The following is a 40,810-nucleotide window of genomic DNA, read 5'->3' as shown; positions in this document are numbered from 1 at the left end:
GTTGGAGGCAACGGTGCAGGGCGCTGCGGCTGAGGCCGGGGATGGTGTCCTTCAGGCAACCCAGCACGTCGTCCAGCGGCAGCAGTGTCTTCTGCCGGAAGGCCACGACGATGGCTTCCTCGGCCGGCGTCAGCACCGTACTTCGAGGGTCCTTCGGTCCCATGGGCGCATCGGATGTGGTGGTCCTTTTGCGCCACTTGAGCACAGTCTTCGGATTCAAGCCGTAGCGGACGGCAAGGGCCCGGCTGCTCTCTTTCGACCCTTGGAGCTCGRCTCGAACACGCGCCGTCGTGCGGGCGCTGCCATGAAGAACGCTTCCCATAATGCATCCTCCTCCTGACGACTCAGGATCGATGATGCACCATCAGATTTCGGGACTACACATTTCATACCTCAGCCCAAGAGGGGTGGTGAACTGGCCCGCTGTGTGAGGACGCTGCGGGTCCTTTTTTTGTTCCTCGTCGACGGAACAGCCGAGGGGCAAGTTTGTTTTCTCTGCGTGCCGGCCACCACTCTCCACCGCCCGCACGGCCTCGGGCTCCGCCGCTGCCATACGGCGGGGCCTCCGGCTGGCCAATTCGTCCTTGCGTTCTTTTGATGGATTATAAACTGTGAGCATCGCAGGGGGATTGCGATGCCGTTCCGTTCTATCGTCGCCACGCCAGAGGAATTCGCTCGGATCGCCGTGGCTTTTGATGAAGCTTGGAGCGAGATTGCAGCAAGGGTCGACCCGCTCAGCGAGCCCGTCCAACGCGAGCGTCTGGCGTCAATCATCGCCGAGTTGTGGAGGGCGGACCCAAGCGTCGATTTGGCAGTACTTGCTGTCCAACGTTTCGATGAGACCGCGTCGAAAGGACCGGGAGAATCTTGAGCGAGTGAAATAGTAGTCGCCGCCCGGAACTGCTGGTTTCGACAGCGGTTCGCTACTGCGTGGTGGCGTTGTTCACATCCGGCGCCGTCACGGCCTGGGGAGCCCCGCCGCTATTCCCCCCGGAACGGCGGGGCGAACCTCGTGCCTGCGTTGGAGTATCAGTTGTGTGTGCGCGTCGTATCCTGCGTGTCGGCCCTGGAGTCGAGATAGTCCGTGGCCCTGTCAACAAGGCGCGCGATGCGCGCCAGCGGAAGCTCCGCTTCGACGCCATGCCTGATCGGATTAAGCCCTGCCTGGCTCTCCTGGCTTCCAAGCCGCCCGCCGGCGACGGTCATGACTGGACGAACCGGTTCCCGACGATCCCAGGTGATGTTCTGGATCTCGGGCCGGATAGCGCCATCCTCGACGGTGAGGCCGTCGTGCTCGACGAACGCGGTGCTTCCGACTTCGGGCGCCTTGCAGCAAGCTCTCGGGGGCCGGGGCGGCAAGCGATCTGCCGCCGGAGCGCTCCTGTACGCTTTCGATTTGCTCTATCTCAATGGTCACGATCTTCGTCCGCTGGCGTGTGAGGAGCGGCGCGAGATGCTCCCCGGCATCATAAAGCCCCATACCTCGATCCTTTTTCAGCGCGGACGTCGACGCCGAAGGCGACGCCTTCCTGGCGCTCGCCTGCAAGATGGGCCTCGAGGGCATCATCCGAAGCGGCGCGATGCGCCCTATCGATCCGGCCGGGGCGGCGAATGGCTCAAGATCAAGTGCATCCAATCGGAAGGGTTCTTCATCATCGGCTATGAGCCATCGTCGGCGGCATTGGGCGGTATCGGGCGGCTGCTGCTCGCGGCCTGGAAGAACAACCGGCTGACCTATGTCGGCGGCGTAGGGACCGGGTTCACCGATCGCTCGGCTACTGCGCTGCGAAAGCAGCTCGACGCCCTCCTGATCGAAGCCCGCGCTGAAACTGACAAGAAAAGGGACGCGCTGGGTGACGCCGTCACTGGTGGCTGAGATCGAATTCCGCGGCTGGACCACGGACCAAAAACTGCGGCACGCGTCCTAAAAGGGGCTACGCGACATCTCCGATGCTGACAACGTCCTTCGCCTTGACGAGTAGTGCCCGCTAATCCCGGTATTTGGCGATGAGACAATCCTCGAGCGCCGCGCCCGCCGGTGGATTCGGCTCTACCTGTTCCGCCGTTTCCTTAGGACAACCGGGTCAGCTGTTCGACGCTCAATTGGACGAGGCCGGCGGAGGATTCTTGCCCGGTTCCCGGCCAAAAAACACCCATCGGCGCCCCGAAACTTGCGTGACAACAACGATCATCGCAACCCCGTCCTCGCATTCGAGATCGAAGGTTTGGTCAAAGACAAAAGGGCCTGCTTCGATCGGTTCGCTATAGAGGCGGCCGGCGCGCCCACACTCTCCGATGGCGACATACTGATAGGTTACCATCAAGCGCATTCCAGCCTTATCAACCAACACACCTTTCCCGGTGAACATCGGCGCCTCACACCGCGAAATTATCTGACCAGGCTAAGATGAAGGCAGCTTGGCAGTAGGCGCGCATTTAGGGAGAAACTCCACCAATCTGCCCGTGTACGGATGGTGGTGAGCCATTCCTCGAGCGCTGCAACCAGCCTGATCAAGCCGTCTCTGCTGAACGCTTTGCCCGCCAGCTCCTCAGGGAACTGCCGGGCGCCTTTTTGCGTTCTGGCGATCAGGAGGACGGGAATGTGCCATGCCGATGCACTGGTTCAGCCCACCCGTTGTCGTTCAAGCCGACCGGCCCGGAGTGGGCTATTCTATCACCGACGTCGAGCAAGCCGCTGAGCTGTTGCTAGCCTGGAAAGCGATTGGAGCGGGGCCGACGTGGCAAGACGCAGTGCGCGCCTGCACGGCAGTGCTGAATGGTGCCGGGACCGTTGATGAGGCGCGGGAGGCGTTCGAGGAGGCGGCGCGGGAGTGTGGCCGCCTTATCGGGTAGTCAGGCTGCGTTGGCGGACCTGGCTGCCCCACGGTTCCACGAGCCCTGACAAGTGGACGGCCGCGGAACTAAAGGCCTCGTCGGGCGTTTCACGCTTAGTGGTGACGCCGCGATCAGATTCTCCGGGCGGCACCACCGGGTCGGAGCCCGCATGCAATCCCCCGCACGGCGAAGCTCTTTGCCCTTACAACTGGCCCGCAGCGGACGCCGCGGGCTTTTTTGTTTCTTGTCCTGTCCTTAGGAACACGCTGGGCCACCGTCCGTTTTAGTGGCGTGAGGGCGTTGAGCGATTGACAACTCCACGGCCGCAACCCTCACAGCCTGGGGCCCTGCCGTTGCGAAGCGGCGGGGCCTTCATATCGCTTCGGATCAGGCGATGGGCAAAAGCCATGGCTCAAACACGTGGATTTATCACGTTGTCATGCCATTGACCGCGTTGCGATTTCTATCTCGGCTCCAGGCGATGGAGGATTGGCTGAGCGAGTGGGAAATCCCCTATGAGGTGGTGCCACTCAACGTCGGTGATACAGCCCTGTTGATCCGGTTCCCGACCGAGGACTTCGCCCACGCCTTCATCGCCGTGGAGAAAGAGATGGCAACGGCCGCTTTGCCAGGCCTGCACTGAGCGTGTGCCCACTGCGCCGCATCTCGGGTGGCCATGGCCCCGGGCTCCCCCGGACCGGGCCGGGGCCCTCTCAAGGCAGGATCGCCAGCCGAGTAAGCAACGTCACGAGCTCCGCCTGACGCCTAGTATTGGTTTTCCCGAACACCGTGCCGAGCTGGCTGCGAATGGTACAGAGGCTTACCTCCGACTTTCGGGCGACATCGGCGAGCTGGTCACCGCGCGCCAATTGAAGAGCAAGCCGGGTCTCGGCCGCAGTCAGGCCGAACAGGCGCCGAAGCATGAACGGATTCGGCTGCAGGCGAGCGTGGAGATCGACCAGCATGACTACGTTGATGCCGGCGGTACGAAGTCAGCAGCCTGGTTCAGGAAACGGCGCATCGTCCTTGTTCCATATGACAATCCAGCTCAACGGCCCGAGCTTTAGGAGCCCGCTCGATCAGGCGTCGGAACGCACTCATCAGGTGGTGAAGATCGAGGGCCGCATCGCGCTGGCAGCCAAGGATCAGGCTGGCGGCGGTGTTGGCCTCGATGATGCGCTGGCCCTCGACCACGAGATAGCCGCATCCGAGACGGTCGAGCAGATCTAAAGCTACAGTGCGTTGGTTGCTCGGTAACGTAATTAGACGACGCCCGGTCCAGGCAGGCGGGTTCGACGGGGGAGTCCCCGGCTCTGATGACATGTGTCCTGTCCTCGTCAGCCCCATTTGAACTCACGTAAAATTCTAACTCTGGAGCCGAGTGGCGTGTTCCTTTGCCGGGTGAACAGGGGGCGGCCCGGGCGGGTCATCTTGGGTGGTCGAGGTGCCAAGTCCAGTGCTTTGGGAGGACAATTGTCATGCCTGGGGACTCAGGCGGTCCGGAAAATGGCTGACATTCTGAACCGCGTTGCGGGCGACTCTAGCAGTCCTGCCGCACTGTATCGCGCTGTTCGAGAGGTTCATCCAAAAGGGTCAAAGAAGCAGGTCGCTCTCGCGGCACTAGCCGCCCTTATTGTCGGGCAGCAAAACCCGGCGAGCCAAAGGCGGAGGGGACATCGGGTGAGTGAGTGACCTCGCGATTCCGTAGAGCTGACCGATGGCTGGCGGACCTCTTTTGCGTCCCGTATCGCGGAACGAATCTTGCGGGGGGCCGCGTTCTCTGCGCTGGAGTGGCCGTTGTGTGCGCGCGTCGTATCCTGCGTACCGGGCCAGGCTTCTCCGCTCTAAGGAGCGGGGTCGTCAGCAGGCCGCCAGATCCGCGTCAGCCAAGCCTGCTCGAGGATCCAGAATGAGGTCGGCATCGCTGAACACAAGCCCGCCACGCGCATGGACAGATCCTGCCCCTCCTTCTCGAATTCCCAGGCAATAGGCCACCGGAGCCCGTCGGGCGGTAGTTGATGCATTTGTGCGGCGTCAGATCGTGCGGGGAGAGACCGGGGCGGAGTGTTCCGGGGGCAGCAGGAGGCGGCGGCGCTCACAGGTGAAGATGACAGCCTAATCGCGATCGGAGCAACCGCATGCGGTCATTTCAATTGGCTGTCCTTGCTGCCCCGGCGGTTGATGCCGGACATCGCTCTGGGACGGTCGAGGCCTGACTGGCAATCCACGCAGGTACGGGCGCCAGGCATCGCGCGACGCCGCGCCTCCGCGATTTCCTCTCCGCACACCTGGCAATAAATCTCGCCAGGTCCGGTCGGAAGCCGTGACCGCGCAAGCCGGACGGCATCGGTTATCGAGTCGTCGATCTGGTCCTGAACGGCTCCGTCGGGAGCCCAACCACTTGCCATGGAACACCTCTCTTTATTTCCAAATGGTGTTCGTCCACCGCGACGCCAGTGGCGACCATCTAGGGACGGCCTTGCATCACCAACGCGCCGCTGCCGCGCGGCGAGCCCCACGGCAGCGGCGCGTGGCGTCAGATGCCGGCCTGGCCGCGCACATACGGATCCGCTGTTTCGTCGAAGCGGGTCCAGCCTTCGCGACGGTACTGGGCCACACGGCTCTCGCGATCGATCGGGGTCGCACCATCCAGGATGGCCTCGACCGTAGCGGCCTGCTCGTCGACCGCCCTGACGGAAACAACCGTGCCGCCGCGACGAACCGTCTCCGCATAATAATGGGCCTCGTCCTCATCTACACCTGCACTGGTGAACGATCCGACGAGGCCACCCGCCGCTGCTCCCGCGACAGCGCCCGCCGCGGTCGACGCCAGCCAGCCAGCGGCGACGACAGGACCAATGCCCGGGATTGCTAGAAGGCCCACCCCGGCGAGAAGGCCGGCCGCCCCCCCGATGCCTGCGCCGATGCCAGCCCCCTCGGCGGCGTTACTGTCCTTGGCGCGCTCATCGCGGCCGATGACACTGATCTCCGACGACGTGATGCCGGCCTGTTCAAGCTTCTCGACCGCCGCAGCGGCCTGATCGTAGGTGTCGTATGAACGAGTGATCGTACGGGTCATGGTTGCCTCCAGAAGTCGGGGTGCGAGAGGTGTCGATCAGTTGCGAGTGATGTTGCCGCGATAATCGACCGAAACATTCACTTGAGCGCCGGCGTTCGTCGCCGTGCCCTTCCAGACGCCGTTGTCGTCCTTTTTCAGGCCGGTGACGTTTGTGTAGCCGTTGGCTTCGAGACGGCTCTTGGCCTGGCCTTCAGTGAAGCTGTTGGCGCCCGGCAGCGGGGCGTTCGCGTCGGCCGGAGCGGGAGCCGGTGCGGGGGATGTGGTCGAGGTTTGCGCCATGGCCCCAAAGGAGGTCGTGGTGGCGATCAGGGAAACTATGATGAGCTTTTTCATGGTGGCTCTCCCAAGGGAAGCGGCGGTGCCGCAGTGCCCAAGAAAACGGCGCCGCACCGCTTTGGTTCCTTTCCCAATCCCGCCGGCGTGCGGAACCGAGGGCCAAGAAGGAGCGCCCAAAAGCGGAACATCGGCTCGACTACCGGAGTTGGACAGGATCCAGCGCCGGGGAATGATTCATCGCCACCGCGCCTTTCTCCACCGGCTTCATCAAGATGTCACAGCGCGCTGAGGCCCTTTCAGAAGACGATCGGCGTCGATACCGATCGGAGGCAGCGGCTGCATTTGAGCGAGTGGGGGAATTTCAGGAAAGGCTTGAGGACGAGATTTGGGCGCGTCCGCTTCGTGTGATGGCCTGGGCCGCGGCCACCGGATTGGTTTTGGGGGTTACGGCCGCGAGGTGATCGTGGGCCGCGGCCACTCTTGAGATCCACGTGACCGCGGTCCCGCGCAGAAGTCTTAAATGGCCGTCATGATCATCTGGAACGGGATAAGGTTCTCGGAGTGCATTCGCCGTGGCGAGCGGCTAGCCAGCGCCGCCCTAACGCAACATCGCCAGGGCCGCGGTGGGCGCTTACTCGATGATCTGGATGATCTTACGCGAGCTGGGCTCGACCAGCACAGCGCGGTCATTGACCATCGTATAACGATACTGCGTCACACCAACATCCGAAGGGAATGTGTACAGTTCGACCGTTGCCGGAAGCGTGGCGCCGACCGCCACAGTTTCCTGAACCTTCACGGATTAGAGCTTCTCTTTCATGAAGTAGGATTTGATCTTGCCTGATTGTTCCGTGGTGATCGTCGTAGTTGTGGTGGTCTGTGCCAGCACGGCCGAACTCGCAAGTGCAGCAGCTCAACGTGGTGAGAATTAGGTCATGGACGTCCTCCATCATGAGTGTCCTCCCCGGCCGCTTTCAAAACCCCAGAGTATCGTCCTTGTTCCGCGCGGGAATCGTTCGAACACGGAGCTCCGCGAATGCGCATGAGGAACAGTGGGCATTCACTATGTTGCCGTCAGCCCGAGTGCGCTCACCGTCACCTGGAATCAGACCGACAAGAAATGGAATGCGCGGATCAACGCGACCAAGGAACAGCTCAAGTCGGCGCCGCAGTTCAAGTACGAGGGCCGCTTCGCAAAGTGACCGGACCCGGCCGGCGCGGGAACCTAGCGTGCTGGGGGGTTAAACCAGGACATGACCTGGCCCGCTGCTCCGAATGGTGCGCGGGCCTTATTTGTGTCGGGCCCGTGCCTCCGAATTGCTTCACTCTTCAGATTTGCCGGGGACAGCGTTCCGGATCGGGATCGGGGGCGCTGGAGTGAGCCACCGGCTGTTCAAAATGAGCGTCGCCGCAAAGATCGGAGTGCCATCGGCGTAGCGTATTCTCACGTCGATGCTGAGATCGTCGCTGGACTGGACACGCTCTGAGATGATGTCGCCGAGGCTTGAAAGGGCCGAAAGGCGGGCGGCGGCGTGGTCCTCGAGGTCGATGCCTTCGCCGTCGACGACCAGCCGTATTGATCTCGATGTCGAAAAAGTATTGGGCCATGCCGGCTTAACGGCCCCGCCCTCGGCAAAGTTCCAGTTCGCAACGGAGCAGCGGCGGCTGAAAGACGTCGTCTTTGCTTCTTTGCGTATCGGCAGGTGTGGAGGGGCCCGTGCGAGCCCCTCCGATTTCCATCATCGCCGCCCGAACAGCGATCCGAGATCCATTTCCTCGTCGCGGTGCTTGCCGCCAAGTTGGGCTGCGATCCAAGCTGCCGCCGCCCCCAACAAAAGCACTGCTGCGGTCATAAATGCGGTAATCACTGCAGCCTTCCGAGCGCGCTCCGCGGCTTGCTTTGCGGTCTCCTTCGCCTGCTCCAGTTTTGCGAAGGCGTCATCGACCTTCTTCTGAGCCTCGGGCTGAGGAATGTTCATCCGTGCAGCGACGCGCGTCGCAATGTAGTCGCGGTCAACTTGATCGAGCTTTCCCGATCTGATTCCGGTCATGAAGATCCGGGACGCCTCCTCGCGTTCACTGGCAGTCGGCGGCGTGGTGCCGTTTGACCTCATGACAGAGTCCAAGGCCGAACCCAGCGGGTCCGCCTGCTGACTGATAAGAGCGGCGGCTCCGCCAGTTGCGGCAGCCACACCGGTCGCAGTTGTTTTGGCAGCACCCAGCAGCGACGAACTGGCGACCATCGCTACGATCAACGCCCCGGCAGCCCAAACGACCAAGCCATGAGCACCGTCGCGAACATGGCGCTCGTGGTCGCTGGCGTCGGTAACCGGCCGACGCATACGCCCGGCAAGATATCCGCCCGCGCTGCAGGCCGAGACTGTGATCCAGATGGCCCACAGGCCTGCGGCGATGGTCAAGGCTGTCAGGCCCGAAGAGCGCGCGGTGTCCGCGGACACCAGGGACAGGCCAATAGCAGAGCCAAAAGCTGCCATGACCGTAGTGATGGCCGCGGAGAGCACCGCACCGCCAAAGATGGCGCTCCATTCAAGATAGGAGCCGGTGGAGGCACCCCTTAGGGCGGGAGGGGGAACGACGACCACGTTGGGTGTGCTCACGGACATGATGCAGCCTCCTACCGAAGACCAAGGAATGAAAGAATGGCCAACACGACCACGATGAGGCCAACGATGTAGATGACGCCGTTCATGAGACTCTCCCGATGCACCGCCACATATGTGACGTGGGATGAACAGACGGCGGAGCCAAATAGTTCCAGGCGGGACCGACGTGCCCGGGAACACTCCTGCTTGTCGTTGGTTCAAGCTGGACAAACAGGAGGACAGGCCATGGGTCGCGGCATACTTCTTTGGATGTTGGGAATTCCCCTGCCGATAATCATTTTGCTCGCCTTTTTTCGATAACGTGCACGGCGACATTGCTGCTGCATGAAACCCGTGCGAGCAGCCTGACGGGTTTGCCCGGAGCGGAACGGAGAGCCCCAATGACAGCAATCGACCGGCATGACCGCCCGTTTGAGGCTGTTGAGTGCTGTTGAGACCACAACGGCGAACGGGGGTCAGAAGCGCTTCAATGAATATTCACCTCGCGTTCGAGGGGGCTCATTTGCCTCAGTATTGTTTATAGTCGTCATCGCGTGGCTTATGCTCATCGCTTACGTCGCTTTGTGTCTCTACAATTGGTTCAGCCATTGAAAGCCTAAGCGTCGATGTCGCTAATTGGGAGCCAAGGTGATTGCGCCCGTTGCTCCAGCGGGTGGTCGGCGGGGTGGTGTCCTCCATTTTCCGCGACATGGATCAGCGGTGGTCGCTCATCGCGCGTCGGGCCACGGTCGAGGACTGGTCGCTCCGCAGGCGGCACTTCTGGGTCGCATTTTTTTCGGCGCCAACCTGCTGTTCTTCCCGCAGCATTTCCTTGGCCTTGACGTGGACTATCTGGATGCCTTCGCCGGCTGGCATTTCTGGTCGTCGATCGGCTCCTACATCTTCGCTGCGGGCTTGCTGATCTTCTTCTACGGCGTCATCGTCGCCTTCTCGAAGAAGCAGTCCGTGGGGCGAAGGTGCACCGACGCTGCAATGGACCCTGGGACCTGTCCATATTTTCACGCACTCTGCAGTTCGCCGCGAAGCAGCCCCATCCGCCGCGTGGAGGTGCACCTGCATGAGGCCTGCTGAACCGGTGCGAACGGGACCGATAGTCAACCTATGATCCCGCCCCCACGGTAGCGTCCTCGGTCGGGGCGACGGAGAAATCCATGTCCGGCAAAAGCTCTTTCACGAAGGGAAGCCGGTTGATTCTGTTGACGATCGCTTCGGCAGCACCAGAAGGCATCATCTCCCTCAAGATCGCCGGCCAGGTCGCGAACGCGCTTTCTACGGTTCTTTTGACTTCGTGGATGACCACGCCCGACGGGACTTCAAGAAGGTCCGCCGCGCGTTCGAAACGGCGGAGCGTGAGCGAATCGGGGTTACTCGTTCTCATGAACGGCAAGGCGAGTTCGGCGTCGCCAAACACGACGGTGGGCACGACGTCGTAGGTGGGGCTGAGCGCGATTTCACCGCCCTCGGGGTAGAGGAACGACCAATTTTTAAGGTGCGCGTCGCCGTTCCCGATCAGCATGTTACATACGGAACGGCCGATGGCTTCCACGAGCTCCCCTCGACTGTCGGTCGCGAACCGACGGACGATGTTGAGGACTGTTTCTTCGTTTGCCCGCGTATATTTCTGATCTCCGAGAGCCCCGGTAATCTGGGCAAAGTCCTCCATCTGAACGCGGAGGCCGTTGGGCCCTCTGTCGAAGCGGGTCACTGCAAGACAGGTCGACCCGTGTTCCAGGTATTCCTCTGGAAGGCCTTCCACCGCGGAGGAGGGGACGAGGCGAGTCAGAGCCACGCGTCGCCCCGTGGCGGCGACCATTGTCATCGCGGCATGCTCCATCTCCGGCAGGTCGCGGTACTTCTTATGTGGTACTTTGAGGATAACGTCCCCAACCTCCTCACCCAACATCGGGAGCGTCAGGCGGTCGTTTCGAGCTTTCATCGAGAATTTCAGTTGAACGCCGGCAAGCGAAAAACGAAGGGACGGGCCCCTAGGCCAAGGGGAGTCTGTTGCAGGAGATTCGTCGTCTACGAAACCGCCTTTGGTGGCGCGGTGCACGGTGAGAGCGCCGGGCAGGTCCATTCCCAGGCGGGCAAGGACGTCGAAGTGATCAGTGCGGCCATGCCCGAGTTCCTTCTCTACTAGCTCACGCAACGCTCCTTCGGGCAGGAGATTGTCGAAGAAGGGTGGCAGGTAGCCATTCGTGCCGAGCTTGTCCGCTCTCCTGGTCAGCCGCTGCATCGTGGCTTCCTCGGATTGCCCCGTCCATGACAACGATACGAGCGGGCGGACCGGCCCCATGGCGAGATATGCATCGTCGGGGAAGAACGATGTTATGCGCTGGCTCCGATCTCGAACGATTATGCCAATTTTTAGCTCTCGCCGTGCGTCGGGGCGCAGATAGACTTCCAGCGTGTCAACGGGGGGCATGGCCAACATCGTCCTCGGGATCGTCATCACCCTCGATCAAAAGCTCGTCTAATAGGCTCGACGGCGTGGGGGGGGCAGACGGTAATGCGGACGCCGGGTTCCCTGCCAAGCCGAGCGCCTCAGCTAAGCGTTCACGGGGTACGAGAACGATTTCCAGACCCAGGGCTTCTCCAAGGTCGACGAGGTTGTCGATGGATGGATTAGCCCTGCCGCTCTCGATTTCACTCAGGCGAGCAGGGTCGCGCCCGACGCGTTTCGAAAGTTCGCGCAGGGTCCACCCACGTTGCTCGCGATACCGTTCAATCTGGTCACCTAACCGGCGACGAGCCTCGTGGCTACGTTGCGACATTTCGCAAATTCCTTCGATTTTTGCGATATAGCGTATGATAGTTAGGAGTCAATGGAAAAATTGCGAAATAACGCAATTAGCGCCATTTTTGCGATATATAGCAACGTATCAGAAGGCTGGCGCGATTGGGGACCGAGGCGATTCACAAGCGTGCCGTCGCGCCATCGAGTGATAATTCGATCCGTAATTAAGACGGAAGATCGGTCGATGGCGCCCGCGTGTTCGCTGCTATTATCCGGTCAAGAGCGGAGCCTTGGCTAACTCGTCTGGAGGGGTCCTTGTCCGGTAATGATGCCGGCGAGGTCTTCAATGGCTCTCGCGAAAAGCTCCACATCGCGCGTCTGATAGACCTTGCCCTGATCCTCCATGGCGGCATGGCCGCGTCCTCATCCGTCGATAGATCCCGCCGCTTTCGGAAACGCCGGCTGCCTGAGCAAACTCGGTTCGACGCTTCCCATATTCGTCACTGGTTAGCCCTGTGCGTCGTTTCCCGTGATGCTGTTTCGAAGCTCGATTGGGTTGGCGATGATGCGGAGCGTCTTGAAGCCTTCGCCGGTGCCATGGATCGTCACGTTGCCATAGTCGAGCATGCGCCCCAAGATTGATTGATCGATCTGGACGCTTTCGACCTTGTCCATGTTCATCTCGGTGGTCTCCCGCTGGATGAGGCCTTTCTTGTAGATGACCCGTCGGTTGGTGACTGCGATCTCGGTGACCCACGAGTGGAACCATTGCTGAATCAAGAGGACCGCCGCAACGAGTGCGAGGGCGTATCCCGTATACCGCCAGAATCCTGGCATGAACTGCGTAGCGCTGAGCCAGAAAGCGACCGCCGCTAGGAGTGCAACCGCAATACCGGGCCAGTACACTATCCAATGAATGGACGAGATGTGCCGGACCTGTTCATTGGGCTGCAAGACGCGCTGAACGTAGCTCATGAAAATGGGTCTCCTTCAGCACCATAGGCAACGCCACCCGATATTCCAACCACGGTGGGGACCGTTAGGGCAGGTGCAGAAGATTTTTCGATTAAGCCGCTAGGGCATCATTGCCGGATGGACAACCTATTGAGAGCTCACAACTAGTCTGCTCGTCCCAGACGCGGATATGTCGCGCAATAGCCCGACGCCGCGAAGCGGGGCAAGGCCGGCCAGGACCCCACAGTGGCGCTCCCCCGCCTCAGGCGCGCCCGACCAGCGGCGCCTTGCTCGCCATCACGGTGACGAACAGCACATTGGCCTCGATCGGCAGGCTCGCCATGTGCAGAACCGTGGAGGCGACATGCGCCACATCCATCACCCCCTCAACCTTGATCGAGCCGTCGGCCTGCGGCACGCCGGTCGTCATCTTCTGGGCCATCTCGGTCAGTGCATTGCCGATATCGACCTGGCCGACCGCGATGTCGTATTTGCGGCCGTCGAGCGATGCGGTCTTGGTCAGGCCGCTGATCGCGTGCTTGGTCGCGGTATAAGCGGCCGAGTTCGGGCGCGGCACCTTGCGCCGAGATCGAGCCGTTGTTGATGATGCGACCGCCGCGCGGGCTCTGGTCCTTCATCAGCTTGAAGGCCTCCTGCGTGCAGCTGAGGACGAAATGGGGCGCAAGCTCCGTTCGATCAAACGGATCGAAGCGAGGCGGGCGACAACACTCGGCCCGCCAGATCGCTCCGCTACGTCCTGCCGGCCGAACGTCGGCTTATCCTTTGATCGGAGTACCTACATTGCCGATCAACTGCTTAGCCGACACGTAGGCGTGCTCCGTCTGGCGCAGCACATAGCCCGGCATCGGACTAAGGATCTCCTCCGGGGCGCTGCGCGCTCCTGCCGTCGGATGCAGCAGCGCCACGCGCTGGCCCTTCGTGACCTCGTCACCCAGCGCGACGAGATGTTCGACGAGGCCCGCGCGCGACGCCAGATACTGGCCTTCCGGCCCGGCCGTGAAATGCACGCCGGCGAAGGGGAGGGGCTCCAGCACCGGCTTGATCGCGCCGAAATCGGCAAGCGCGCGCAGCAGCCCGTCTTCCATGATCATCAGCTCGGATGATTTCATGCGCCCGCCGCCACCCTCGACCTCGATGGAGGCCAGATCGGCGAGTTTCGCGGCGCCGCAGGCAGTTTCGTCGATTCCGTCGACATGCTGCACGAAACGATAGCCCCATGCCTCCATCAGGCGGTTCAGGCGAGCATCGTCAACGACGCTTTTCGCCGTGGTGAAGCCGAAGACCATGGGCACGACCGAAACGTCGCTGCCACCGGCGTGGACGTCGATCAGAAGATCGACAACCGGAATCAGCGCTTCTGCGGCGAACGCGCAGAGCCGCTCGGTTGGCGTGCCGTCGGCCTTGCCCGGGAAGAAGCGATTCATGTTCTGCCCATCGATGGGCGAGAGGCGCTTGCCCTTCTGTGAGGCGGGGAAATTGAGGGACGGCACGATGATCACGCGCCCGGTCACGTCAGCGGGTTCGAGCCGCTCGGCAAGTCGCCGCAGGACGATCTGGGCCTCGTATTCGTCACCATGGATGCCGCCGCAGAGCAGGACGGAGGGGCCCTTGCCGTTATTGATGCAGCAGACGAAATCGCCGGTGACGCCGTCGAGGGCACCGGCGATCGGCCCGAGATCGTAGTTGAACTTGCCGGGGCGGGTCGCGTCGAATTCAGGAAGCATAGCCGTGTCCTTCCGACCGACAGGGACAGCAAGCCAAGGCTGTACCCGTCGGCGCTGGTTTCAGATGGATGGTGGTTCAGGCGGCGGCGCGGCCGAGCGGCGCGGCGGCAAGCATCGCGGCCGGCTTGTGAAACCGCGCCGGGGAGAAGGGCTCCAGGACCTCTGGCTTCACGCCGGAGATCAGCCATTCCGTGAAGAACTTGGTGAACCCCAGCGAGATCGCGAAGCCATGGCCGGACCAGCCATAGCCATAGATGGTGTTGGCCAGGCCCTCCGCCTGTCCGATCAGCGGAATGTGGTCGACGGCGACGGTATCGACCCGCGACGCGTCCGCCTTGAGGAAGGTCGAGTTGTCGATGAAGGGCAGGGTCAGGATCGCATCGGTCACGTTCTGCGTCATGGCACTCAGCGAGCCTTTCCAGAGGCCCTCCGGTGTATGGGCGACATGGGCGCCGCCCGACAGCATGATCGTTCCATCCGGGAGTTGCTTGACCGCGAGGCGCCGATGGGCGTGCGAGAGAAGATGATTGACCGTCTTCTTCAACGGGTTCGAGACGTAGTGCATCTGCGGCATGAGGTTCCAGACCGGCCCGAGCTCATGCGGCTTGAGAACAGGCTTCAGCAGCGTCTCCGCGCCGGCATTGGCGACCACCACCAGCCGCTCTCCGACCGGGACTATCTCGCCGTCGGCGAGCTTCACGGCGGTGGCGACCCCGCGCGCATGCAGGATCTCGACGACCTTGGCGCCCGTGCGGATCACCGCTCCGGCCTTCGTCGCCTGCGCTGCGAATTGCAGCGTTGCGAATGTGTGGTCGCCGACGCCGTCATTGGGGCAGTAGATCGCGCCGATGATACCGGGGGCGAGCTCGGGTTCCCGAGCCAGCGCCTCATCGCGCGTCAGGACCTGCGAAGGCGTACCGAGCCGCGCCTGTGCGGCGGCGTTTGCCGCCATGCGCCCGAGCACTTCGTGTTCGCGATGGCCATACGAGACGTCGTAGACCTGCAGGCCACCGAGGCGGCGGAACCCGACACCGCCCTCGAAACTCTCCTGATAGTCGCCCCAAAGCTTCAGGGCGACGGCGCAGATGGGCAATTCGCGCAGGTCGCGGCCATTGGCGCGCACGCCGCGCTCGCCCGGTCCGCCGGAGGCGCCGCCGGCGATTTCGCCGGCCTCGAGGAGCGTCACTGTCTTGCCGGCGCTCGCCAGTTGATAGGCCAGGCTCGTGCCGTAAATGCCCCCGCCAACGATGACGATTTCGGAGGCATTGCTGTGATCGGACATCGATCAGTTCCTTATGTTGCTTCGGTGGTCAAAGTCGGGGAGGCGTTCATCCGCGAAGTGACAGGTCGCGGTGCTGCGGCCTCCCGGCGCAGGCAGGGATGGTGGAGGATCCTCGGCGCAGGGACGTGGCACGCGTCCATCGGCGGTTTCGACGACCGTGGTCGCTCCGATGGCGAGCCGCCGCGCCAAGGGGCAGCGTGTGTGGAAACTGCAGCCCGGCGGAATCGCGAGCGGGCTCGGAATCGAGCCCTCCAGCACCGGCGCTGGCCGGTCGCGGGAGATCGGGGCGGAGTGGCCGGCGATCGCCATCAGACTTTGCGTATAGGGGTGGCGGGGTGCGCCGCAGACCTCGCCGACATCGCCTTGCTCGACGAAGCGGCCAAGATACATCACGCCGACGGCATCGGCCATATGTTCGACCAGGGCCAGATCATGCGTGATGATCACGTAGGTCAGAGCAAGCTTGGCCTGAAGATCGGCCAGGAGATTGATGATCTGTGCCTGGACCGAAACGTCGAGCGCGCTGACCGGCTCGTCGAGGACGAGCACCTCCGGCTCGCAGATGATTGCTCGGGCGATGGCAACGCGCTGGCGTTGTCCGCCGGACAATTCATGCGGGTAGCGCCCCAGATGGGCCAGGTTGAGACCGACCAGCCCAATCACCGTCTTGATCCGGTCGAGCTTGGCTGTGCGTTCGCGATGGAGCCCGTGCACGGTTAGCGCTTCACAGAGCGTATCGAACACGGTCATCCGCGGATCAAGCGAGGCCCTCGGATCCTGCAGGACGAGCTGAACCTTGCGGCGCATCGTGCGCAGGCCGGCTGAATCTAGCGTCGAGAGCGGCACGCCATCGATCGTGACCTCGCCCTCGGTCGGTCGCAGCAGCCCGACGACGAGCCGTGCCAGCGAGCTCTTGCCGGAGCCGGATTCTCCCACGATGGCGAAGCAGGTTCCGCGCTGGACGCGGAATGAAACCCTGTCGACGGCCCGTACCACAGGCGCCGCCACACCGCTCAGAAAGCGCCGCCTGCCACCGAAATGCCGGCTGACATCCGCGACTATAACGATGTCGTCGGTGTCGGTTCCGGGGACGCGAGGTGGGAGTGGGAAGGGCGCGTTCATCGCGTTGCCTCCTCGGCAAAGACGCAGGCCACGTCGCGGCCGGCGACGGCCCGGAGACCAGGCTCGCTTGAGGCGCATTCCGCCCGGTTGGCGCTGCGCTGGCAGCGGGGACGGAATGAGCAGCCCGATGGCAGGCGACCGATCAGCGGCGGCTCGCCAGCGATGGTCCGCAGATGCCGGCCTCGGCCTTCGCTGCCACCCGGCGCCGACGCGCGCAGTGCCTGAGTATACGGATGGAGCGGTCGCTCCAGCACGCTCGCAACATCGCCGCTTTCGACGAGCCGGCCCGCATACATCACCGCAACGTCGTCGGCGAAGCGCGCGACCAGGTTGAGATCGTGGGTCACGAGCAGAATGGCCATGCCACGCTTCTTCTGGATCTCGGTCAGCAGGACGAGGATCTGCTGCTGGATCGTGACGTCGAGCGCACTGGTCGGCTCGTCGGCGAGCAGCACTTCGGGGTTCTGAGCAAGGGCGATGGCGATGACGATGCGCTGCTTCATGCCGCCGGAGAACTGGTGCGGGTACATGTCGAGCCGGCGCTCGGGATCGGCGATATTCACGTCGCGCAGCAGTGCAATGCAGCGCTGCCGCACGGTCTCCGAGTCGAGCCGGGAGCCGGCCGTGACCGCCTCGGCGAGCTGGTTGCCAATGGTGAGCACGGGGTTCAATGCGCTTGCCGCATCCTGGAACACAATGCCGACCTTGCGGCGTCGCAGATCGCGCAGGGCGGCGGGGCCGAGGCCCAATGCCGGCTCGCCCCCGATGCGGATAGCGCCTGCCGTAATCGCAACTTCCTGCGGATTGACCAAGGTGCCGACTGCCCTCAGCAGCGTCGACTTGCCGGAGCCGGATTCACCGACCACCGCCAGAGTCCGGCCCGGCTTGATCGCGAGATCGACACCGCGCACAACCTCGAGAAGGCCCTCGCCCGTGCGGTAGGCGATGCGCAAACCACGAACTGAAACGGCCAGGTCGGTCGCTTTCTCCGCGGATTGCTGCTGCGCTTCGGCTGGCGGAGGGCGGCGCCGCAACAGGCTAAGAATCGGAGGCCTGCGGGCGACACGCCGGCTCGTCGGATCGTAAATCGTACGCAGAGCGTCTCCGAGCAAATTGAAGGCTAGCGCCGAGACGGCGAGGAAGAGCCCAGGGAACGTCGCGAGATAGGGATGGCTGCGAATATAGGAGCGGCTCTCCCCCAGCATCGTTCCCCATTCGGGGAAGGGCGGCTGGGTGCCGAGTCCGAGGAAGCCGAGGCCCGAGGCGGAGAGCAGGGTCGAAGCGAACAGCAAGGTCGACAGCGTCAGAAGCGTGCCGGAGATGTTCGGCAGCACATGGCGCAGGATCACCCGCACCGGATTGGCGCCCAGCGCGATCGAGCCTTCGATATAGGGCTCGGCGAGGATGCTGAGTGTCACCGCCCTTGCCGTGCGCGCAAAGACCGGGATCGCAACGATGCCGACCGCGATGATGACGTTCTGCATATTGGCGCCGAGGATCGCGACGACCGCCAGCGCAAAGACGATATCGGGGAAGCTCAGCATGACATCGATGGCGCGCATCACCGCGGCTTCGATCCAGCCCCTCCGCCAGGCGGCGAGGACGCCGAGCGGCACGCCGACCAGAAAGGCCACGGCGACGCCGCCTACTCCGATGCCCAGCGTCGCACGGGCGCCGACCAGGACGCGGCTGAAAACATCGCGGCCGAGCTGGTCGGTGCCGAACCAATGCGCGGCGGAAGGTGGCCGCAGGGTCTGGGCGAAGTTCTGGCGAAAGGCATCCTGAGGCGCCAGCATAGGCCCGAAGATCGCGAGCAGCAGGTAGAGCGTGACAAGCGTCAGGCCTACGACGCCTTTCGGCTGTGAAAGGATGCGTCGCAGCAGCAGCCAGCGCGACTGCGGTGCAAAGGCGTCAAGGGGTGCCGCTCTTTCAGGTGCGGAGAGCACGTTCGGCATGATGCTCATGTCGCCCGCTCCTGCTCGCGCGTGCGGGGGTCGAGCCACTGGGTCAGCAGGTCGGTGACGAGATTGATGTCACGAAGAAGAACGCGAACATCAGGATGGCATACTGGATCACCGGATAGTCGGCGCGGGAGACCGCATCGACGAGCAGGCGACCGACGCCTGGAATGCCAAACACGGTTTCGGTGACGACCGAGCCGCCCAGCATGCCGCCAAACTGTACGCCGGCGACGCTGACCGCAGCGATCAGCGAATTGCGCAGCGCATGGAACAGGACGACGCGGGTCTCGCTGAGCCCCTTGGCCCGGGCGGTATCGAGATAGTCCTTGCCCATCGATTCCAGCAGGCTCGTGGCGACGAGGCGGCTGAACATCGCTGCCGGGCGCGTCGCGATGACGAGGATCGGGAGGACGAAATGGGCAGGCGTCGAGGCGCCGGCCGCGGGCAGCCAGCCGAGATTGACCGCGAAGAGCCAGATGCAAAGCAGGCCCAGCCAATAGATCGGCATCGAGATGCCGGCGAGCGTGAGCACCGTGATCGCAGCATCGGCGAGCCCGCCCGGCCGCATGGCGCAGACGATGCCGGCAATCGTGCCGACGACAAGACCGAGTGCGAGCCCGCCGATCGAGACGATCAACGTATTCGGCAGCCGCTCCGAGAGCTCGACGACGACGGGGCGGTGCGTTCGGAAGGACGTCGCAGCGGATGGATCCCAGATGCCGCGCAGAAACTGGCCGTACCGCGTGAGAAGCGGCTCGTTCAGGCCGAGGAATTTGCGGATGCTCTCGATCTCTTCGTTCGAGGCGGTCGGCCCGGCGAGGATCTGGGCCGGATCGCCCGGTATCAGGTCGACGAAGAGGAAGACGAGCAGGGAAACCGCAAAGAGCGTCGGCAGCGCGCTGCCCAGGCGTTTGAGAACGAACATTGCCGCTTCTCCGCTATGCAAGCCTCACTTCAGCGTGACCTTGTCGAAGACCAGCGTCTCGTTCGGCTGGATCGCCAGACCCTGAACGCGGTTGGCTACGCCCAGCGCCTGGGTCTGGTACCAGAGGAAGAGGAAGGGCTGGTCGCTCCAGACAATGTTCTGGATCTCGCCATAGATCTCCTTCTGCTTTGCCGGGTCGGTCGCCATGCGTCCCTCCTTCAGCAATGCATCGACGCGCGGATTTGTGTAGCCGGTTCGGTTCGCGCCGACGCCGGTGAAGAACAGGCGGTAGAGCGTATAGTCCATGCCCGCGGTGGCGCGGCCGACCATGCCCATGTTGTCGGTGCGCTGGGCCGGCTCCATGCCGACGACCTTGGTCCAGGTGCCGCGGTCGACAACGATGGGAGTCGCCTTGATCCCGATATCCTCGAATGAGCCGGCGAGGGCCTGGCAGACCTGCGAATCCTTGATGTAGCGACCGGTAGGGCAGGTGAAGCTGAGCGTGAGCTGGCCCGGCTTGTAGCCGGCCTCGGCGAGCAGTTTCTTGGCGCCTTCAGGGTCGAAGGCGATCGGCGGGAAGGTCTTGCGCAGTTCGTCCTGAGTGCCTGGGCCGACCATGCCGACGGATGGTGTGCCCAGTCCGCCAAGAATTCCCTTGGTGATGCCTTCACGATCGATCGCGAGGTTCAAGGCCTTGCGCACGCGCGGGTCGGCGAGCGGCCCGCGCAGCACCATCTCCATGTTGATGGAGAACATGCTGGGTGGGTTGATGACCTTGGCGTCCTTCAAGGCATTGATCGCCGGCATGGATTCAGGTGGTACGCGTTCGACGACATCGACGCTCCCGGTTTCCAGAAGCGCCATGCGGGAGCCGTCTTCGGGAACGACAGTGAAGTCGATGGCCTTGAGCGTCGCCGGATAGTCGCCGGAATAGGAAGGGTTGGGGACGAGCCTGAAGCCTTCGCCACCGATGAATTTCTCGACCATGTAAGGGCCGGAGCCGATGGGCTTTCGGCCATATTCTGCGCCCATGGCCTGCAGCGCCTTGACGTTGACGATGCTGGCGGCCGTGTTGGACAGCAGCATCAGGATATGCCCGTTCGGCTCAGCGAGGTGGAACTCGACGGTATCCTCGCCTACCGCTTTGATCGTCCCGAGCGAGGCATAGAGGCCGCGATAGATCGAGCCGGTCTTCTCGTCGAGCATGCGGTTGAAGCTTGCCGCAACGGCCTCGGCGTTCAGCGGGTCGCCGTTGCTGAATTTCCTGCCTGTCCGGATCTTCACCGTGAAGACCTTCCCATCGGGCGAGAAGGCATGGTCTGTCGCAAGATTCTTCTGGACGTTGTTCTGCGGATCGAGCCGGAAGAGGCCCTCCATGACGGCCAGATCAACCGCATTCCCGACCGGAAGATCATTGAAGGCGGGATCGAAGGTAGCCGGGTCCGCACCGACCGCGATGCGAAGGATGCCGGCCGGCTGCGCCTGCACCTGGAGGGCCATGATCGACACGCCGGCGGAGAGAGCGGCGACGTAGCAGGATCGACGAAGGTTGCGCATGTTCGACTGTTCCCCAAGCTCGCAAAGATATCGTTCCATGACGGCGCAGCCGGGCGAATGCCCCGCCTAACGCTATGGAGGGATTGCTGTTTTTGCTTCCTTGGTCGCTTTCGCGCCGCGATTGGATCGGGCGCAGCAAAGTCAGCGACGGCCTTTAGAGAACCACACGCATTGATCTGCCTCAAATTCATAATTATGCGATGTATATGAACTGAGGTTATGGCGAGGCCGCATGAATTATCGGCAGGTGGAGGTTTTCAAGGCGATCATGGACTCCGGCTCCATTACGGAGGCGGCGACCATGCTGCGGATCTCGCAGCCGGCGGTCAGCAAGGCGCTGAAACTGCTCGAAGACGAACTCGGGTTGCGGCTCTTCTCGCGAACCACGAAGGGGATCGCTGCAACGGAAGAAGCGCGGGCGCTCTACACGGAAGTCGAGCGCACCTATTTCGGTATGCAGAATCTGGCGCGCTTCGCCGCTAGTCTGCGCGACCGCAAGCAGGGCCGCATCGTGGTCAGCACGATTCCAGCGCTGGGGCTCGCCTGGCTCCCGGCCATGGTTGCGCGGTTTTCCGCAGCCCATCCGGATGTCACCATCTCGCTGCAATCCAGCAATTCCACCGACGCCGCCCGGCTTGTCGGTACTGGCGAGATCGATCTCGGCATCGCCCAGCTGCGAAGCGAGGAATACAATCTGTCGCGCCGCAAGCTGTTCGACCTCGAAGGCGTCATCGCCTTGCCGGAAAGGCATCGATTGACGAGCAGGTCGGAAATCAGGGCGGAAGACCTCGCCGACGAGGCCATTGTCGGGCTCGGATTGGATGACGAATTCCGGCGCCGGCTATCCCAGGCGCTCGATGGCGCGAGCGTGCGATACCGCTCGATGATCGATGCAAGCCTGGGCGTCACGGTTTGCACCCTCGTCGCCGCAGGATGTGGCGTGGGCATCGTCGACAGCGAGGCCGCTCGCACCCAGGCCGGGAAGGGGCTTGTGTTTCGTGCGTTCAGCCCGAGGATACGCGTGCCGATCTATCTGTTCCGCCAGCGCGGGCGCCCCACCAGCAAACTGGTGGAGGCGTTCAGTGCCAGCTTGTTGCCGCCGGCGCCCTTTCGAGGGGGCGATCGCGGGGATGACTGACGGCTGCATCCTTCAGGCTTCGTCGTGCCTGACTATCGGCTGAGCCGGGTTTTGGCTCTGCATGGGCCGGGCAAGGGTCGCAGTTTGGAATCGACAGGGTGCGCGGACGCACGGTGATCTCGGGTTTCTCAATCACGAGCAAGGAGCGGGGCATTGATGAATCTCAGGCATGTCGAGCTTTTCCGTCACATCATGAAGTTCGGAACGCTCACGCAGGCGGGCGAGATCATGGCCATCTCGCAGCCAGCGGCGAGCAAGATGCTCTTCCAGCTCGAGAGGTCGACGGGGATCACCCTGTTCCAGCGCACCAAGGGACGGCTCAAGCCGACGCGCGACGGCGAACTGTTCTTCGCGGAGGTCCAGCGGACCTGGGAAAGCATCGAGCGGCTTGAACGGATGTCGAAGGACATCAGTCAGATGCGCTTCGGCCGCCTCAATCTGGGCGTGAAACCGGCGCTGGCCGGCACGCTGATGCCGCCGCTGATCGCGCGTTTCCGCCGCAAACACGAGAATACGACGATATCGCTGCACTCGCGCAGTTCCGAGCGCGTGATCGAATGGGCCATTGCCGGGCAGATCGATCTCGGCATAACCAATACGTCGACGCCGCATCCCAATGTCGCGTGCCGCGTCATGGCGCGCATACCTGGCGTCTGCATCGTTCCGGAACAGCATAAGCTCGCGGGGCGCAGCGACGTGCGGCCTGAGGATTTCGACGGAGAGGATTATGTCTCGATCGGCGCGATCGAGCGCAGCACGATCATCGAGAAGGCTTTTGATGCTGCCGGCGTGCGGTTGCGGATCATGATCGAGGCGCCGATGGCGCATTTGACCTGTGCTCTGGTCGCGAACGGGGCGGGTGTCGCCATCGTCGACGAGATCAATGCGCTGGCCTTTCGCGGCCGCGGCCTCGTCGTGAAGCCCTTTCTGCCGGAGATCTCCTTCCCCGTCTGGCACCTGCGGCCCCTCAGCCTGAGCAGCTCCTCCCTTGCCGAGGCCTTGACCCGCGATCTCGAGGACGAATTCGAGCGGCTTGGCTATCGGGCCGAAGCTTAAGCACCGCTTGGAGGCTGGGCCGGTCGAAGGCCTAACTCATAACCTGAAGGAATGAACTAGCAAAAACATATTCTTTGACGGCCTATTTTTCGGCCCATACGCTCCTTGTCATTGACGTAGATCAAACAGAAACCGCCAGTTCCATTCGCGCCTAACAACGCTGTGGAGCGAATGAGATCTGCTGTCCCGTTGACTTGGAGAAATATTCGCCGATGCGGATTTTCGTCTTCCTGACGAGAAGAATGATCTTTGCAGCCCTGCTGATGCTGGGCGTCAGTGCGGCGATCTTCTTTCTGGTCAATTCGATCGGCAACCCGATCGAATTGATGATGGCGGAAACACCCGGCATGACCGGCGAGGTGATCGATCGGATGAAGGCCTATTACGGGCTCGATCATCCGCCGATGACGCGCTACCTGCTCTGGCTGAGCCGGATCGTCCAACTCGATTTCGGCACCAGCATCGTCTACAACCAGCCTGTCGGCTCGCTCATCCTGACCTGGGGTTGGCAGACCCTCAAGATTCAGCTTCCCGCGATCCTGATCGCCCTTGCGGTCGCGATCCTGTTCGGTGTCACGGCGGCGCGCCGACAACACTCGCGCTCCGATTTCGCGGTGATGGCCACGGCGCTGCTGGGGCAGTCGCTGCCAGCCTTCTTCCTTGGCATCCTGTTGATCTTCATCTTCTCGTACAGCCTGGACTGGCTGCCGAGCTACGGCGCCTATTCGACCCGCAATCCTCTCTGGGGCAGCCCGACGCTCGATGCGCTCTGGCACATGGTCCTGCCGGTCGCGATGTTGACCTTCTTCAACACCGCGACGCTGACGCTCCTGATGCGCTCGAATATGGTCGATGTGCTGAAGAGCGACTTCATCGCGGCGATGCGCGCGAGTGGCATCCCCGAGCGGCGCGTCATCTATGTGCACGCACTGCGCGCCGCCTTCATCCCGATGCTGACCTATTTGGGCCTCCTGATTGGCCTGATGCTGGGCACGGCGCCGGTAACCGAATCCGTCTTCACCTGGCCGGGGCTCGGATATCTCTACATCTCCGCGATCCATCAGCTCGACTATCCCGTCATCATGGGGGCGAGCGCGGTCATCGCCTTCATGCTGATCTGCACCACCCTGCTGACGGACGTCATCTACGTCTTCATCGACCCCCGCATCAGCCTGGAGTGAGCATGTGAGCGATCAGACGATCACGGCTCATCCGCCGTCTTCCGCAAGGCCGGCCCGCCGTCCGGTCAAGGGCATCTGGCGGCAGGGCTGGCAGCGCTTCGCCCGTAGCCGCACCGGCATGCTCGGACTCATCCTGGTCCTCCTCGTCGTCGCGACCGCCGTCATCGGGCCATTCATTGCGCCCTTCGATCCGCAGGACCAGAGCCCGATGATCGACCCCGGTGCAAAGGCGCCGCCGAGCTGGGTCCACCCGCTGGGGACGGACCGCATGGGCTATGATGTCGCCAGCCGTGTGATCTACGGCGCGCCGACGGCACTTGCCGTCGGGCTTGGAGCCATGTCGATCGCCTCGCTGATCGGTGTTCTGGTCGGCGGCGTTGCCGGCTATCGCGGGGGCACCACGGATGAGGTGCTGATGCGCTTCACCGATTTCTTCCTCGTGATTCCGATGTTTGTCGTCATCCTCGCCGTCATTCGCCTGCTCGGCGTGGCGGTCGTCAACACGCCCTTCGAAAGCGTGCCGTATCTCAATCTCGGCGTCATCATCCTGCTGATCGGCGTCTTCTCCTGGGCTCCGATCGCTCGGATGACGCGTGCCGAGTTCCTGCGGCTGAAGAACCAGGAATTCGTCGAGGCTGCGCGCTGCATCGGCGCTACTTCGGGCGATATCCTCTTCCGCCACATTCTTCCGAACGCCTTGCCATCCCTTGTCGTCATCGTGGCGCTCGGCATCGGCGGGGCCGTGCTGGCGGAGGCGATGATCGGCTTCCTCGGTTTCGGCGATCCGGCCGCGGTGAGCTGGGGGCAATTGCTCTACTTCAATTACGAGGCACTGAAAGTGGCTCCCTGGGCATCGCTCAGCCCGGGTGTCGCCATCTTCATCACGGTGCTCGGCTTCAACCTTCTGGCGGACGGCCTGACCGATGCCTTCAACCCACGGGCGAAGCGCTGAGATGTCGAGCCTCGCCACCCCAAAGCCAGTCGCCGCCATTTCGATCGACGATAGCAGCGTGCTGACGCCGCCTGTCCATGACCTCGTCCGCGTCGAGAACCTGCGGATTCAGTTTCCACCCTGGAATGCGCCCGTTCGCATCATTGAGGATGTCAGCTTTCAGGTCCGCGCCGGCGAGACGATGGGCATCGTCGGAGAATCCGGCAGCGGCAAGACCCTGTCGAGTCTCGCGATTCTGAACCTTCTGCCGCCTCCCGCACGGATCACCGGCGGCCGCATCATGTTCGATGGCGAGAACCTCGCCGCGAAGTCGCAGGGCGAGATGCAGAAACTGCGCGGGCGCAGGCTCGCCATGGTCTTCCAAAACCCCGGCTATTCCCTGAACCCGCTGATGACGGTCGGCGCGCAGCTCGGCGAGATCCTGAAGGTTCACGAGAAGATGCCGCGCAGCGTTGCTCTGCAGCGGGTGGAGGAGTTGTTTCGCCTCGTCGGCATCACCGACCCCGGCTCGCGCCTGTCGCAGTATCCGCATGAGATGAGCGGCGGCATGAAGCAGCGTGTCTGCATCGCCCGTGCTCTGCTCTGCAACCCGGCGCTCGTGCTCGCGGATGAGCCGACGACGGCGCTCGACGTCACGATCCAGGCCCAGATCCTCGATCTCTTCGAAGACCTGAAGGCGCGGTTCGGCATGTCGATGATCTTCGTCACGCACGACATGGGCGTCGTGGCTCGCATCGCCGATCGGATCACCGTCATGTATGCGGGCCAGGTCTGCGAGACGGGCGACAAGCACGCCATCTTCGCACGGCCCTCGCACCCCTACACGCAGGCCCTTCTGGCAAGCACGCCGCGCATCGACCGGCGCTACGCAGTCGATGGTGAGGGGCGTCGCGAGCGCTTGCCCACGGTCGGGCGCGCCGTCGCGCCCGGACAATCACTCGGTGGCGGCTGCCGCTTCGCCGGGCGTTGTCCCGAAGCCGCGCCGGAATGTTCCGGGCTGGTGCCCCAGGCCGCAGCGATCGAGCCAGGCCATGTCGTTCATTGCCTGAAGCGCGGCAGCGCCGGAGTGGCCAGCCATGATTGAGCCGATTCCGAATCTCCGCCAAGGCTTCACGCCACGGACCCTGCTGACCGTCGACGGGCTGGTGAAGAGCTACCCGTTGCGCCGCCGAGGCCTCTTCCGCCAGACCGTCACCGGGGAAATCCGCGCGGTCAACGACATCAGCTTCAGCGTGGCGGCCGGGGAGACGCTGAGCATCGTCGGCGAAAGCGGCTGCGGCAAGACGACGGCGGCCCGCGCGATCCTGCACCTCGTCGAACCGACTGCCGGTGCGATCCGCCTCGGCGACACGGATATCCGGGCGACGTTCACTCAGGATCGGCGGCCGGACGTGCTCGCGCTGCGCCGTCAGATGCAATACGTCTTCCAGGATCCCTATCTTTCACTCAATCCGCGCTGGAGCGTCAGGCAGATCCTGACCGAGCCGCTGCGCGTCCATGGTCATGCCCCGAAGGAGGACTGGGACGCGACGGTGGAAGGTCTGCTGGAGCGGGTCGGGCTGCCGCCGGACTATGCCGATCGCTATCCCCACGAATTCTCCGGCGGGCAGCGCCAGCGCATTGGGATCGCGCGCGCTCTGGCGGTCGAGCCGCGACTGCTGATCTGCGACGAGCCCGTCTCCTCGCTCGACGTCTCGGTGCGGGCGCAGGTCCTGAATCTGCTGGCGGACCTGCAGGAAGACCTGGGACTCTCCTATCTCTACATCTCGCACGACCTGAGTTCCGTGCGCTTTCTGAGCAACCGCATTGCGGTGATGTATCTCGGCAATCTCGTCGAGATCGGTGAGGTCGACGAGATTTTCGCACGGCCGCGCCATCACTACACCGCTGCCCTGATCTCGGCGATTCCCGTGCCTGATCCCTCAAACCAGGCACAGCGCCAGGCGATCCAGGGCGAAGTCCCCAGTGTTGTCCGGCGACCGTCCGGCTGTGTCTTTCACACCCGCTGCCCCGCCGCACTGCCTGTCTGTTCCCAACAGATTCCGCCGCTGTCCGCACCGGACGGCACCCACGCCTTCGCTTGCCACAACCCGCGCTGAGAGCGGGGAGAGACCATAGGAAACGCCATGATGAATGTTATCGTCGTCGGAGCCGGAATTGTCGGCAGCTCCATCGCCTACCGCGTCGCCCAGGGCGGTGCGAAGGTCACGGTCCTCGAAGCCTCTCGCGTCGGCGCCGGAACATCCGGAGTGAGCTTCGCCTGGACGAATGCGAACAACAAGACGCCGCGCCCCTATCACGACCTGAACGTCGCAGGCATGCGCGCGCATGCCGCGTTGAAGGATGAGTTCGGCTCGACACCCTGGTTCCATCAGAGCGGTAGCCTGGAGTGGCGCGTCGATCCGGCGGAGATCGCCGCTCAGGCGAAGAAGGTCGAGCGGCTGCGCGAGTGGGGCTATGCGGCGGAGTTTATCGACAAGAAGCGGCTGCAGGCGCTTGAGCCGGAGCTGGCAATCGGCGCAGTTTCGGACAAGGCTCAGATCGTATTCTGCCCTGAAGAAGGGTGGGTGGACCCTGTCCAGTACGCCGGAGCCATGCTGCGCGCTGCCCGTCAGCGCTATGGAGCGGCGCTGAAGACCGGCGTGAAGGTGACCGGGGTAGAGACCCGCAATGGTCGTGTCGTCGGCGCTCGGGATGATACGGGCGCTGTCCACGCAGCCGACCTCGTCATCAACTGCACCGGGCGCTGGTCCAACGATACGGTGAGCGAGACGGCGCCGAATGTCCCGCTCGCTCCGACCGTGGGCTTCCTCGTCTTCACGCCTCCGGTCGGTGTCGATCTGCGCCGGCCCTTCCATGCGCCCGACGTCGATGTCCGTCCGGACGGGGCAGGCCGCATGATGATCCGCAAGGACTCGCTCGACGACCGTTTCGCCGAATTGGAAAGCCGTCTGCCGGATTGCGAGGAGGCGAAGATCGCGCTCGCAAGCGCAACCGAGCTTCTGCCCGGCTTGGCAGGCGTCGAGGCCGAAGCGGTGCGCACGACCGTCAGACCGATCCCCGCCGATGGGCTCTCCACCGTCGGACCGGCCCGCGGCGTCGACGGCTACTACGTCGTCGTGACCCACAGCGGCGTGACGCTGTCTCCCTTCCTCGGCCAGGCCGTCGCCGACGAGGTCCTGCGGGGCAGGGAGCGTCCGGAACTGGCGCAGTTTCGTCCTTCGCGCTTCCAGGCCTGAGTGCCGGACGCTCTCGGCCTGTTCATTTCGCACCACCAAGAAACAAGGGGAAAATCGATGTCCAGGAAATCGACGCGACGCGATGTGCTGAAATGGTCCGGAGCCGGAGCGGCCGCGCTCGCGGCCGGTGGGATACCGGAGGGGGCGCTGGCCAAGCCGCCCTTCTTCAAGCTCTACCTGATGATCTTCAACAACCTCCAGTCGCGCATGATCTGGACGGACCTGATCGGAAAGCAGTTCGCCCGCCTCGGCATCGATATCGTGTCGAGCTACCAGCCGCCTTCGGTCGTGATCGCGCGGCGCGCCAATGACAGCGGCAAGACGCATGTCGATGGCGGCTGGGACATGTATTCCGAGCGGATTTACTACAGTGGGCTGGTGCCGCTGCCCGAGACGCTCTTCCACAGCAAGAATTTTCCGCCGAACGGGCAGAATTACTATCGCATCGCCGACAAGCAGATCGACGAGGCGATCGAGAAATACTCGCGCTCCGTCACGCCGGCCGACCGCAAGGCGGCGATCACCGCCTTCATGAAGCGCTGGTACGAGATCGAGCCGCTCCATGTCGTCTTCTATCCGGAAGAGGTGATCATCACGAATCCGAAGCTGAAGGGCATGGAATCGACGACCTACAACCCGGTCTTCTATCCGCGCCCCGAGAACTGGACGATCGAGGGCGCCACTGGCGACGTCACGGCCACTTTCGCGTCCTGGCAGCCGCCGAGCCAGCTCATCCCGATGTATGGCAGCGGCTACAACGAGGCCAATATCTTCGGCCCCGTCTACAACGCGCTGTTCGAATACGACAGCTGGGCGAACAAGAAGCTCGTCCCGGCGCTGGCGGAGTCAGTGAAGACCTCCGACGACGGCAGGACCTGGGTATTCACCCTTCGCAAGGGCGTGAAATGGCATAGCGGCGAGGAGTTCACTGCCGAAGATGTCAAGTTCACCTGGGATACGGTGATCGACAAGACCTATGCCAGCGTCTTCCAGTCGCCCCTCGAGACCGTCCTGGGCAGCAAGGATGCCTACAAGGTAAGCGGCACCCACGAGATCACCGTGACCTTGCGGGAGCCGAACGTGATGTTTCGCGATTTCGTCCTGCCCGTCATCGCGATCATGCCGAAACACGCCTATCAGGGCCTCAAGCCCGAGGAGCTGCGTGGCCATGTCATCAGCACCTGGCTCGGCACCTTCCCGGTCAAGACCTCCGACGGCAAGACCTTCGAGGCCAAAGGCGGTATCGGCACGGGGCCCTGGATTCCGCAGGGTTTCGATCCGGCCCGCAAGGCTTACAAATACATCAAGAACGATAGCTACTGGAAGAAGACCGAAGGCAATGTGAAAACCTTCTACGTGGTCAATATCCAGGGCGCCGACGCTGTTCTGAGCGCGATCAAGGCCGGCTCCATCGATGCGCATGATCCGATGTACGACGTCGGCGGGCTGCTCGAGACGATCGATCCGTCATGGGGCACCGTCAATCGCTTCGATTCCTATAAGTGGATGCAGACCTGCTTGAACATGAACCACCCGGTCTTCGGAACGGGCGTGGAAACCCCGCTCGGCAAGCAGGATCCCAGCCGTGCGGCGGAAGCTGCGGCCTATGTCCGCAAGGCCATGAGCCACATGATCCCGCGCGAGCAGATCATCAAGAACGTTGTTGCCGGTTTCGGCAAGCCCGGCACGGTGCCAATTCCCTTCACCTCCGAAGATTATGACCACGATCTGCTCAAGCCGATCGCCTACGACATGAACCTGGCCAAGCAATATATGGAAAAGGCCGGCTACAAATACTGAATTCAATGCCGTCGTCAGCGCCGGGCTCGTCGGCCCGGCGCTCCAGAAGCCTCTAGTACTCCCAAGGAAACAAACGATGCGTGTCGCAATACTCGGTGCGGGCTCGATAGCCTATGGCAATGCTGCGCTGCTCGCCTCCCTCGGCCATGAGCCTGTGCTGTGGTCGCCCTCAGGCAAAACCGGGCAAAGCATCGTCGCGGGCAAGCCACTAGCGGCGACTGGCTCGCTCGACGGTTCGTTCAAGGTCACGATGGCGACCAACGCGGGTGATGCGATCGCCGGCGCTGACGCCGTCCTGCTGGCCTTGCCGGCCAATGGCCATCGCATGGCGATGGATGCCGCCGCTCCCCACCTTGCCAGCGGTCAGATTGTCATCATCAGCTCGCACACCTCGTTCAGCGGCCTCTATATCGCCAAAAAGATCGCGGAGCGCGGGCTCGATATCCCTGTCGTTGTCTGGGGAACCACTGTGACGGCAGGGCGCCGCACCGGGGACGCGAGCGTGAACGTCTCGACGATCCGTTCCAAGGTCGATATCGCGACCATCCCTGCCTCGGCTGGCGCACGCGGGCTGCAAGTCTGTCAGGAACTGTTCGGCGACCGCTTCGTCGAGCGCTCCGACGCACTGGCGATTTCTCTCTCCAACCTCAATCCGCAAAACCATCTCGGCATCGCACTATGCAATTTCACGCGCATGGAGCACGGCGAAACCTGGGGCCAGAACGAAAACAATACCGACTCTGTCGGCCGCCTGCTCGAAGCGCTCGATGCTGAACGCCTCGCGATCGCCGAGGCGGCCGGCTACAAGGTGCGCACCATTCGAGAGCACTATAACCTCTCCTTCCATGTCGAGCCCGGACCGGTCGGCGAGATGGCCCGCCAGCTTGCCGCACGCGGCAATGGCGGCAACGGCCCCGACAGCATCGACACGCGCTATGTGCTGGAGGATGCGCCCTTCGGCCTGCATCCGACCGTGCTGCTCGGCAAATTGACCGATCGGCCCGCCACGCTGCACCAGGCTGGCATCGACGTCTTCTCGGCACTTTATGGCCGCGATTTCGCGAGCGAGAACGACCTGCTCGACGATATCGGGCTCGAGACCATGTCGCTGGCCGAACTCAAGACGCTGGTTCGTGACGGCTGGTCCGCGTCGCAGGCGAAGTAGTTCCGGCGCCATCCCAATCGCCCCTTATTCGATCGGAAATACGGTTATGCCTGAGATCATCGTTGTCGGTGCCGGCGTCCTGGGGACGTCGGTGGCCTATCGTCTTGCGCTCGCGGGCGCGAAGGTCACCGTGCTGGAGGCCACGCGCGTCGGCGGTGGCACCTCCGGCATCAGCTTCGCCTGGACGAATTCCAGCAATAAGGCGCCGCGCCCCTATCACGATCTGAATGTCGCGGGCATGCGGGCGCATGCGGCGCTGAAGGACGAGTTCGGTGCGACGCCGTGGTGGCATGCCGGCGGCCGTGTCGAATGGCGCGACGAGGAGGGGCGAGACGAACACCGCGCCAAGGTGGCTCGCCTCCAGGAATGGGATTATGGCGTCGAATGGATCGATCGCCAGCAGCTGCTTGAACTCGAGCCCGATATCGATCCTGCCGCGGTGGGCGATGCCCCGGTCGCCTGGTATCCGGAGGACGGATGGCTCGATCCTGTCGTCTACTCCCATGCGATGATGACCGCTGCACGCCGCAAGGGCGCGCAGTTGCATACCCAAACGAAGGTTACCGGGCTGCTTGTGCAGGGCGGCAAGGTCAAGGGTGTGCACACCGAGGCGGGGGACACCCTGATGGCCGATCTCGTGGTCAACTGCACCGGGCGCTGGTCGAACGACACGATTGCCGGAACGGCCCCGAATGTGCCGCTGGCGCCGACTGTCGGCTTTCTGGTCTTCACGCCCCCGGTTCCCGCATCGATCCAGCGTGTCGTGGCCACACCTGTTTGCGATTTTAGGCCGGATGGCGCCGGCAGGCTTATGGTGCACTGGGGGCCGGCCGATGCCTTGGTTACCCCCGAAATCACGAACCGTCCTGGCCTCGACCAGGCGGCGGATCTCGTCGCGCGCCTGACACGGATCCTGCCCGGAATCGCGCCGGTGAAACCGGAAGCGAGCCGCGTCACCCAGCGTCCGATTCCCAAGGACGGCCTCTCCGCCATGGGCCCCGTACCGAACCTCGAAGGCTACTATGTGATGGTCACCCATAGCGGCGCGACGCTTTCGCCTGCGCTCGGGGCGATGGCGGCAGACGAGATAATGAGCGGCAAACCGCGCCCCGAACTCGCCCAGTTCCGGCCGGCCCGGTTCTTTCGCTAGGTTCGGACCGATCGCAAGATTGACGCGATCAAAACCCGTCGCTAACCGAGCCAAGTGACCAGTTCCTGACGCAACGTGTGGTAGGAACGACACCCATTGAGTATCGTGCTCCCTTAGAGGAGAGACCCTCCCCATCTCGACCCGCCAGAATGGCGGGTTCTTTTTGAGCGGTGCGATCAAACCCAAGGGGAGGGGAGAGGCCATCATTCCAGCATTGGGAATCGAAATCGATTTTCTTCGAAATCCCAAGAAGGGTGACAACGATGGCATACGGCCTCTCGCTCTCGATCATCTCGCGCGTCAATGGCGCCCGTCGCATCACCACGCACGCGCTCACGAATGACTGCACCTTGCAGCGTCACCAGGTCTATGACGTCCTCGCCGCCAAAGCTCCCGAACTCACTGAGCTTTTCGACATCGCCGAGCGGGGCGCGGGCGTCGAGATCCCGGTCACAGTCTTTGAAATGATCGAAGTCGACACAACCGCCAACATCGCCAATGGGATCGGCGTCGATCCGACACCGGCGCATCTGCTTGACGAGGCCAAAGACATCATCTTCGGCATCATCTCCGCTACCGGTCACAAGCCCGAGCTGTTCATCGAGGCCTGCTGATCTCGATCCTGACAACCAACGAAGGAACGCGCATGAGAGCCCGCATCGGAATTGCCGCGCTCAGCCTTATGTCCGCCGGGCTCGGCGCTGCACCGCCCACTCCCAGGCCGGAACCGTCCGAGCCTGATCAGCCAGCCGCGGAGGAAATGGATCGCGCGGCAAGGCGCCGCCTCGCAAAGGCGCAGGCCAAAGCCCTGCGTCCCGGGCCAACCCCGCGTAAAATGCTCGGATACGGCATCCCGGAAATCTCTCGCGCTGGCCGCCGCAGCCTGGGCTACAAATAAGCCCATCCCCTTCGATTCGAACGCTCTCTGAAGGACCCCAATGACCCAAACGAAAACCTTCCGCCTCTACTGGCTCACCGGCGAAACCGAGATCGTGCGTGGTCCGACCATCACCGCGGCGATGAACAGCGCCGGCTACGGCGGCGGCGCCGTCGCAGCCCTCGACTTCTACAAAGAGGGTGAGGAGTCCACCTATCAATGGGATGCCGCCAAAAAGACCTGGATCCAGAACCCAGAGCCGGCCGACGCCGCCAACTGACGCCACCGTCCGTTCCCAAAAGTTGGGCGACCCCTTCCGGTCCAAAACCCAACAACGGGACGATGCCATGACAGGCGAGACCGCATTCGATCCGAACGCTTTCGGCCGAGCCAATCCGGGCTGGACCAAAAAGCGCACCAAGACGCACGCCGACCTCGAGCGCCTGGCCGATCATATCTGCACCCGGACACCGCCACACAGCTACAGGACGGAGCTGAACCTGTACGAGCGCATCGTCCGGCGCAATCAGAGCGCGATCGGCAATTGGGACCGCGGCTATCAGGCCTTGACCGATCAGGTGCGCCAACGCCTCATCGAGCGAGACGGCAGCCTCTGAGATCAGACCAGAATAGTGAAGGGCGGCTCGCCTCGCGGCAGCCGCCCTTTTTCACGCCCAATCGGCGAAACCCCTAGATTTCGATATCTGCGTAATCGACGTCGGTGCGATTTCGGAGATTCGCGATCAGGATCTCGGTGTCCGTCGCAGAAAACTCAACAAGATCCTTCATGCTCGGCACGGCGTACTCCGCATCAACCTCCTCCCAGAGCATATTCCCGTTGCCGATCTCGGCATGGAGACGCTCCGGGAACGTCCAATTCGGAAAACCATAAATCGACCGGCACGACGGCACCTTTGAGGGGTCATGCCCCGACCATTCCGCAATATCCAATCGCGAGAAGCCCTCGAACCAGCGCATGGCATCGACAATCGCACGATAGATCTTATGCGCCCCGTATCGAATGGTATCGAGTTCGAGGAAATCGAAGTTCGCCACACGAACCATCGCCGTGTCGAGGTTGATCTTTCCGCGAGCAAACCGATCATGCGTTTGCTCGACAAAATGCAGGCGACGCTCGATCGACGGCCAGACAAGAATGCGCCGCCGCTCGCCGTCGATAATGGGATCGACAAGACGCTTCAATGACGCATAAAACTGCTTGGCGGTCTTATAATCCCGCAGATACCGATCAAAATCGGCCTCCGGGTAATCAACGCCGTTGAAGATCCCGAGCTTCATCCAAAGCAGAAGCTCCTCCTCCGAGAATTCCCCGGATGGCGGGTCAGTCACCAGTCCGAAAGCCGGGAAGCGCGCGCGCACCTCGGCAGGCACCTTGGATTCATCCAGGGCGTCCGTGAAGTCATAATCCAGACGAGTAATACCATCGTCGCCGCGCACCCGGCGCCGATGAAGCTGTGTCTGCGCCTTATGGCTGCTCAAGAACAAGCTGCGCACCACGATGGCATCCTCGGACAAGTCGTCCTCGGACGACAATTCCCGCAGCGTCGATTCCATGCTGCTCTGCTGACGAGCCGCGATCGCAGCCAGGTCGAAGGACGGAGCCTTCGCCACCGGCTCGGCAACCAGCGCGCCGTCCGCGACGACCACGTCAAGCTCGACCGGCGCACCCACATCCTGCTGCGCCGCGATCGTCCCGCTCAGCAATTCGCGACCGATCTCGGCTGCTGCCTTCGGCGCAACAGAACGGGCAGGGGAGGCGGTGACGGGGGAGACTGTGCCAGACTCCTGCCGCACACCGCCGCGCTTCTTGCGGGTATGCACCATGGCTGCGGCCCTCAAACGACCGGCAGGCGTCATCGCGCGACTCGGCCGCGCCGGGCGCGGATCATGCGGGCCATACTTCACGGGACGTCCGCGCCCGCGCTTTACGGGTTCTCCCATCGACACGACGCCAAACTGCGCCGCAACCGTCGCCGCAACCTCGCTGTTATAGCGGCCACCCGGCGTCGACAGGCGCACGATCTCCCGATCGCGCTTGATCACATCAAGGTCGCTCTGAAACCGGGCCAGCCGAGCCTCATTCTCCGCGAGAATGCGCGCCAGACCCGCCTCGGCATATGCGCCAAGGTAGCGGTCCTGTCGGTCACCGCGCGAACGCGGACGCTCGGTGCCCCACTGATATTGAAAAACGGTCATTGCAAGTCCTGGGTGACGCATAGCGTCTGAATTCGATGCTCATTTTAGCGGGTGCGCTCCGACCCTGACACGCCAGTGAGCGAATTATTTCGCCTAAAAAATTGGATTATTTCCGACAGCCTTCAACGGCGATTTTCCCAAGGCGCGAAAAATGCCGCAGCGTCGTCTCAGTAATTTATTTCGCCTAAGCGATCGCAATTTCCAACCCGCATTTCGTGGCGCCGATCAGGTCACCATTCGAAATTAATTCGCCTAAGGTATTCCAGCTTTATCGCGCCTGTGATTCAAGCGGCGCTCGCATTTATCTCGCCTAAGGAACTGCACTCGGACTTCGCTGGATGCCCCGGCCGTGCCGTGGTCGAAACGCAATTATCTCGCCTTAGCGTTTTGCAGTTAAGATCGCGTCATATCAGGAGGTTAGCGGCCGTTGAGGCCGGATTTGCTGCAATTTGCGGAACCTCGTCCCGTCTACCCCGACGCAGGCGGGTCTGCCTGGCTAAGGCGAAACAAATCGAAATCCGATCCGGAATGGTTCCATAATCATCCTTATGCGAATCAAATCCGGGCCTCACAACACATCATCTGGTATGTCGAGCGCGGCATGATACGCTATGGCTTGATTTGCCCTGCCCGCACGCTCTCTGTGAGTTTCCATAACCCCAGTAAAAGAGCGCATCTCTTGGCGATCCCAAATTGTCGAATACAATAAGCATCGCCCCTACCAGGATTGACATTGCCCATGCACGATTTCGAAGCGCTCATTCTCGATGAACCTTGGATCAGTGAAGAATTACCTTACATCGGCACGCGCCGTGCTTCCGCATTCTACACGGGAGGAGGTATCGCAATGAGTGCGATCGGAGGATATCACCACTCTGGAGAACTCGTCTGCCTTGATGCGGATGCTTCCGACGCGGTGATCGGTCGCGCTGCTATCGACCGATTGAAGGCATTCTCGCCGATTTATCAATTCAGTCCGGGAAAAAGACTGCCCTACGATTGGTGGGTTGAGAACGGTGATGAAAAACCACTCGCTGAGGTTCAGATCCGCGATGATGAAACCCTGGTATACGTCGAAACGCTATTTGACGTTGTCGATGGTGAGCCCATCATGGCGCGTGCCGAAGTCTCGAAATACTCCTTCGCTGCGAAGCTTGGATCCCGGATCCGTAAGCTGCTCATCGCCCGGCATAGGTTCCAGTCCCTGGAACAGGCCGTGAAATCCGGCCGTTGAACATCTCGACGCCGCGCTCCAGGGCGCAAACCCCCATGTAAACAAAGCGCAGGCGTGCCAAGTGTCCGCCTGCGCTTATCTTTTGAGGACTGGCTAAAACCCCGCGGCCGCTATCGACAAAGCCACTTATCAAGGACAAGTCCGCCGGCGGCATCTGCTGGCTGAAGCACTGGCAGCTGCCGCCGGCGTTCCCAATAAGGACGGACGCTCCATAGACGGGCTTGAAGACCCCACGGAGCCTCCCTCCCCGCCAAGGACCAGGCCCTGCCCCAAGCTCACGGCGTTGCCCGCTCAGGGCGCCTGAGAAGCCCCAGGCAAGGACGGCAGAAACCCCCGCAAATGCGCAGCCTCACAGTGGCTGCCTCCCACCAAGGACAGGCCCGGAATGGGCCTCATTTCCCCAAATAAAAAATAGGCTCAATACCGCAGTTTTTGTGGGTGCCTTCGCACACCACATAAAACTGCGTGACGCCTTCGCGTCATTTCGGTCTCCGACAGCCCCCAGGACCGCACCACTTCCATCCTCTTCCGACCTTGATGCGCGCCTGCGCACGCCAGCCCTGCCTTCGCCCGGGCCTGATCGGTTTCGGATGTCGTTTGGCCGCCCTTCGGCGGCTCTTGAATGGTGGTCCAGCGCCTGCGCGCTCATGGGGCTTGGAGACGTAGACTGGCCTCGAATTAAGGCACAGAAATTCGCGTGTCCGACGCCTCATGACGAGGCTACGGGATAGGCGCCTTGGCCTTCGCCAAAGAGCCCCCCGTGACCCTTCCGCGTGCCTGCGCACGAGCGAATTTTGATGCCTTATTGGTCGCCCTCATCGGGCTCCTAACCCTGGCTAGTGAGGCTGCTTCGCTTCCTCAGGTTTGCTGCCGCCATCCGGCGTCAGAAGCTATCGCTTGAGGCCCGCGAGCCGGGCCATTTTCACTAACGGTTTCGTTCTGCGAACCATCAAACCGTGCTGTCTCCCTAGGCTGTCCCTTAGGACGCCTCTGGCACTCTCCAGCCTGGAGGATCAGCAATGTCGTTCCGACGAGACTTGGCCGGCATGAGTTCGGCCCAATGGGCAGTCGTCTGCGTGTGCACCTTCATCGTCTCGATGGGGGCCGCACTCGGCTTGCTAACGCCCTCCCCTAACCGGCTGGATCGATCCGGGCGACGCTACTCGATCCCCTGTCTTCGAGATCAAACCCGCGCCCGAACGAGATCGAGGTGATCCGCCCAGCGACTGCAGGATCCAGCCAGGCGCAATCTTCCTCCCCGCTATGTGGGCGGGGCGCCGGCGACTGCGTCATCGACGGTGACACCTTCCGGTTTCGCGGCGAGAAGATCCGGATCGCTGACATTGACGCGCCGGAAACAGGCGGAGCCAAATGCGCCGACGAAGCAGCTCTCGGTCAACGGGCCACCTTCAGGCTGGCCGAGCTGCTGAGCTCGAGGCCCTTCCGATTGGAAGCGATTGGCAGCCGGGACGTAGATTCGTACGGCCGAAAACTTCGTATCGTCGCGAACGGCGGTGGTTCGATCGGCGCCCAACTCGTCGACGAGGGCTTGGCCCGACCATGGAATGGCGGCCGACGCCCCTGGTGTTAATTTCCGCTCGCGACCCTTCTGCGACCTTCGGAACGTCTGCTCAGGGGGCAAGATCCCGGCGACCTTCCAGGAGCCGGTGGATGCCGGGCGAGGCGGACACCGTCACAGAAATTCTCGGCCGCACCGGGTGACTCCGTTTGGAACGCGAACGCGTTCGCGAGAGCCAAGGAACGGGCGCCCCTTCCAGTACGCTACACCTTGCGGGGATCAATGTCGCGTTCTGACCGAGTCCCAACATCCGACTAGAGTCGAGAGCAGACGGCATAAACTAGGTCATGATGGATCTTTTAATTGAAGAACGTCCTCGTCGGGAAGCGATTGGTCCAATCATGCCCGCCGCGGGTCAGGATCCGAACGGTGCGATTATCGATATGAATGGCGAGACGATAGCCGTCCCATTTCACTTCAAACGACCAGTCGTTGCCGGTAGGCGGCTTGGAAGCCAATAGATCCAGGCATGGCTCGACCCGCTCCGGCATGGGGTCAAAGTTGAGCTTCCGCTGGCGCGCATCCCGCGCTTTGCTGACCGGGCCACGGACAGTCTCGGCCCCAGGGCCGGCACGCAAAACGCGACGCGCGCACACAACTGACACTCCAACACACGCACGAGGTTCGCCCCGCCGTTCCGAGGGGGCGCGGCGGGGCTCCCTAGGCCGTGACGGTGCCGGATGTGGATGACGCCAAGACTGAATAGCGAACTCATGGCGAAACCCGCGATTCCCCGGCGCGGCTAGCGCTGCAAATACAGCACCTCGGCAAAGGAACAGGCGAGCGGCTCGATAGTTAAAGTTTGATGGGCGTATTCATTGCTGGGGGGATAAGGTTGGAACCGATGATCTCTAGGCCGAACGACGCCAGGCTGAGCGCAACTTTGAGCAGCGAGCCACAGGAGAAGGGGAGATCAGGTTCGACAAGCAATTATCGCGGCGCTGTGGCCCTGAACATGCTCGACCGAATCGGCTGCGGCTATCTCGTCGTCGAGAACCACCGAAAGATCGTTGAGGCCAACGCAACGGCCAGACTGATCCTTGGCTGCGATGAGGGGGCTTTTCAAGATCTTGGCCAGCTGACCAGCGCCTTCAAGCGGTTGATCGGGCGAGCCCCAAACGGCCCGAGACTCGGTCCACTGAGCTGGATCGTCATCTCTGGCACAAGCGACACGCCTTTCCTCCTCAATCAGGTCGCGGACGACATACCGGACGGCACGAGCGTGGTCATGCTGCTCGATCTTGATGCACACCTGCGACCGAATCCCTTCATGCTTCAGCGCATGTTTGGCCTGACCATGGCTGAGACGCGCCTTGCGCTTCAAATGGCGCAGGGCGATCTGCCCGCGGATGTCGCCAGCAGTCGGCACCTAAGCCGCACCACCATTCGCTCGCAACTAGCTGCGCTCTTCGCAAAAACCAACACGAAACGTCAGGCAGAGCTGGTCACGTTGCTCGCCAGGGTAGCGGTCCTGCCCTGAACGCGCTCGTTCAAGGAGAAAGCCGCTTATTGTTGGCCGGTCGAAACGGACGTGCCCCCTGCCTCTTCCGCGAGGATAAAGGCGCGCGCAAAGCGCTCAGTTGGAAACCCGATCAACAGGGCTGAATCACCAATTTCTGTTGGAATAACCCGGTAAGGGATTTCCCACTCGGTCAGCCACTTATCCAGGAAGTGGTGCCCCGCGATCGGGATTGCGACGTGGTAAATCCACGTGTTTGAGACCTCGGTACGGTACATCCGCCTGATTCCGAGCGATAGGGCCCGCCTATGGCGACAGCAGGGCCCGAGGCTGTGCAGGCTTGGAGAGTGGCGATGCCAGCACAGAGAGACAAACCGATGATGCCCCTCGGTGTTCCATCAAAGCAGAATACGGGAACAAAAAAAAGCGGCCCGCGGCGTCCTCCCACTGCGGGCCAAGTGTAGGGGGCATGATTGGTGGAGAAACGCGCTGGGAAAGCAGCGGTTCGGCGCCAACGCAAAAAGATCGGGTTGTTGGGGCTCCGGCCGCCCGTTGATACGGGATGACGGAGAGCGGTCTTCCGGTCAGGCTCCATCGATCCAACCGGTCAGGAGGCCTGCCATGGAGCTGTTCGTCGGTCTTGATGTGTCTGTTCGCACCACCAGC

42 protein-coding genes and 4 pseudogenes are annotated in these 40,810 nt (G+C 62.5%); 23 read left to right on the top strand and 23 right to left on the bottom strand.

What is annotated here, in order from left to right; all coding sequences use genetic code 11:
• Positions 1-322: pseudogene (locus AC1DGP_RS31895) on the bottom strand (IS481 family transposase); the annotation flags it as partial.
• Positions 323-1,029: 707 nt separating this feature from the next.
• Complete coding sequence (locus AC1DGP_RS31890; protein ID WP_476833026.1) at positions 1,030-1,206, bottom strand: hypothetical protein; 177 nt, start codon at positions 1,204-1,206, stop codon at positions 1,030-1,032.
• A gap of 34 nt (positions 1,207-1,240) precedes the next feature.
• Here AC1DGP_RS31890 and AC1DGP_RS31885 point away from each other — a divergent pair, with 34 nt between their 5' ends.
• A complete protein-coding gene (locus AC1DGP_RS31885; RefSeq protein ID WP_476833025.1) occupies positions 1,241-1,876 on the top strand; it encodes an ATP dependent DNA ligase in 636 nt (211 codons plus the stop codon).
• Positions 1,854-1,928: a hypothetical protein gene (locus tag AC1DGP_RS31880; protein WP_476833028.1), complete on the top strand. Its 75-nt coding sequence runs from the start codon at positions 1,854-1,856 to the stop codon at positions 1,926-1,928. Before AC1DGP_RS31885 ends, AC1DGP_RS31880 begins: the two co-directional genes overlap by 23 nt.
• 171 nt (positions 1,929-2,099) lie before the next feature.
• Here AC1DGP_RS31880 and AC1DGP_RS31875 read toward each other — a convergent pair whose 3' ends face one another.
• A complete protein-coding gene (locus tag AC1DGP_RS31875) occupies positions 2,100-2,369 on the bottom strand; it encodes a hypothetical protein (protein WP_441493866.1) in 270 nt (89 codons plus the stop codon).
• A 238-nt stretch (positions 2,370-2,607) separates the two neighbouring features.
• Here AC1DGP_RS31875 and AC1DGP_RS31870 point away from each other — a divergent pair, with 238 nt between their 5' ends.
• Together AC1DGP_RS31870 and AC1DGP_RS31865 are read left to right on the top strand one after the other, a co-directional pair.
• Positions 2,608-2,853 carry a DUF982 domain-containing protein gene (locus AC1DGP_RS31870; RefSeq protein WP_476833024.1) on the top strand — a complete coding sequence of 82 codons (246 nt, stop codon included), beginning with the start codon at positions 2,608-2,610 and terminating at the stop codon, positions 2,851-2,853.
• A gap of 376 nt (positions 2,854-3,229) precedes the next feature.
• Entirely contained in the window at positions 3,230-3,478 is a 249-nt protein-coding gene (locus AC1DGP_RS31865; protein WP_476833023.1) for a hypothetical protein, read from the top strand.
• Positions 3,479-3,548: 70 nt separating this feature from the next.
• Here the strand turns inward: AC1DGP_RS31865 and AC1DGP_RS31860 are convergent, their stop codons facing one another.
• Positions 3,549-3,758: a helix-turn-helix transcriptional regulator gene (locus tag AC1DGP_RS31860; RefSeq protein WP_476833022.1), complete on the bottom strand. Its 210-nt coding sequence runs from the start codon at positions 3,756-3,758 to the stop codon at positions 3,549-3,551.
• Positions 3,759-3,861: 103 nt separating this feature from the next.
• Between AC1DGP_RS31860 and AC1DGP_RS31855 the strand changes: the two genes are divergently transcribed.
• Positions 3,862-4,065 carry a hypothetical protein gene (locus AC1DGP_RS31855; protein ID WP_476833021.1) on the top strand — a complete coding sequence of 68 codons (204 nt, stop codon included), beginning with the start codon at positions 3,862-3,864 and terminating at the stop codon, positions 4,063-4,065.
• Positions 4,066-4,979: 914 nt separating this feature from the next.
• Here AC1DGP_RS31855 and AC1DGP_RS31850 read toward each other — a convergent pair.
• The 4 genes from AC1DGP_RS31850 to AC1DGP_RS31835 form a co-directional block, all read right to left on the bottom strand.
• Positions 4,980-5,243: a DksA/TraR family C4-type zinc finger protein gene (locus tag AC1DGP_RS31850; protein WP_476824007.1), complete on the bottom strand. Its 264-nt coding sequence runs from the start codon at positions 5,241-5,243 to the stop codon at positions 4,980-4,982.
• Positions 5,244-5,371: 128 nt separating this feature from the next.
• Positions 5,372-5,914 (bottom strand): general stress protein, encoded by a 543-nt coding sequence (locus AC1DGP_RS31845; protein WP_441493860.1) that lies wholly within the window; start codon positions 5,912-5,914, stop codon positions 5,372-5,374.
• A gap of 36 nt (positions 5,915-5,950) precedes the next feature.
• Positions 5,951-6,247, bottom strand: coding sequence for a PepSY domain-containing protein (locus AC1DGP_RS31840; protein ID WP_441493861.1), 297 nt, complete (start codon positions 6,245-6,247; stop codon positions 5,951-5,953).
• Positions 6,248-6,821: 574 nt separating this feature from the next.
• Positions 6,822-6,989: a DUF1236 domain-containing protein gene (locus AC1DGP_RS31835; protein ID WP_476833020.1), complete on the bottom strand. Its 168-nt coding sequence runs from the start codon at positions 6,987-6,989 to the stop codon at positions 6,822-6,824.
• Positions 6,990-7,242: 253 nt separating this feature from the next.
• On the opposite strand from AC1DGP_RS31835, the gene AC1DGP_RS31830 reads away from it, so the two are divergent.
• Positions 7,243-7,392 carry a hypothetical protein gene (locus AC1DGP_RS31830; RefSeq protein WP_476833019.1) on the top strand — a complete coding sequence of 50 codons (150 nt, stop codon included), beginning with the start codon at positions 7,243-7,245 and terminating at the stop codon, positions 7,390-7,392.
• Between the two features lie 120 nt (positions 7,393-7,512).
• On the opposite strand, the gene AC1DGP_RS31825 is transcribed toward AC1DGP_RS31830, so the two are convergent.
• Positions 7,513-7,761, bottom strand: a complete 249-nt coding sequence (locus AC1DGP_RS31825; RefSeq protein ID WP_476833027.1) for a DUF6894 family protein — start codon at positions 7,759-7,761, stop codon at positions 7,513-7,515.
• A 168-nt stretch (positions 7,762-7,929) separates the two neighbouring features.
• Positions 7,930-8,814 carry a hypothetical protein gene (locus AC1DGP_RS31820; protein WP_476833018.1) on the bottom strand — a complete coding sequence of 295 codons (885 nt, stop codon included), beginning with the start codon at positions 8,812-8,814 and terminating at the stop codon, positions 7,930-7,932.
• A gap of 754 nt (positions 8,815-9,568) precedes the next feature.
• On the opposite strand from AC1DGP_RS31820, the pseudogene AC1DGP_RS31815 reads away from it, so the two are divergent.
• Positions 9,569-9,796 (top strand): annotated as a pseudogene (locus tag AC1DGP_RS31815) (cytochrome c oxidase subunit I); the annotation flags it as partial.
• A 117-nt stretch (positions 9,797-9,913) separates the two neighbouring features.
• Here the strand turns inward: AC1DGP_RS31815 and AC1DGP_RS31810 are convergent.
• From AC1DGP_RS31810 to AC1DGP_RS31765, 10 genes and pseudogenes are all read right to left on the bottom strand, one after another.
• Positions 9,914-11,239 (bottom strand): type II toxin-antitoxin system HipA family toxin, encoded by a 1,326-nt coding sequence (locus AC1DGP_RS31810; protein WP_476833017.1) that lies wholly within the window; start codon positions 11,237-11,239, stop codon positions 9,914-9,916.
• On the bottom strand, positions 11,226-11,588 hold the full coding sequence (locus AC1DGP_RS31805; RefSeq protein ID WP_476833016.1) for a helix-turn-helix domain-containing protein: 363 nt from the start codon (positions 11,586-11,588) through the stop codon (positions 11,226-11,228). The genes AC1DGP_RS31810 and AC1DGP_RS31805 overlap by 14 nt, the downstream gene beginning before the upstream one ends.
• 470 nt (positions 11,589-12,058) lie before the next feature.
• Positions 12,059-12,526 (bottom strand): PH domain-containing protein, encoded by a 468-nt coding sequence (locus AC1DGP_RS31800; protein WP_476833015.1) that lies wholly within the window; start codon positions 12,524-12,526, stop codon positions 12,059-12,061.
• 241 nt (positions 12,527-12,767) lie between these two features.
• Positions 12,768-13,167, bottom strand: a pseudogene (locus AC1DGP_RS31795) (SDR family oxidoreductase); the annotation flags it as partial.
• 114 nt (positions 13,168-13,281) lie between these two features.
• Complete coding sequence (locus AC1DGP_RS31790; RefSeq protein WP_476833014.1) at positions 13,282-14,250, bottom strand: M14 family metallopeptidase; 969 nt, start codon at positions 14,248-14,250, stop codon at positions 13,282-13,284.
• Between the two features lie 76 nt (positions 14,251-14,326).
• Positions 14,327-15,532, bottom strand: a complete 1,206-nt coding sequence (locus AC1DGP_RS31785) for an NAD(P)/FAD-dependent oxidoreductase (RefSeq protein ID WP_476833013.1) — start codon at positions 15,530-15,532, stop codon at positions 14,327-14,329.
• A gap of 3 nt (positions 15,533-15,535) precedes the next feature.
• On the bottom strand, positions 15,536-16,654 hold the full coding sequence (locus AC1DGP_RS31780) for an ABC transporter ATP-binding protein (RefSeq protein ID WP_476769566.1): 1,119 nt from the start codon (positions 16,652-16,654) through the stop codon (positions 15,536-15,538).
• A complete protein-coding gene (locus AC1DGP_RS31775) occupies positions 16,651-18,618 on the bottom strand; it encodes a dipeptide/oligopeptide/nickel ABC transporter permease/ATP-binding protein (protein ID WP_476833012.1) in 1,968 nt (655 codons plus the stop codon). Before AC1DGP_RS31775 ends, AC1DGP_RS31780 begins: the two co-directional genes overlap by 4 nt.
• Before the next feature lie 43 nt (positions 18,619-18,661).
• A complete protein-coding gene (locus AC1DGP_RS31770) occupies positions 18,662-19,540 on the bottom strand; it encodes an ABC transporter permease (RefSeq protein WP_476833011.1) in 879 nt (292 codons plus the stop codon).
• Positions 19,541-19,564: 24 nt separating this feature from the next.
• Positions 19,565-21,097: an ABC transporter substrate-binding protein gene (locus tag AC1DGP_RS31765; protein ID WP_476833010.1), complete on the bottom strand. Its 1,533-nt coding sequence runs from the start codon at positions 21,095-21,097 to the stop codon at positions 19,565-19,567.
• 232 nt (positions 21,098-21,329) lie between these two features.
• Between AC1DGP_RS31765 and AC1DGP_RS31760 the strand changes: the two genes are divergently transcribed.
• From AC1DGP_RS31760 to AC1DGP_RS31700, 13 genes are all read left to right on the top strand, one after another.
• The gene (locus tag AC1DGP_RS31760; RefSeq protein ID WP_476769563.1) at positions 21,330-22,235 is read left to right on the top strand and encodes a LysR family transcriptional regulator; all 906 of its coding nucleotides are present in this window, start codon (positions 21,330-21,332) and stop codon (positions 22,233-22,235) included.
• A gap of 156 nt (positions 22,236-22,391) precedes the next feature.
• Positions 22,392-23,291 carry a LysR substrate-binding domain-containing protein gene (locus AC1DGP_RS31755; protein ID WP_476825880.1) on the top strand — a complete coding sequence of 300 codons (900 nt, stop codon included), beginning with the start codon at positions 22,392-22,394 and terminating at the stop codon, positions 23,289-23,291.
• 212 nt (positions 23,292-23,503) lie between these two features.
• Positions 23,504-24,472: an ABC transporter permease gene (locus AC1DGP_RS31750; protein ID WP_476825881.1), complete on the top strand. Its 969-nt coding sequence runs from the start codon at positions 23,504-23,506 to the stop codon at positions 24,470-24,472.
• Positions 24,473-24,476: 4 nt separating this feature from the next.
• On the top strand, positions 24,477-25,424 hold the full coding sequence (locus tag AC1DGP_RS31745) for an ABC transporter permease (RefSeq protein WP_441508812.1): 948 nt from the start codon (positions 24,477-24,479) through the stop codon (positions 25,422-25,424).
• A gap of 1 nt (position 25,425) precedes the next feature.
• Positions 25,426-26,508: an ABC transporter ATP-binding protein gene (locus tag AC1DGP_RS31740; protein WP_476833009.1), complete on the top strand. Its 1,083-nt coding sequence runs from the start codon at positions 25,426-25,428 to the stop codon at positions 26,506-26,508.
• Positions 26,501-27,523 (top strand): ABC transporter ATP-binding protein, encoded by a 1,023-nt coding sequence (locus tag AC1DGP_RS31735; RefSeq protein ID WP_476833008.1) that lies wholly within the window; start codon positions 26,501-26,503, stop codon positions 27,521-27,523. The genes AC1DGP_RS31740 and AC1DGP_RS31735 overlap by 8 nt, the downstream gene beginning before the upstream one ends.
• A gap of 27 nt (positions 27,524-27,550) precedes the next feature.
• Positions 27,551-28,663, top strand: coding sequence for an NAD(P)/FAD-dependent oxidoreductase (locus tag AC1DGP_RS31730; RefSeq protein ID WP_476769558.1), 1,113 nt, complete (start codon positions 27,551-27,553; stop codon positions 28,661-28,663).
• A gap of 57 nt (positions 28,664-28,720) precedes the next feature.
• A complete protein-coding gene (locus AC1DGP_RS31725) occupies positions 28,721-30,463 on the top strand; it encodes an ABC transporter substrate-binding protein (protein ID WP_476769557.1) in 1,743 nt (580 codons plus the stop codon).
• A gap of 76 nt (positions 30,464-30,539) precedes the next feature.
• Positions 30,540-31,628, top strand: coding sequence for an NAD/NADP octopine/nopaline dehydrogenase family protein (locus AC1DGP_RS31720; RefSeq protein WP_476825934.1), 1,089 nt, complete (start codon positions 30,540-30,542; stop codon positions 31,626-31,628).
• A 46-nt stretch (positions 31,629-31,674) separates the two neighbouring features.
• Complete coding sequence (locus AC1DGP_RS31715; RefSeq protein WP_441508807.1) at positions 31,675-32,778, top strand: NAD(P)/FAD-dependent oxidoreductase; 1,104 nt, start codon at positions 31,675-31,677, stop codon at positions 32,776-32,778.
• A gap of 263 nt (positions 32,779-33,041) precedes the next feature.
• Positions 33,042-33,392: a hypothetical protein gene (locus AC1DGP_RS31710; RefSeq protein ID WP_476833007.1), complete on the top strand. Its 351-nt coding sequence runs from the start codon at positions 33,042-33,044 to the stop codon at positions 33,390-33,392.
• A 324-nt stretch (positions 33,393-33,716) separates the two neighbouring features.
• Complete coding sequence (locus AC1DGP_RS31705) at positions 33,717-33,935, top strand: hypothetical protein (protein WP_476833006.1); 219 nt, start codon at positions 33,717-33,719, stop codon at positions 33,933-33,935.
• A 22-nt stretch (positions 33,936-33,957) separates the two neighbouring features.
• Entirely contained in the window at positions 33,958-34,272 is a 315-nt protein-coding gene (locus AC1DGP_RS31700; protein WP_476833005.1) for a hypothetical protein, read from the top strand.
• A 73-nt stretch (positions 34,273-34,345) separates the two neighbouring features.
• On the opposite strand, the gene AC1DGP_RS31695 is transcribed toward AC1DGP_RS31700, so the two are convergent.
• Positions 34,346-35,872, bottom strand: coding sequence for a hypothetical protein (locus AC1DGP_RS31695; protein WP_476833004.1), 1,527 nt, complete (start codon positions 35,870-35,872; stop codon positions 34,346-34,348).
• 739 nt (positions 35,873-36,611) lie between these two features.
• Here AC1DGP_RS31695 and AC1DGP_RS31690 point away from each other — a divergent pair.
• Positions 36,612-37,106: a hypothetical protein gene (locus tag AC1DGP_RS31690; protein WP_476833003.1), complete on the top strand. Its 495-nt coding sequence runs from the start codon at positions 36,612-36,614 to the stop codon at positions 37,104-37,106.
• A 1,210-nt stretch (positions 37,107-38,316) separates the two neighbouring features.
• Positions 38,317-38,697, top strand: a complete 381-nt coding sequence (locus AC1DGP_RS31685; RefSeq protein WP_476833002.1) for a thermonuclease family protein — start codon at positions 38,317-38,319, stop codon at positions 38,695-38,697.
• 308 nt (positions 38,698-39,005) lie between these two features.
• Here AC1DGP_RS31685 and AC1DGP_RS31680 read toward each other — a convergent pair.
• A pseudogene (locus tag AC1DGP_RS31680) lies at positions 39,006-39,263 on the bottom strand (ATP-dependent DNA ligase); the annotation flags it as partial.
• 257 nt (positions 39,264-39,520) lie between these two features.
• Here AC1DGP_RS31680 and AC1DGP_RS31675 point away from each other — a divergent pair.
• Positions 39,521-40,165, top strand: coding sequence for a helix-turn-helix transcriptional regulator (locus AC1DGP_RS31675; RefSeq protein WP_441509170.1), 645 nt, complete (start codon positions 39,521-39,523; stop codon positions 40,163-40,165).
• 26 nt (positions 40,166-40,191) lie between these two features.
• Here AC1DGP_RS31675 and AC1DGP_RS31670 read toward each other — a convergent pair whose 3' ends face one another.
• Positions 40,192-40,422 carry a hypothetical protein gene (locus AC1DGP_RS31670; RefSeq protein WP_476833001.1) on the bottom strand — a complete coding sequence of 77 codons (231 nt, stop codon included), beginning with the start codon at positions 40,420-40,422 and terminating at the stop codon, positions 40,192-40,194.
• Positions 40,423-40,810 lie beyond the last annotated feature (388 nt).

The organism is Allobosea sp. 05T433 (assembly GCF_056396065.1).
The sequence above is the reverse complement of the archived record's forward strand: the minus strand, read 5'-3'. Positions and strand labels throughout refer to the sequence as shown.

Bases quoted from the DNA above. Each gene is read 5' to 3' on its own strand.
- AC1DGP_RS31890 (WP_476833026.1), bottom strand. From the start codon at position 1,206: ATGACCGTCGCCGGCGGGCGGCTTGGAAGCCAGGAGAGCCAGGCAGGG.
- AC1DGP_RS31885 (WP_476833025.1), top strand. From the start codon at position 1,241: ATGTTCTGGATCTCGGGCCGGATAGCGCCATCCTCGACGGTGAGGCCG.
- AC1DGP_RS31875 (WP_441493866.1), bottom strand. From the start codon at position 2,369: ATGTTCACCGGGAAAGGTGTGTTGGTTGATAAGGCTGGAATGCGCTTG.
- AC1DGP_RS31870 (WP_476833024.1), top strand. From the start codon at position 2,608: ATGCCGATGCACTGGTTCAGCCCACCCGTTGTCGTTCAAGCCGACCGG.
- AC1DGP_RS31865 (WP_476833023.1), top strand. From the start codon at position 3,230: ATGGGCAAAAGCCATGGCTCAAACACGTGGATTTATCACGTTGTCATG.
- AC1DGP_RS31860 (WP_476833022.1), bottom strand. From the start codon at position 3,758: ATGCTTCGGCGCCTGTTCGGCCTGACTGCGGCCGAGACCCGGCTTGCT.
- AC1DGP_RS31850 (WP_476824007.1), bottom strand. From the start codon at position 5,243: ATGGCAAGTGGTTGGGCTCCCGACGGAGCCGTTCAGGACCAGATCGAC.
- AC1DGP_RS31845 (WP_441493860.1), bottom strand. From the start codon at position 5,914: ATGACCCGTACGATCACTCGTTCATACGACACCTACGATCAGGCCGCT.
- AC1DGP_RS31840 (WP_441493861.1), bottom strand. From the start codon at position 6,247: ATGAAAAAGCTCATCATAGTTTCCCTGATCGCCACCACGACCTCCTTT.
- AC1DGP_RS31820 (WP_476833018.1), bottom strand. From the start codon at position 8,814: ATGTCCGTGAGCACACCCAACGTGGTCGTCGTTCCCCCTCCCGCCCTA.
- AC1DGP_RS31810 (WP_476833017.1), bottom strand. From the start codon at position 11,239: ATGCCCCCCGTTGACACGCTGGAAGTCTATCTGCGCCCCGACGCACGG.
- AC1DGP_RS31805 (WP_476833016.1), bottom strand. From the start codon at position 11,588: ATGTCGCAACGTAGCCACGAGGCTCGTCGCCGGTTAGGTGACCAGATT.
- AC1DGP_RS31800 (WP_476833015.1), bottom strand. From the start codon at position 12,526: ATGAGCTACGTTCAGCGCGTCTTGCAGCCCAATGAACAGGTCCGGCAC.
- AC1DGP_RS31790 (WP_476833014.1), bottom strand. From the start codon at position 14,250: ATGCTTCCTGAATTCGACGCGACCCGCCCCGGCAAGTTCAACTACGAT.
- AC1DGP_RS31785 (WP_476833013.1), bottom strand. From the start codon at position 15,532: ATGTCCGATCACAGCAATGCCTCCGAAATCGTCATCGTTGGCGGGGGC.
- AC1DGP_RS31780 (WP_476769566.1), bottom strand. From the start codon at position 16,654: ATGAACGCGCCCTTCCCACTCCCACCTCGCGTCCCCGGAACCGACACC.
- AC1DGP_RS31775 (WP_476833012.1), bottom strand. From the start codon at position 18,618: ATGAGCATCATGCCGAACGTGCTCTCCGCACCTGAAAGAGCGGCACCC.
- AC1DGP_RS31770 (WP_476833011.1), bottom strand. From the start codon at position 19,540: ATGTTCGTTCTCAAACGCCTGGGCAGCGCGCTGCCGACGCTCTTTGCG.
- AC1DGP_RS31765 (WP_476833010.1), bottom strand. From the start codon at position 21,097: ATGCGCAACCTTCGTCGATCCTGCTACGTCGCCGCTCTCTCCGCCGGC.
- AC1DGP_RS31760 (WP_476769563.1), top strand. From the start codon at position 21,330: ATGAATTATCGGCAGGTGGAGGTTTTCAAGGCGATCATGGACTCCGGC.
- AC1DGP_RS31755 (WP_476825880.1), top strand. From the start codon at position 22,392: ATGAATCTCAGGCATGTCGAGCTTTTCCGTCACATCATGAAGTTCGGA.
- AC1DGP_RS31750 (WP_476825881.1), top strand. From the start codon at position 23,504: ATGCGGATTTTCGTCTTCCTGACGAGAAGAATGATCTTTGCAGCCCTG.
- AC1DGP_RS31740 (WP_476833009.1), top strand. From the start codon at position 25,426: ATGTCGAGCCTCGCCACCCCAAAGCCAGTCGCCGCCATTTCGATCGAC.
- AC1DGP_RS31735 (WP_476833008.1), top strand. From the start codon at position 26,501: ATGATTGAGCCGATTCCGAATCTCCGCCAAGGCTTCACGCCACGGACC.
- AC1DGP_RS31730 (WP_476769558.1), top strand. From the start codon at position 27,551: ATGATGAATGTTATCGTCGTCGGAGCCGGAATTGTCGGCAGCTCCATC.
- AC1DGP_RS31725 (WP_476769557.1), top strand. From the start codon at position 28,721: ATGTCCAGGAAATCGACGCGACGCGATGTGCTGAAATGGTCCGGAGCC.
- AC1DGP_RS31720 (WP_476825934.1), top strand. From the start codon at position 30,540: ATGCGTGTCGCAATACTCGGTGCGGGCTCGATAGCCTATGGCAATGCT.
- AC1DGP_RS31715 (WP_441508807.1), top strand. From the start codon at position 31,675: ATGCCTGAGATCATCGTTGTCGGTGCCGGCGTCCTGGGGACGTCGGTG.
- AC1DGP_RS31710 (WP_476833007.1), top strand. From the start codon at position 33,042: ATGGCATACGGCCTCTCGCTCTCGATCATCTCGCGCGTCAATGGCGCC.
- AC1DGP_RS31705 (WP_476833006.1), top strand. From the start codon at position 33,717: ATGACCCAAACGAAAACCTTCCGCCTCTACTGGCTCACCGGCGAAACC.
- AC1DGP_RS31695 (WP_476833004.1), bottom strand. From the start codon at position 35,872: ATGACCGTTTTTCAATATCAGTGGGGCACCGAGCGTCCGCGTTCGCGC.
- AC1DGP_RS31690 (WP_476833003.1), top strand. From the start codon at position 36,612: ATGCACGATTTCGAAGCGCTCATTCTCGATGAACCTTGGATCAGTGAA.
- AC1DGP_RS31670 (WP_476833001.1), bottom strand. From the start codon at position 40,422: ATGTACCGTACCGAGGTCTCAAACACGTGGATTTACCACGTCGCAATC.